Source organism: Streptomyces sp. NBC_01481, from assembly GCF_026339995.1.
Lineage (GTDB): Bacteria > Actinomycetota > Actinomycetes > Streptomycetales > Streptomycetaceae > Streptomyces.
Genome location: NZ_JAPEPT010000009.1, coordinates 57,672 through 115,342, shown reverse-complemented (window position 1 = coordinate 115,342; position 57,671 = coordinate 57,672). Strand labels below are relative to the sequence as shown.

The window sequence follows — 57,671 nt, the reverse complement described above, 5'->3', positions numbered from 1 at the left end:
AACAATGTGTGTGTGTGTGGCCAACGTGTGTAACAACAACGGGGGGTAGGCTGGGCAATAACAACAACAAATTCAAATGCAATCAACAACAATTAACAAATGTACAACAAAAATAACAAAAAAATGTGTGGTAGAATGGCGATGCGTCCCTGTACGGGCTACGACCTGAAGCGCTGGCTGGACAGCGAGATGGGCCGGATGATCCGGCTGCGCACCCAGCAGAGTCAGATCTACCGGACGCTGGGCCGCATGTGCGCCGACGGCTGGATCGACTACACCGTGCAGCACAACGAAGGGCGCCCGGACTCGAAGGTGTACCGCGTCACGGACGCCGGCGAGCGGACGCTGCGGGACCGCCTCGCCGAGCCGTACACCCCCTCGCCCGACTTCGGCGACCCCGAGTTCGTGATCCGCTACACCTTCGCGATCTTCCTGAGCGAGCAGGAACAGGTCCGCCTGGTACGCACCGAGCTGGAGGCCCGGCGCGCCCAGGCGGAGCGGTTCCGTGCTCGGGAGATCCGCGAGGAGCCGTGGCTGCCGGGGGTGGACCGCGCACGGATGGCACGGATTCTCGACCACGTCCATGACTACAAGGGCCGCACCCTGGATGCCCACCTGCGCTGGCTCGAGGAGATCCTGGTCGAGCTCACAGAGTGAGCGTGCTCGCCCGCACCTGCGGGTCATCGGCCAGGCTGCAGACGGCAGCACCCAGGAGACAACCAAGTCACAGGGCGTCGGGATCGTGACCGTGGCGAAGATCGCCGCCTTCATCTCGCCTATGTCGAACTCGGCGGCGCGGACCTCGCCGGCGCCCACCTCGTCGAGGCGGACCTCACCGGTGCCTGCCTCGACCCTGTCTCACCCGCACCATCCTGTTCGGCGCGAGTCTCACCGACGCCTGTCTGGGCGGTGCGGACTTGCGGGACACCGGAGGTCCGACTATCGAGCAGGGGCCGGACCGCCACCCCTCTACGAGACAGTGGCCCCGATTTCGCCGGGGCCGCTGTCACCATCGCGAGCCTGCGCAGCGGGTAACCGCGGCAGGGCTTAGCTGTGTTGGTGATGGTCAGTCGCAGCAGTCGGGCTTGCAGCGTTCGACCATGACGTCGTCGATGACCGGTCCGGTCGCGCTGTGGAGAGTGGTGCTGGCGAACGTCAGGGTCGTGGATGCGCCGGTGGCCACGAAGGTCAGCTGCCGCCTCACGTAGCCCATGTTCGTCTTCGTCTTGCCGGTGACGTTGAAGGAGAAGTCCTGGAAGTTCTGGTCGTCGATGAGGACCTTGCCCGTCTTCAGGGGCGGGACGTGGTCGAGTTCGGGGTTGCCGGCGAGCGAGTACGTCACCGTGTACCTGGTCCCCGGCCTGGTGGTGAAGGTCTGGGACACGGCCCCCGCGTCGTTGCCGTTGAGGTCCAGGGACTGGTCTCCCTCGGCCGCCTGCCAGTACCCGGCGCCTATCAGATCAACGGTTCCACTGGCGACTTTCCAGGGGCCGAAGGACTGCCCTGCCGCGAATCCGTCGAAGGTGTTGGGCTTCACCTTGGGGGTTTCGAAGCTGCCGTCGTCGAAGCGGCTCACGGCGGCGGTGGATGACGCAGCCAGGCGGCTCGCCTGGCCGCTGCTGTCTGCCGGGGCAGCCAGCGCGGTGCCTGCACCGGCAAGAAGGACGGCCGCCGCGGTGAGGGCGGTGAGGGAAGTGCGTAAGACCAGCATGAGATCCTCTCGGGTAATCGTCTTGAAGTGATGTGCGGAGTGATGGGCCTTGACGGCCAGTTGCTTGAGCAGCGGATTCGATTGGTCGACTCTTCGGGTCGATTCCCCCGGACCCGCTTTGGCAATACCATTGTGGTGACGTTCCATTGGCACCGGAAAGGCCAAGTGGGCGGCGGTTCGGGAACTCTCCTGGGCCCGATGGGGCAGCGCCATAGTTGCAACGAAATTCGGTTTACTGAGCGCATCCCTAAAACTTTCACCGCGGAGTTCCCGGATCAGCGGGCAGTAAACGTGTACGTGCCGGAGCCGACCTCGTAGACGGCCGCGCCACCGCTTGTGCGGACGAAACGCGCGCCCGGCGGTGCGATCACCGCGTTGCGGGAGGACGCGGGCACGAAGACGGTCGCCGTGGGTTCCCCAGCATGGTCGCGCGCAGGACGAATGTGCCCTCGCGTGCGCCTTGATGCCGGCGACCATCTTGTTGGCCGCGGCCTTGATGAGTCCGTCGGGCACCAAGTGGAAGCCGAGAGCGCAGCACGTACGACGTCTGGCTGCCGTTGCCGACCTGTCCTTCTGCGCCGACGAACCTCGTGTGGAAGGCATCGCGGATGTCCGCCCACAGCGCCAGGTACCGCATGGCGTCGTAGCTCTTGTCCAGGGCGCGAGCCATCTGGGCCATCATCGCCGTGGATTCGGCGAAGTAGGCGGTGCCGATGAGGTCGAGCGGCGTGCAGTGGTCGATGTCCAACCAATCGCCGTATCCGTCGGCCGGCCGGATCAGACCGCTGCTGTGCGCCTCCAGGCAGTCGATCCACGCGGCCATCTCGACGTAGTGGTCCCGCACGACCTTCACGTCGCCATACGGCTGCCAGAGAGTGAAGGGAACGATCACCTGGCGTCACCCCAGCCAGCCTTGCCGTTGTCCCGCTTCCTGGCGCATGACTCGCGCTGTGACGGTGTCACCGGATCGCGTAGCCGAGCAGAGATTCCCTGGTGTGCCCCTCGCAGTTGGCCGCGCTGGACACGAAGTGGTCTCCGTTGGACGGGACGTAGCAGCGGTACAGGGGTACCGACCCGTGCACCTGACGGGTGTGGATGTAGCCGACGGGTCCCATGGGGAATTGGCCTTCGCACCCGGGATCGGAGGTCAGCAAGGTGTGTCCGCCGGCCTTGCACTCATAGAGCATGATCGTGCCGGCCGAGTGGTGGCGCAGCAGCTTCCAGGTCTGCTCGTGTGTGACTCCGGGCGGCAGCAGCCGAGAGGAGGCTATGTGGCCCCGGTCGGCGCTGTAGCCGCGGCGCAGCAGTGTGTGGGGCAGCTGCTCGAAGCCGCAGGAGAGCTGGGGTGTCGGAAGGTCGTTGCGGTTGGCCAGCGCCCAGGTGGACCACGCGGGCTTTGCCGTGCCGTCCTGCCTGCGAAGGCCGAGTTTGAGGCCGCCCTCGGCAGGGTGGTCTTGCATCCGGTGGTAGATGTAGCTCTCGATGCCCGGCGTGCCGAGCACGTTGCGGAAGGTGTCGCACACGGCCGCGGACTGCTCCGACTCGCTTGAGTTGTCTCCGGAGTTGATCCCGCTCTCGGTGAGCTGGATGGTCCATGCCGAGGGGGTGTCCGGGAACTGCTGGCGCAGCCAGCCCACCACCACGCCGATGTTGCCGTAAGTGGCCTTGGGGAAGTCGTCGGCGGAGAAGGCGGACTTCAACAGGTCGGGAGGGTAGGGGTGGTAGGCGACCCGCCATTGACGCGATCCCGCCCGGGCGGCCAGGCCCTTGAGCACGGTCATGCCGGACAGCATCGCGTCGTTGTCAGTGGGTCGGTCGTAGGCCGTACCGAAGTGGTGCTCCAGCGAGGTGAGCACCTTGGCGGTCGGCTGCTGGGCGGTGATGCGGTCGTAGGCGGCGTTGTAGTTGGACGCGATCTGGTCGAGCCATTCCGTGGTGTCACAGGGCTTGCCCCGGCCGCAGCCGATGTTGAACCAGGTGTTGGTGTTGACCTCGTTGTTGATCACGAAGTCGGCGATCCGGCCGTGCCCGTGGAGTCCGTCGTAGCGCTGGGCCAGCATTCCGGCGAACCGTCCGTAGTCGGAGGGATCGTTGGGCACGCAGAAGATCTCGAAGCCGGGCTGGGCGGGTTCGCAGGTTCGGCCCTGGCGGGCCCAGACTGGCGTGCCGTAGACGATGGCGGTCACCACCAGGCCGCGGTCCGTCCACCCCTTGATGGCCGAGTCCACGTTGGACGGGACGGTGAAGCAGTGCCCGTCGAACTCCTCCTCTCCGGCGGCGCACGGGGAAGCCTTGACGCTCGGCTCCCAGTCCGCCCAGAGCAGGTTCATCGACACGCCGCCGGTGTTGTTGCCGGAGATCTCGTCCTTGTTCGACCAGAAGTCCGGCTGGATGCCCTTGATTCGGTAGTCGGACCGTGTCGGGTACGGCAGCGGAGGCGTTTCCGTCGTGGCAGTGGCCGGGGCGAGCGTAGGAAGGAGAAGGGCGAGTATGAGCAGGACGAGGACGGCGAGATGCCGGGGTGATCTGGCCATGATTCTCCTGATGTGCTTAAGGTCCTGTGGGGGCTGCCTGTCGTGAGAGGTGAGGCTGTGGACCGTGCGGGCTCACTGTGGGGACGGCGCGGGTCGCGTGCCCCAGTTGTGGAGCGGCGTAGGGCCAGGGGAGCCGGCCCGAGTGAGCCGAACGCAGGTCGCTGCGCCAGTGGTTCTCTTCGGGTTGGCACCGGAGCATCAGTAGACGACCATCACCGCGGCGACGACGGTGAGGCCGAATGAGAAGCCGACGCCGAAAATCTGGTGGAGCAGCTAGGCGCCCGCCACGAATCCGCTCGCCACGTCGAGGGTGAAGCACACGACGGCGACGGTCGCCGAGACAATGCGAAGACTCCCACGGCGGCCTCCGAATCGTTCTTCGAGATATGCGGACAGGGTCGGAGAGTTATTGGTCTGTTCGCTGTAGGTCCGCAGACGCGGGGCGACGCATTGCCAGTTGAGATACGTGCCGATGATGAGGCGACGACCATCCACTGGCCCCGATTCCTCCCGCGTACACGGCACCCGGAAGACAGGGGACAGCCAGCCCGACATGTCGCCGGCCTCTGCCGACAGGGCAGCAATCAGGGCGTTGAGTCGTCCGCCGCCGAGAGCGAAGTCAGGGAAGGTATTGATCTCCCAGTAGGCCCAGATCCCCACAATGATCACTACGATGATGAAGATCCCGAATACGATCATTGCCAGTCCGGCGATTGCAGCCCCACCTATTTCTCCCTCGGCGCAAACAAGGTCGACCACGATCGGTTTTCGATTGCGGTGAGCAGACCTCCGGACCGCTCAACTCCGCTGCTTCCTTCTGTCGTTTGTGACGGCGGGCCGTCCCGCCCCGCTCCGATTGGCAGGAGGCCGGAGAGGGACGGGACGGCTGATCAGGCCCGCCGGGGGGAAGGAAGGGCGGGCCATGCCGTCCTCGGGGGGACAAGGACGGCGTCTGGGGCCGGGCGCCCGTGGCCATGTGGCCGTCGAGGCCTCCTGGCATATCAACCGCTCGGATCAGGCGGGGGCGGCGGTCACGCCGTCTCGCCTCAAGGGCCACGGAACGGTGCGACCGCGGCCTCGATGGCCGTTCGTAGCGCCCGGACGTCGGTGATCAGCCGGCCGTCGGTGGGGGAGATCCGCCAGTGCGGCCCCGGCCCTTTGACGCGATGCGCAGGCGGAACAACGAGGTACTGCGTCACGCCGAGCGGACGGGTCTCCGGGACCTCCCAGCCGGTTGTCGAACCCTCGCGGACGAACCAGTAGACAGCGGGCTCGCACGGGTCCTCGATCACGGCACCGCTGTGGTTCCCCAGGATTGCCAGCGCACGTATGCCGATGCTGCGGGGCGCGCGGACCGCGTCCCAGTCGACGCCCGCGGCCTGTAACTCGCAGCCCCCGATGGTTGGCAGAGCAGATGGTCTGTATGTCTCGGTGTGCATGGATAGCGGCTCCTCACCGTCTCCGTCGCGCAGGACCGATGTCCGGACCGGCTCGTCCTTCTCCCACAGCCGATGAGCTGCGACAGCGGCTGGACTGCCGACGTGTTCGCGTCCGATTCCGCGTCGGGCGGGGAGCGGTGACGAGATCTCCCACCAGCTGCCCGGCGCCGCCCGACCGACCGGTCTCCTCCCGCTCACAACAGGCAACCGGCCGGGTCGAGCGGGCCAGGGGCGGGCGCAGCGGCGCCGCGAGGAGAAGCCGTACGGCGACCGCCAACGTCATAGGGCACGGGGGTGTCCCTCGGCTGGCGTCGTCGTCGCACGGTCCGCTTCTCCTGCGCGGCCACCGGCCGCATCGACTGCCCGTCACATGGTCAGCGTCCGGGCCGCCCTTCCGCAGCCGCAATCGGGGCGGTTTTTGGGGTGGCCGAGCCGCACGAAAGGGCGCCCGCTGGCAGGCGGCCACCGGCCGGGCGCGTTGCGTCGGAAAAATCTCGGCGTTTTCCCGTCATAGCGCGGCACCGGACGTCTCTGTGTAGGTGTGGACACGAACTGTGATGCACAGCCAGGGAAGGAGAAGGATGCCGAAGTGCTGAAGCCTGACGCGCCTTTACCCAGGGGCCACCTCGTCGATGATGCGGCCGGCCACTGCGCCACCGACTCAGAGCCGAACGACCTGTCCGGGGCTGACGCCGGACTGCAGCTGCTGCGGGTCGCCCTGCGCCTGATCCAGGATGCCGATGGCGGCGACGAGGGCACAAGAATGCTCAAGCAGGTGGCCGGTCGCCTGGACTCGACCGGCATGGCCTGGTCGAGCCAGGCGGTCCGCAGCGCCTGGCTCATCGCGGCCCAGAGGCTGGACGCCGCCTCATCCACCGCCGAGTGCGGCTGTCGTGATGACCACGCCGGACAAGCGCTCGCCCGCTCCGGGGCTTCCTTGACCGACCTCTCCTGCGACGGCTGCGGGCGACACTTGACCTCGTCGGCCCGATGCCGCCGCGCGATGGACGCCCATCTGGTCCGCTCCTGGGCCTGGGAACTCCTCGCACTGCTCGATGTCGGCGAGGAGCCGCCGGTCCTCGAACTCAGTGCCGTACGGAGCGGGCACCCCGCGAACGCCACCGCGCCGCTCGTGGCTCCCCGCCCCGACAGCGAGCGGCGCCGAAGCCCGCGTTGCGCTCCCTCGCCGGGCTCCACCGGCGCATCACCGGCCGCCGTACCGAACGGCCCGACCGGGCGATGGCATGCGCCGGCGGCATCCGTGCACCCCAACGAGCGGAACTCCCGGGTGGCGATCAGGTGCTTCGGCGGATTCCGAATGACCGTCGGTGACCTGGTGGTCGACTGGACGAGGGTCCGCCCCCGCGCCCGCGCCGCGATGAGGTTACTCACCATGCGTGCGGGCCGGCCCGTACACCGGGAGGCCCTCATCGAGGCGCTCTGGCCGGCTGCGCCCCCTAAGTCGGCCACGGCCAATCTGCAAGTGGCCGTCTCCAGCCTGCGCAGTGTCCTGGAGCCCGATCGGGATCGCGGCAAACCACGACTGGTGGTCCGCGTCGGCGACGCCTACCTGCTCAACCTGCCTTCCGACGCCTACCTCGACACACTCGAGTTCCAGACCGCGCTGACCCGGGGTAAGCAGGCGAAGGCAACCGGGGACACCGCCACGGCCGTGCAGGGCCTTCGGGACGCGCTCGCCCAGTACCACGGCGAGCTGCTCCCCGAGGACGGCCCCGCCGAGTGGCTGCAGCAGGACCGCGAGATCTACCGGCGCCAGGCGGCCGACGCCGCCGCGGAACTCGCCGCCGCCGAACTCCAAGCCGGCAACCTGCAGGAAGCCGTGGCCGCAGCCGAGAAATGTCTCGCCATTGACCGCTTTCACGACACGGGGTGGCACCTGCTGCTCAGGACCTACCACCGCATCGGCGCACCCGCCGCCGCCGAGCAGGCCCGACGGCGGTATGCCGCCACGCTCGCCTCACTCGGCCTCGATACCGACGAACCGGGGCTGGCGTCACCACCGCCTCGTCAACCACCCTCCGGAGGAGAACCCCGATGCCGGGCAGCACGTCGGCCGAACGCACCAGGTGTCTTGAGCACGAGCGCTGTTGAATCTCGTGGGTTCTGATCGCGGCCAAGGCCCCGTGCGGGTGGTGGATGTGTCGAATGCTCACCACTCACGTGGCCTTCCTGTCCCGCCGAAGGGCTCGGCTGGATCAGTGTGCCGCGTTACGGGCAGCGACCTTGACGTTGTCGATGGCCGGCCCGCAAGCGCTGTTCGGGTCGGTGGTACTGGCCAGGCGCAGTGTGGTCCGGTCACCGTTCGCGGTGAAGCGTACGGTCTCCGGCCGCCACCCCATCGCGGAGGCCGAATGCCCGGTGGTGTCGAAGGAGAAGTCCTTCGAGACGTCGGCGACCTGGACGGTCAGGGATTTCACGGCGGGCCCGCAGATGGGATTGCCGGCCAGGTAGTAACTCACTGTGTACTGCTGACCAGGCTCGGTGGCCAAGCTTTGACTGATCGCTCCGTTGGCGGGTCCGGGCGGATCGCCGTTCAGATCGAGTGACTGCGTGCCGTTCGCCGGCTGCCACGCCTTCGAACCGGTCAGGTTCACGGAGTTCTCGACCCGCCATCCTCCAATGAACTGGCCATTGCCGTACGGGATATGGTCGGAATCGCCGACCGATGGCGACTCGAAGGCGCCGTCGCTCAGCCGGGGGTCGGGAACGGGGCCGGGGCCGTTTGACGGGGTGCTGGACGGGGAGTTGGACGGGGAGTTGGACGGGACGTTGGTGCGGTCCGCGGAGGTGCCCGGGGTCGGCTTCGGACCTGGCCCAACCCTGCGGTCGCCCGGCCGGGATTCCGTCGGTAAGGGCGGCATCGGGTGGGACGAGGCGGGCGCCGGTGGTGCGGACGCAGTCGTCAGCGCCGGGGTCGGACTGGGACCGGTGACGGGGGCTCTGCCTACTGTGCGGGGGCGCGAGATTGAGCCCTCGGACAGGAGAAACGATCCGGCCACCGCGAACGCGACAACGACGGCGGCCAGCGAAACGACGGCCACGGCGGGTCCCGTTGAAGCACCACCGCCCGCCACCTCCTCGCCGGGTCCCCTGTCGTCGTCCGGCCCGGCCGGCTCCTCCGCTCCCTCCGCCGGCTCCCCCGTTCCGTCCGCCGTCTCGCCCGGTGATCCGTCGGCCGGCGAGGTGAAGTACCCGGCGAAGACCGGGCCCAGGATCAGCGGGGCCAGGATGCCGCGCAGGCGGCCGGAGATCTCACGAAGCTCTGGCAGTAGCGGGGCGCAGCGGTCGCAATCGGCGAGGTGCTCTTCGACGCGGCGCCGAGCCCGCGCGCTGAGCGGCCCGCGTACATAGGCGGCCAGTTTTGAGGCGCATCTGCGGCACTCCCGCTCCATCTTCTCCGCGGACAGATGCGCCTGCAGATACTCCTTGCGCAGTCCCTCACGGGCGCGGACGGCCAGCGCGGCGACCCCGTTGGCCGATAACCCGAGGTGTTCCGCCACCTGAGCCGGGCTCTCCCCTTCCACCGCGGTGTGCCACAGGACGGCCTGCCAGCGCTCGGGCAGGGCCGCGAAGGCGCGCGCGACCAGCGAGGCTTCCAGATCGGCCAGGACGGGGTCCTCAAAGGGGATCGGCGTTGAGTAGCTCTCCAGCTCCGGCGTGGGCATATCCCGCTTCGCCCCCGCTGCTCTTCTGACCGCGATCCTGCGCACCGTGGTCAGCACGTAGGGCCGAAACGCCTCCCGTGGGCCGCCGCCGGCGCGTACCGCACTAAGCACTTGGGTGAAACCCTCGGACGCGATGTCCTCCGCATCCGCCGGAGTGGACGCGTAGAGCCGGGCCAGCCGATGAGCCGATTCCAAGTGGCGCTTGTAGAGGACACCGAAGGCGGTGTCGTCCCCGGCCCTGGCGCGCACCATGAGTTCCGCGTCGCACTGTTCGCCCCGTGCGCCGGGCCCTGTCTCCGCGAACTCCCCGGGCTCTCGCCCCTGCCTCGGCTTCCCCGCCATCCTCAACCAACCTCTGCACCCAGCCGGACACGCCTCCCGGCTGCTCGGCACGTGGGTCCCAGCAGCCCAGCGTTGTCCGAGAGACCCTAGCCGCGTGGTTCATCGGTGACCCCGTGTTCCGCGAAAACCGCCCAATGGGGAGACGTCCCAGCACCATGGGAAATCGTCCGCGCCGGATGACGCGCGATCGAGGGGAAGCAGAGGCAGCCGTTCGCGTTGCCGGGGGAGGCAGCGGTCGTTCGCGTTGCCCCGGGAACCAGCGGTCGTCCGCCCGTCCTTCAGATCATGCCGTGTCGCATGGCATACGCCACGGCATGGCAGCGGTTGCGGAGTTGAAAGCGATTCTGGAAGTCGTGGAGGACCTGCTTCACCGTCCGTGCGGAGTAGGCGACCGCAGCCGCGATCTCAGCGGTGTCGAGCCCTTCGGCGGCGAGCCGCAGCACCTGGATCTCCCGTTCCGTAAGGTTGTTGAAGTTCAGGCCGCGTGGCGCCAGCACCTGACGCTGCACACGGCCAACCTGGTCGAGCAGCCGGCCTAACAGATCCGGTGGTACGGCTCCCTCGCCCGCCGCGGCTGACTGGAGCACCGTGACCAACCGTTCCGCGGTGGCGTCCCTGCGGCGGACCACCCCCACCACACCCGCCTCCACCACGGGCACCAGGTCGGACTCCTCGATCTCTGGGGCGACCAGCACCAGTCGAGCCTCGCTCATCCGGGCAGCGACCGATCGCAGGACTTGTGGGGTTCCCTCGGTCACCGCGCCGGTGACGACCACGGCGACCCTCGCCTCGTCCATCTCGTCGGCTCCGAGCACCCGCACCTCTGGCCGCGGTCTGAGCTCCGCGGTCACTCCGAGCTGTGAGATCGGATCGTCCGCGCGGATACACACGGGAATGCGGTCCATCAGTGCTCCTCGTCAGGCACAGCGACGCCATCGGCCATGCGGCGTCTCGGAGGACAAGCATCCTCGTCGCGCTGGGCGACCGCTTAACACGGACTTAACGCACGGTTGTCACACCGCCCTCACTCCAAGGCAGCGGCTGATCTCGCTGGTCACGGCCCCAAGAAGCGTGCGTACACCCGTCGATGGCGCAGCCAAGTTCGTCCGGTGGCCCGCCCGCGAACGGCGGTGCCGATGCGCGAGCACCGCTTCACCGACCCTCTCACCCTGCAGTCGCACGGCAAACACCGCCGCAAGGCCGCGACGCCCTATCGAGCACGAGGAGTTCCCGAACTGCCGCCTTCCTGGCCGGTTACAACACTTCTGACGCGCCACAACAATGGAGGACACACCCCGGGCTCACCCACGTTTACGCCCGCGCGAACCGCGCGACGTTCAGGAAGAAGCAGAAAGAAGGCGGACTGATTGATCGCCGACATCACCCGCGGTAAGAACACCCATGACCTGATCAGATACGTCTACGGACCCGGCCTCGCCAACGAACACACCGACCCCCACCTGGTCGCCTCATGGAACGGCTCCGCGCCCGACCCCGCCCGCTCCGAAGACTTTCAAGGCTCCCAGGATCAGCTCGTCGCAGCGCTGAACCTGAGGGTCGAGCAGGCCGGCGACCGCGCTCCCGTACAGCATGTGTGGCACTGCTCCATCCACGCCGCACCCGAGGACCGCAGCCTCACCGACGAGGACTGGGCGGCCTTCGCCCGCCGCATCGTGCACGCCTCCGGCATCGCCGCCGAAGGCGACCCTGACGGCTGCCGGTGGGTCGCCGTCCGCCATGCCGACGACCACATCCATGTCCTCGCCACCACCGTACGAGGAGACCTCCGGCCCGCCGAGCACCAGAACGATCACCTCGCCGCAGACAAAGAACTCGCCGTCATCGAGCGCGAGTACGGCCTGCACCAGGTCGTCTGCGGCGAGCACACCGCTGCCCAACACCCCACCCGCGCCGAGCACGAAAAGGCCCACCGCGCCGACCATCAGCTGACCGCCCGAGAACATCTGGAAGCCAACGATCCGCAGTTCATCAACCCGCACCTGGGCCGGCCTAAACCCAACCCCTGGCACCAGGCCAGCGCCGCCATCGAACGCATACCCACGCTCCTCGACCGAGACGACGACGCAGCCGCCCAGGCCCACCTCGCCGCCTTCGGTACAGCACTCGCCGCCCTCCCGCCCCTCTCACTCCAAGGCGTCGGACCCCAGCTCCAGCTGGCGGCCATCGCCTTCGAACGCGTCACCCGCCCCCGCTCTCGTATCCGCGCCGACCACCACCACGCCCGCGCCCTGCGCAGCGCCGTCCGTGCCATGCGCCGCCAGCCCGTGAAGGGGGATGCAACGGCGCTCGCGATGTTCCTCGGCTCAGCCGTCCTCGTCGTCATCGCCGCCATCCGCTGGCACCAACTCCGCGACCGCGACCATCAAGTCATCGCCGCCCACCGGACCTTGCAGCACCTACAGGCCGCCTACGACCTGGCCGCCGCCAAGCCCCTGGCCGCCCTTGCCCTGCGCATGCCGACGACAGCGACACCCGCGCGCTACGCGCACCTCGTACACGAAGCCGTGCCCGAGCACGCGCAGCAGATCCTGTACGACCCGGCATGGGGCGCGATGTTCGCCGTCCTCGCGGAAGCCGAAGCCGCGGGCCACCAGCCTGCCCGTCTCCTCCAGCAGGCCGCCCGCCACTGCAACCTGGACGACGCCCGGTCACCGGCACACGTCCTCACCTGGCGCATCCACCGCCTCGCCCAACGCCCCGCCCCCAGCACCCGGGCACTGGCCGCCCAGGTCCGCAGCACCATCGGCGCGCCAGGAACAGCACGACCGACTCAGCCGCCAACTGACCCCTCACACCCCGACGGGCCGGCCGCCTCCGTCGTAGGCGGCCGGGCCGCCTACGACCTGGCCGCCGGTCGACGAGGTATGGCATGCCCGAGGCCCGGGTCGGCGGGAAAGGACGACGGTGAGCATCCTCCGATGCTCACCGTCACGCGAGTGTCTGCTGTGCCTACAGCGGCTGGAGTGTCTACAGCGGCTGGGCTGCGCCGATCCCGGTCAGGACCTGCATCTTGTGGATGCCCTTGACGGTCCCCTTGGCGAGGCCGTCGGTGCGCGGCAGTAGCGGGCGGAGCGCCTGACGTCCACCTGGCAGACGCCTCATCTGACCATTGCGTCATCGTCCGCACGTCCCTCCTATTCCCGGTAAAGCACTGGCGCCGCTTCGCCGGCTGCCAGCCGTCCGGGGTCGGTCCTACGGCTCGCGTCTGCTGGCAAACCGACAGTCTCCAGGACCGCGTATTACTCCTCCCGCACGCCGTCATGCTCATTGGCGTCAACCGCAACGACGGCACCCAGCTGCTCCCCGTACTCCATGCTGCCGGCGCGGCTTCGCCTGGCTCCTCGGCTTCAAACGCCTTCGCATCGGCTGGGAACGACGAGCCGATGTCCACGAAGCCTTTCTCCGCCTGCTGCCGCGGTCCAGCAGATTCCGGAGGGCGTCTTCGAGGCGGGCGCCGCCCAATCGTGCGTGCAGAGATCCCAAATGGCCGCCCGCGTAGCCATTTTCAATGGTGTCCGGCGCGCCGACTCTGTATTGAGTACTCGGACGGAGGGTCGGCCTGGACCCCTATGGACAGTACTGGTGTGTCCGCGCGACAGGGCAACAGCTCATCGGCATCAGCTTACGAATCCAGCCGACAGCAGAAGAGAGGCTGCGGATGAGAACTTCAAGTCAGACAGCAGAAATTGCTGCCGCCATGCGGGCTGCGGAGCTCGCGTATCCAGAAGAGCGACGAATGCTTACGGATAGGATCGCAGTCAGGTTATTGCGTGACCGGCGCTTCAAGTTGCTGACCCTTAACGGGCCTTTGGCGCGGGCCGCGCTGAAAGTGTGCGACCGGAAGTATACGGGGATTGTAGCTGAAGTGTTGCTCCGTTGCCGATACGCCGACGAGGTCCTTCGGGACGCTTATGACGTCGGGATCAGGCAACTCGTGGTGTTAGGCGCGGGGTACGACAGCACCGCACATCGGCACCGGCTCGACGACGGCTTCCGGATATACGAGGTTGATCACCCAGTAACGCAGAGTGAGAAGCGAAACCGGATCGCCGCGGAGCACCTATCTCCGCTCACCCCGGTTGCCTACGTGCAGTGCGACTTCAGCAAAGATCGAATTCCCGATGCTCTCGCGAACCATCCCGGTTTCGATCCGCGCAAGCCAACCCTCTATTCATGGCTGGCCGTAACCATGTACCTGGACGGCGGCGACGTCGCCAGGACCATGCGCGACATCCGGCATATCGCGGCACCGGGCAGTCTCCTGCTGATGGATTACATGTACCGCGAAGTGATCGACGGTACCTCACAGCACAAGGGTGCACTGGCAACCGCCCGAAACGTCGCGCGCCGTGGCGAACCGTATGTTTTCGGCTGGCAGCCCATCGAAATCGATAGCGCTCTCTGCGAGTTCGGCTTCAAGGCGCGGGAACATCTGTCTGTCTCCGACCTGGCCAATCGCCTGCCAGACCGTACTCGGTTCGCGCATCCAGTCCGGAACTTCATGGGCGTGGTACTGGCCGAAGTCGATGTGATGTAACTGCCAAGTTTTACGGCGACCTGGGGGCCGGCGAACGGAAAGCTCCATTTCGTTATCGATGAGCTGATCAACAGTCTCTGCGGTGGCGTGATGACTGTTCGCCGGTGCTCGAAGGTCGAGATTGCGAATAAGCCGCACGCGGACATCTCTCGTGCGAAAGTATCCAATGGCTCGGTTGTTAGCCCCCTAATGGATGAGGCTGAGAATGCTTGACGAACCCGTTTCGCTGTCGCCCCGCGACGTGGACATGTCGGATACACCGAACAAGCAACGGCACGCGATGTCGTCGAGAAGAGCCACGACCCTAGGCGCAGTCAACTTCGAGACAGTGGTCGATGCCTTACGTGCAAATTCGGCGCACACCCCGGATCGCAAGCTGTTCACGTTCCTGCCCGACGGCGAGGAGGAGGAACCATCACTCACCTCCTCGATGCTCGACGCCAAGGCACGGGCTGTCGCTGCGATACTCCGCACGCACGTGGAGCCAGGTTCCCGAGCGCTCCTGTTGTTTGCTCCTGGTCAAGATTTCATCATCGCGTTCTTTGGGTGCCTGTACGCAGGTGTTGTCGCAGTGCCGGCTTATCCGCAGCGCGGGCGGGGGATGCTCCGGCTGGCCGGGATTGCCGAGGATGCCCAGCCCGCCGCCGTTCTGACCACATCTTCTATTCGGACGTTTGCCGAAGCAGCGACAGGCTCGATTCCAGAGCTGCAGGAAACGGCCTGGCTGACCGTCGACACTATTCCTGACGGGTATGGAGCCGGATGGTCCCCGCCGGCACTGCTGGAGGCGAGCTCCGTTGCGTTTCTGCAATACACGTCCGGCTCGACTGGCCAGCCGAAGGGCGTGATGGTCACTCACGGCAACCTCATCCACAACATTGAATTGATCTGCAGGTCGCTCGACCTGGACGAATCAACGGTTAATGTCGGGTGGCTGCCCCCCTATCATGACATGGGACTGATCTCGATGATCATCCTGCCGGCAGTGATGAGAATCCATTCGGTATTGATGCCGACCATGGCATTTCTGCAGCGTCCGGTGCGGTGGTTGCACGCGATCTCGAAGTATCGGGGTACGGCTTCGGCTGCCCCCAACTTCGCGTTCGAGTTGTGTGCACGGAAAGTGCCCGAAGAAGACCGTAAGTCGCTTGATCTGTCGTCCTGGGCCGTCGTGGCCAACGGTGCCGAGCCGATTCGAGCGGAGTCACTGCAACGATTCTGCTATGCGTTCGCATCTTCGGGATTCCGCCCGGAGGCCATCGTTCCGGTCTATGGACTCGCCGAGAGCACGCTGATGGTGAGCGGGGCGCCGACGGCACAGCCGCGGATATTCCGTGCTTTCGATGGGGGCGAGCTCGAACGCGGTGTCGCGCGAGGAGTGCCGGAAGGTAGCCCGGACGCGCGCGTTCTTGTCGGATGCGGCATCAGCCAAGGTCTGGAAGTGGCCATTGTCGACCCGCAGGAGCGAGTCCGATGCCGCTTGGGACAGGTGGGAGAGATCTGGGTCGCGGGCGAGAGCGTCGCAGTCGGCTACTGGCAGCGCCCCGACGTCAGCAGGGAGGTCTTCGCGGCGACGCTGAGCGACAGTGACGAGGGTCCGTTCATGCGCACGGGCGACCTCGGCTTTCAGACCGAAGAGGGTCTCTTCGTCACCGGCCGCATCAAGGACGTCATCATCGTGGCCGGGCGAAACCACTACCCACAGGACATTGAGCGGACCACGGAGTGCGCGCACTCGGCGATCCGGCCTGGATGTGTGGCGGTCTTCAGCGTGGAGACGGACGGGGAAGAGGCCGTTGTGGTCGCGGTCGAAGTCCGCCGCGAGACCGGCGGTGGCAAGGATTCGGCGGAGCCCGAGAGCGTGGCGAGAGCGGTACGGCGCGCGGTGATGCAGGAGCATCGGTTGGCCGTGCGAGACGTCGTCCTTCTTCCTGCCGGATCCCTCCCCAAGACGTCTAGCGGGAAATTGCAGCGCGGGGAGTCGCGGAAGGACTACCTCGCCGGCCAGTCTCCGTGGAACGGAAAAGGACTCAGGCCATGACGACTGATACCGAGGGGGCAGCAATGACAGAGGCGGAGCTGGAAACCTGGCTGTGCCAGCGAATAGCCGAGCTTGCCCACATGGATTCGAGCGATGAGATCTCGATCCACGAACCGCTGGCGACGTATGGTCTGTCTTCAGTCGAGGCGGTCGGGCTCGCCGGTGAACTCAGCGCCCACTTGGGCCGGAAGATCTCACCGACCATCGCGTACGACTTTCCCACCCTCAGGGGACTCCTGGACCACCTCCAGGGAAGGTTGGCCGAGAAGAGCTGCGTCACCACGCCGCGCCGAGCCGCTACCGAGCATGTCCACAGCGAACCGATCGCGATCGTCGGCATGGGGTGCAGGTTTCCAGGAGCCGACAACCCGGATGCATTCTGGGAATTGCTCGAACGGGGTGGGGACGCCATTGGACGAGTTCCCGACGAGAGGTTCTCGCGATGGAGCCGCGGAAACAGCGGCTCGGCGCGTGCGGGCCTTGGAGGTTTCCTCAAGGGGATCGGCGGTCTGGATCTCGACTTCTTCGGCATCAGTGAGCACGAGGCTGCCAAGATCGATCCGCAGCAGCGGCTCATCCTGGAGGTCGCTTGGGAGGCCCTTGAGGACGCGGGGATCGATCCGTACAGCCTGGCAGGTTCACCCACGGGGGTCTTCGTCGGCATCTCCAGCTCGGACTACAGAAATGTCCTGGCGGACTCGCCTTCGGCGGACGCCTATTCCTTGCTGGGTGGGGCATCCAGCGTCGCTGCCAACAGGCTGTCCTACTTCCTCGACTTGCGCGGGCCGAGTCTGTCGATCGACACGGCCTGTTCCTCGTCCCTCGTCGCTGTCCATCTGGCATGCGAGGCGATAAGGCGGGGGGAGTGTGGTGTCGCCGTCGTCGGCGGCGTGAACGTGATCCTGACTACATCGATCACCGAGGCGTTCGACAACTCGGGAGTAATGGCGCCCGACGGGCGCTGCAAGACGTTCTCAGCGCAGGCCGACGGCTACGTGCGCAGCGAAGGCGCGGGCGTAGTCGTGTTGAAACCGCTGAGCGAAGCCCTGCGCGACAGTGACCGCATCTCGGCGGTGATCCGGGGTTCGGCAGTGGCCTCGGACGGGCGCACAAACGGACTGCTGGCGCCAAGCCGTCACGCGCAAGAGGAGGTTGTGCGGCTTGCGCTCGCTCACGCGGGCGTCGAGCCGTGGGAGGTCAGCTACGTCGAGGCCCACGGAACGGGGACGGCGATCGGCGACCAGATAGAAACCGCCGCACTCGGGGGTGTCCTCGGCAAGGGTCGCCGCGCCGATCGGCCGTGCGCGATCGGTTCGGTGAAGACGAACGTCGGGCACCTGGAAGCAGCAGCGGGCATCGCCGGCCTGATCAAGGTGGCTCTGTGTTTCGAGCGAAAGGCCCTACCGCCGACGCTGCACTGCGCGGAGCCGAACCCTGACATCGATTTCGACGGACTCGGGCTGCGACCGCAGTCCTCGCTGACGAAGTGGGAATCCGCGGAAGAAGTCGGCGTGGCCGGCGTGAGCTCCTTCGGCTTCGGCGGCACCAACGCACACGCGCTTCTCGGCCCCGCACCGGAGCCGAAGAATTCAGTGGCCAAGGAGCATCCCGTGCAGCTCCTTGCACTCTCTGCCGCCACGGAGGGGGCGCTTCGCACGCAGGCCGCGCGCTACGCGACATGGGCCGACGAGCTGAGCGGCGACGAGCTGCGGAAGGGGTGTGCCGCGGCAACGCTGGTTCGGGGGCGTGGCGGGCCTCGGGGGCGTCACTTCCGTGCCGCATTCACCTTCGAGGACAAGGATGAGCTTCTTTCGCGATTGCGGGGGCCGTTCGCGGCCGGGCGCCCTGTGCCGGATGACGCGGGTGTCATCTTCGTGTTCCCGGGACAAGGCGCTCAGTGGATCGGGATGGGGCGGGCTCTGCTTGACACAGAACCTGCCTTCGACCTCGCCATTTCGCGCTGCGAGCAGGCATTCGCACCCCATGTTTCCTGGTCGCTCCGAGAGGTCTTGACCCAGGAGGACAGCGCCCCTCTGTTGGACCGGATCGATGTCGTCCAGCCGGCGATCTTCGCGATGCAGATCGGCCTGGCCTCGGTCTTCAGGTACTGGGGTGTGAAGCCGGCCGGTGTCATCGGACACAGCATGGGAGAAACGGCGGCGGCCTATGTCTCGGGTGCGCTGCGCCTGGAGGACGCGGCGCGGGTCATCTGCCGCCGCAGTGCACTGATGATGCGGCATCGGGGGCAGGGCGCCATGGCGCTCGTCTCGCTTCCGGTATCGGAGGTGCGAGAGCTCCTGGGGCCGTATGGAGACCGTTTGTCGCTCGCTGCTCACAATGGTCCGAGTACGACAGTCGTGTCGGGAGAAACCGAGGCTGTCGACGACTTCACCGCCGCTATGGACGCCAAGGGGGTCTTCTGCCGACGCGTCAAGGTGGATGTGGCGTCGCACTGTGCTCTGCTGGAGGACCTTGAGCAGGATCTCGTCTCGGAGCTCTCCGGGCTGTCGCCGCGTCGCGCGACCATTCCCTTCTATTCGTCCCTCGCCGGGCAGCGCTTCGACACGAACGCGCTGAATGCGGACTACTGGTGGCGAAATCTGCGTGACCCCGTGCTGTTCGCGGACGCGGTGGGCAGCGCGGGGGCGGCGGGACACCGCGTGTTCTTGGAGTTGAGCCCTCACCCCTTGCTGTCCCTCTCGGTGACGGAGTGTCTTGAGGACGCCGGCCATCCCGTAGCCGCCGTCCCCGCGATGCGCCGCATGGACGAACGGGCCCCCCACGAGTCGGTCGCCGCGCTCTTCGAGGCCGGCTGCGACATCGACTGGCACAAGTTCTACGGCGGCCGGCCCCGGTCCGCCTCGCGGTTGCCGTCGTATCCCTGGCAGCGTCAGGAGTGCTGGGTCGAGCCTCCGAGCCCGCGACCGGAGCGATCGGAAGGGCTGGTGGTCACCGGCTCGCTGCCGGCCATCCGTGATCACCGCGTGCAAGAGCGCGCGATAGCGCCTGCGGCGTGGATGCTCGATGCCGCGCTGCAGGAGCTGAACGCCGGGCAGGAGAGCCGATACGGACTCGGCGACGTACTGGTCACGAACCCTCTGGCGGTCGCCGAGGGCGAGGCTCGCCGCGTGCGGGTCTCCCGGCGAGTTCGCGCGGGAGACGAGCCGTTGCTGTCCATCGAGAGTCGCTCGGCGAACGAGCCTGGCGCCGTGTGGGAGGAGCATGTCTCCGCGGTGTGGTCGGACACTCGGCCGGTCCCGCCCGCGGCCGACCTGTCCGCGATCCGTCGGCGGTGCCCCCAGGACGTCGGGTCCGAGGCCCTGTACGAGCACCTGGCGGCGTCGGGTCTCTCGTACGGAGCCACCATGCGGGTGGTGACCGACCTCCGGCTGGGCGAGAAGGAGCTGCTCGCGCAGCTCGCGCCTCCTTCGGCGGAGACCCTTGGCCGTTGGCTTCCCGCGGATGTCGTGGACGGAGCGATGCAGTCGATCGCCGCGCTCTCCATCGATGCCGGCGCCAGGGGCACCTTCGTGGGGTTCGGCTATCAGCGAGTCGATGTCTTCGCCAAGTGGTCCGGTCCGACGCTTGCCCATGTGCGGCTGCGCGACGACCTGGATGAGAACGCAGATAGCTTCGACTGCGACGTTCGGATCCTCGATGCCGAGGGCCAGGTTCTTGTGCAGTTCGCGTGCGTGTCACTCAAGCGCATACGCAACCGGCACTCCACGCGGTTCTTCGCCGTGGAACTGATGCCACAGCCTCGGCCCTCCGAGGCTGCCGAGCACCTCGAACAGGTCGTGATCCTCTCCGGGGATGCCGAGAGGTGTGCGCCCCTGGTGGAAGAGCTTCGCAAGGGCGGCACCACATGCACCGTCGCTCCGATGCCCGAGGGTGACGACGGTCTGGCGTTTTTGGAGTCGCAGCCGACGGCCGCGCGCCTGCTCTGCGTCGAGCCGGAGCGCGAGGCGTTCCTCTCACTTGTGCGGTGCGCCGCACAGAGCCAGTCCGCCTCGCGTCGTGAACTCGCGATGGTGACCAGCGATGCCACGCTGCCACCGCTGTTGCGCGCGCTCGAAGAGGAGACAGTGAGCTGGTCGGGGCGAGCGATTCAGGTCGATGCCGACGAGCTCCCGACACGCGAACTCGCCCGCGACATCGCCGCAGAGCTCGCGGTGCGGCCCAGCTCGTTCTGTGTTCGGTACCAGCGCGGGGAGCGCATGCTTCCGTCCTTGACCCCGGTGGAACCCGGCTCCACCCCGGCGGACCTCAGGCCCGGCGGGGTCTACTGGATCACGGGTGGGCAGGGAGGCCTGGGCTCGACGCTCGCGGTGGCTCTCGCCCAAGAGGTGGGTGCGCGAGTGGTGATCACCGGGCGCCGCGATCGAGCCGACTCGCAGCTTACGGAGGCGATCGAATCCGCTGGTGGACAGTTGCTCTACATCCAGGCCGATGTGACCGACGAGGCCGCCATGCGGCGAGCCCTGAACGAGACGCTTCGCCACTTCGGTGCTCTGCACGGCGTGATGCACACCGCGGGCATCCTCGACGACGCACTGCTCCAGTCGACGTCGACCGACCGCATGCACGCGATCATGAAGCCGAAAGAGCGCGGTGCTCAGGTCCTCATCGACACGGTGGCCTCGGAGGATCTGGACTTCATCGTGCTGTTCTCCTCACTGGCAAGCCTGTTCGTCACGCCGGGGCAGGGGTGCTACGCGGCGGCCAATGCGGCGCTTGACGCGCTGACGGGCACCGGACGCAGTCGGCGCACGCCTGTGCGTTCGGTCAACTGGGGGCCCTGGGCAGACCTGGGGATGGTTGCGGACCCCAAGTACCAGCGCCAGCTTCTCGAAACAGGCTTGCACCCGATCGTTCCGGAAGAGGGGGCCCGCGCGTTCCTGGACGTCTTGGCGAGCGCCCATCGACAGCTCGCGGTCGTGGACGTCCGCGACGACGTCGCGGACGAGCTGGTCGCTCGATTCAACCGCGGGCACGGAGCGCCCGGGTCACCACGGACGCGGGCCGCACGTCCAGGAGGCGATGGAAGCTCGGCTGCCGACTTCGTCCGATCGGAGCTGGCGCGCGCACTTCGGCGTTCTCCGGACGAGATCGACCCCTCGGTTCGCTTCGACCGCCTGGGAGTTGACTCGCTGCTCGCCGTCTCGGTCACCCGCAGGATCGGGGCGCACTACGGGATCGAACTTCCTGCGACGTTCATGTTCAACCACCAGACTGTGGACGCCGTCGGGCTCTACCTGGACGGCGTGCTCGGAGCTGACGAACTCGAAGAAACGGAAGCACAGCCCGAAGCACTGCCGCAGAGCGCACAGGAAATCTCGATGGACGAGGCGGAGCGCCACAGCAGCGTCTCCGGCTACACCATCGTCGCTGCCCCATCCGGGCTCGAGATGCGCCTGCAGGAAGTACCCGTGCGCAAGCCCGGGCCGGAGGATGTCGTTATCGATGTGCATGCCATCGGGGTCAACTTCATCGACGTGCTGGCGTCCACCGGATTTCATCCGTTCCTCTCAACCCCGCCCTTCGTCCCAGGGCACGAAGTGGCCGGCGTCGTCTACGCGGTGGGCGACGGAGTCGAGCACGTCAAGCCCGGCGACACCGTCATCGCGCTCACTTCGCAAGGAGGCTACGCGTCCCGCGTGACGACAGAGTCCTACACGGTTACTCCTCTGCCTCGTGGTGTCTCCTTCACGGACGCGGCGTCCATGCTGGTGAGCGGCCTCACCGCTATCGCATGCCTTGAGCACAAGGCGCACATGAACCGAGGCGACCAGGTACTCATCCAGGCGGCGGCAGGCGCTACCGGGACCGCATGCGTGCAGTTGGCGCTGCACCACGGCGCCACCGTGTTCGGGACCGCGAGTACGGAAGCCAAGCTGGAGCACCTGGCAGCCTTGGGGGTCCAGCACCCCATCAACTATGCGGAAGTTGACTTCGCTGACGCCGTGCGAGAACTCGTGCCTGGCCGGGGGCTCGATCTCGTCGTCGATTCCCTCTCCGGCGATGCCGTGGGCCGCGGCCTGGCACTGCTCCGCCCCGGGGGTCGCTTCATCGAAATCGGTGCCGCAGGAGTGCTCGATCTGGCCGTCGACGGCCGGGACCTGTTCATGAGCAGCCGCTCGTTCTGCACGGTGAACCTCGGAGCCCTGGCACGCGACCCGTCCAGCCTTCGGCCCATGATGGAACGGCTCGTCGAGCTGATCGACGCGGGCGTGTTCCGTCCGGCCGTGGGTGGGGTCTTCCGCTTCGAGGACGCCCCACAAGCAATCACGCATCTCCGTAACCGAGCCAACATCGGCAAGTTCGTCGTCACCGTTTCTTAGGATGGCCATGGAAGAATCGAACAGCCAATCAGGGTGGAAGTGGCTGTGCCGCCAGTTCGCCGAGGAGGTGATGGCGCCACACGTGCGCCGCTGCGACGAGGAGCGGGCTTTCCCCGTCCTGGTCCACGAACGAGCAGCCGCCGAAGGAATTCTCAATGCCCCGTTTCCGGAGGAGATGGGCGGCGGCGGGATCTCCTGCGCGGAATTCACCGAGGGCGTTGCCGAGCTTTCTGCTGTTTGTCCGGCGATGACCTGGACGATCGTGTTCAATCGCGGCGCGCTACATCCTGTGCTCAACGCAGGGACTCCGGAGCAGAAGGACCTCTTCGTTATGCAGCTGCTCAAGCTCAACGGATACGCCGCGTTGGGCCTCACCGAGCCCGAGAACGGCTCGAATCTCCTGGCAGCCCAAACACGTGCCATAAAGACGGACTCCGGCTGGCTGCTCAACGGAGCCAAGTGCATGTCCGGAAATGGAACGGTCGCTGATGTGTTCCTGATCCTGGCCAACACGGTGGTGAATTCCCGGAAAATCGGCTTGTCGTTCTTCGCTGTCCCACGCGAATCTCCGGGCGTGATCGTGAGTCAGGACATCGAGAAGGCGGCCTTCCGTTGCTTGCCCACGCCCTCGGTCGCCTTCCAGGACGTGGCCCTGGAGCCGATCAACCTCATTGGCCGAGCCGGCGACGGCGAGGCGTTGTTGCACGAGCTTCTCGCGACGATCCGCATCGGCGGGGCCGCGTGCGGAACGGGGCTCGTGACCGCCTTGCTTCGGGACGCCTTGACGTGGGTGGGCGAGCGCCGTGTGTATCCGGACGATCGCATGGACACCTTGAGCCACGTACAGTTGACGCTGGGGCGGCTGTACGTCGAGCTGTGTGGAGCTCGCAAGCTCCTGAGGGATGCAGCAAGCCTGGCCGATCAAGGGCTGCCGTTCGGCAAGGAGAGCTCGATGGCGAAGTACGCCGCGACGGAGCTCGCCGTGCGCGCCTCGAACGAGATTCTGCAACTGTACGGATGGCGAGGGATCGCCGCCGACTACGGAGTCGAGAAGCGCTGGCGGGATGCGCGAGCCCTCACGATCTTCGAGGGTTCGAGCGAGATCCAGTTGTTGAACGTGTTCCGCGAAATGCGGAGGACGGCCGCCAGCGAGGAGGGCCTGTAATCCCATCCACCGAGGTAACCACGGAGACCGTAAGCTCAACAGACGGTGCCACAGCTCAAGTCCGGCTTTATCGAAAGCTCGACGACCCGTCAGCCCCGGTGCTGACATGCATGCCGGCCATGGGTACCAGGGCCGCCTATTACACACCTTTGGCGGATGCCCTATTCCAGGCAGGATTCCAGGTGGCGGTTGGTGAGCTAAGGGGGCAGGGAACAAGCTCCGTGCGCGTACAACGCGGAGTGCGCTACGGCTACCACGAGATCGTGACGTACGACTTCCCTGCCCTGTTCCGCACGGTCGAGGCCGCCTTCCCGTCGGCACCACGCTACCTTCTGGGGCACAGTCTCGGGGGACAACTCGGTGCACTTTACCTGGGTCAGGAGCCGCAGATGGCCGCGGGAGCGATCCTTGTGGCAGCTCCGTCCTGTCACTACCGTGGCTGGCCTTTTCCGAAGAACCTGGGGGTGCTTGCGGGAATTCATCTCGCAGTCACAGCCGCTTCGTTGTTCGGCTTCTTCCCCGGCAGGCGCATCGGGGTGCTGGGGAACAATTCGACGCAGATCATTCACGACATGGCAGCGCAAGTCCGGACGGGCCGGTACCAGGTTCCGTCGTCGGAAGTGGACTTCGAGCTTTTGCTGTCCAGGGTGGCCCTGCCGGTCCTGGCCGTGGCCATCGAGGGGGACAATCTGGCCCCGTCCGGAGGGATTCGGAGGCTCTGCGACAAGCTCAAGAGTGCACAGGTGACCCACTGGGACCTCGCCCTCGATGGCAGTGCGCGCAGAAACCGGCACTACGGCTGGATTCGCGACAACGCCTCACTCGTCGACCGGGTGCGGACATTTGTGAGCTCGCACTGTTGATCGCGGATGTGTCAATCCGGGCGAGACCGTCCAGGCTCAAGTGAAGCGCCGTCGCGCCGTCTGCGGCCGCGGTGCCTGCGCTCCTCGTTCCAGCAGACGTTGGGGGCAGTCCGAGCGTCTCGGCCTGCGATACGACGTTGTCGACGAAGCGCTGCCGCAGCTCGCCATGGGTGTGCTGCTTGCTGCCCCAAGCGATGAAGCGTCGGCCGACCTGGCCGCCGAGGGCTGCCGCACGGGAGCCGTCCCGCCCGCCACGGTGTCGGGCGGGCCGAACATCAGCGCTACCAGCGGTTCACGCCGTCCTGCGCCATCCGCTTCTGTTCTCGGTGCCCCAGCACAGCTGCCACAGTGCGTCGTAGATCCAGCGGATGTGGAATGCCTCTTCCTGGCAGAAGCGTTGCATGGTGCCCGTGTACGGGCCCCTTTGGCGTGCGGCACAGGGCAGCAGGCCGTCCAGCAGCTCGCGCGCGTGGCGCGAGGGTCTCGGCCGCCGAGCAGAGGTAGAGGCCGTGTCTCGCCTCCTCCTGGACCTTCGCCAGCAGGTTGGCTTGCGACGCGGCGAGGGAGCCCGGGTGATCCAGGTGGCCGCCGACTGGTGCGGCCGCCGTGGTGGCGGCGGTCAGCGGAGCGTCCCCGACGTGGCCCCCATGGTCGCGGGAGCGGAGGGCGCCTCGGACTCCCGGAAGCCGCTGAAGAACCGCGTGTGGAAGCGGCGTAGCGGACCGGGGGACCACCAGTTGGAGTTGCCGAAGAGGGCCATCAGCGAAGGCACCAGCAGGGCGCGCACCAACGTCGCGTCGATGATGACGGCAAGGGCCGTGCCGAGACCGAGCTGCTTGATGAAGACCAGTCGGGAGAGGGTCAGGGCGCCCAGGGGGATGCAGAAAAGGAGCGCAGCGAATGTGGTGATGCGGCCCACTTTCTGCAGACCGGTGGCGACGGCCTCACCGTTCGGCACGCCGAGCTCGACGCCCTCCTTGATCCGTGAGAGCAGGAAGACGCTGTAGTCCGTGGAGACACCGAGCGCCAGGGCGAACAGGATGACCAGCATGGTCGGCTGGAGCGCGCCCTGGCTGTGGAAGTCCAGCAGCCCCGCCAGGTACCCGTTCTGGAAGATCAGAACCAGGATGCCGAAGGTGGCGCTGAGGGTGAGCAGGTTGGTGATGGCCGCCTTCAGCGGGAGGATGACCGATCCGGTCATGGCGAAGAGGATGAGCAGGGTGGTCACAACCGTGATCGCGATCGCGACGGGCAGGTGGCTGCCGATGCTGTCCTGCATGGCCCGGAAGAGGGCGGTGTTGCCGGTGGCCACGGTCGGGTACGGCGCCTTGGCGTTCTTGATCTCCTTCAGGGTGTGCTGTGCGTCGAGGGAAAGCGGCGCCTGCTTGAGCGAGACGTCGGTCTCCCAGAGGCCGTCGCTCAGCTTGCGGGGCGGGGCAACCGCCGCCACGCCGTCGATCTTCCCGAGGGACTCGGCATACTCGGCGAGTTCCGGCCCCGCGTCACTGGGCCCCTTGTGAATCAGGTAAGCCGGGGACTGGAGCGAGCCGGGGAAGTTCTTGTCCAGCGTCTGGTAGACCGTGCCGGCCTTTGAGTCTTCGGGCATGGATGCGGAGTCGATACCGGTGAACTTGATGCCGAGGAAGGGCACGCCCAGCAGGATCAGTACGGCGCCCGCGCCGATGGCGACGGAGACCGGCCGCTTCATCACCCCCTGCGAGAAGCGGTACCAGCGGCCTCGCTCCTCCGGGGCCTCGGCGGCGCGCTGCCAGCGCTTGGGGGACCATGTGTTGATGCGCGGCCCGAGAGCGGAGAGCAGGGCGGGGAGCCCGATCAGCGCGAAGAAGAGTGCCCCGAGCGTGGTCGTGATGCCGGCGATACCCATGGAGTAGAGGAACCGCTGCGGGAAGACCAGCAGCGAGGCCAGTGCGGCGGCCACGGTCATGCCGCTGAACAGGACGGTGCGGCCGGCGGTGGCGCGGGTCCGGTCCAGTGCCTCAACGGTGCTCAGCCCCCGGCTCAGCTCCTCGCGGAACCGGGATATCACCAGCAGGCTGAAGTCGATGGACAGGCCGATGCCCAGCGCGAGCACCAGGTTGAGGGCGAAGACCGACACGTGAACTGTCGTCATCACCATGCCCATGAGGCCCAGCGAGACACTGACTGCGCAGATGGCCCCGCCGAGCGGGATCAGGGCGGCGACGACACCACGGAAGATGAAGAGCAGCAGGATCAGCAGTATGGGGAAACCGATCGACTCGGCCTCACCGAGGTCCTTGCTGGACATGTCGCTGCCCTCGACGTTGGCGGCGGTGGGGCCGCCCAGTGTGACGCTGTTCTTCAGCTCGGGGTCATCGTCGATAGCGGCCAGGAGGGCGTTGACCGCCTTCTTCGGCGCGTCACCGGGTTTGAAGCTGCTCACAGTCGCGACGAGATAGGTCTCCTCGCCGTCGCCCGCGAGCATCCGCGAGTCCTTGAGCGAGGCGTAGTCCATGACGGACTTGACCTCGGGCCGCTCCTTGAGCACGTCGATGGCACGCTGGACCACTTCGGGCCGCTGGAGGGAGTGCGGATCGATGGGGTGGTCGGTCTTCACCAAGACGACGTAGCCCTGCTCCAGGTCCGCGCCGGTCGCTTGCTCGACGTCCTTGAGGACCTTGACCGAGGACGAACTCTGGTCGTCGTAGTCGTCGAGCCCCATCGTCATCTTGGACAGGGAACTACCCCCGATGCCGAGGGCAACCAGGACGAGGACGCCGACCACTATGAGCAGGCGCCTCGGCCTCCTCTCGATCAGCCGGCTGAGTCCTTCGAACACCTCGACCACTCCATTTCTTCACCTACGGTTCGGCTCCCGTACTCGGCCCGCTAGTTGGCGATCACTCCGTCGAGGGTGTCGGCAGCTATGCCGAAATGGGTGCGCATGCCGGTGTCCGTGGTGTCCACCAGACATGGAACGGGGCCAGGGCTGTTGAGGTCGTAGAACTCGGGGTGACCGAGCCCGACGGCATGAGCGTGGGGACATCTCTTCGGATGCCGGAGCAGGGGGTGGCGAGTACGGCCGTGGAGGTCGTGGTGCGCCTTGTCCTCGGCGTCGCAGACAGCGCTTGCGCGTCTGCAGTCTGCGGTGGTTCCGAGCAGGCAAATCTTCAGTGTGGTGAGCCGCTGCCGGGTGAGTTCGATGGCAGCCGAGGGGGCGCATCACGGCAAGGCAACCACCTGCGCGGCATGTGTCAGGCCCGCCCCGAAGCCGACGAGCAGCGCGTGCCCGCCGCTGGGCAGTGCTCCCTGCACCATCAGGCTTTCCATGGCAAGCGGGATGGAGGCCGCCGAGGTATTTCCCGTGCCGACGACGTCCCTCGCCACGACCGTATGCGGAGAAAGCCGCAGGCTCCGGGCCGCGGCGTCCACGATACGGGCGTTGGCTTGGTGCGGAATGAAAGCGCTGAGGTCATCGACTGTCATGCCTGCGGCTTCCAGTGCCTGCTGGCCGATCTGCGGCACGATCCGCACCGCCCAGCGGTACACCTCGGGTCCCACCATCCGCAGGGCAGGCCAGGGGCGTTGCGGCTCGCGTGTCTCCAGCCATGAGGACTCATGGGCGATCAGATGGTGGCGTGAGCCGTCCGAGCCCCACACCGCCGGGCCGATCCCGGGCTCCTCGCAGGGGCCGACCACGACCGCGCCCGCTCCGTCGCCGAAGAGGAACGCGGTACCACGGTCCTCAGGGTCGATGATGTCGCTCATCTTCTCCGAGCCGATCACCACCACGTAGCCGTGCGACCCCGCTCGTATCAGGGTGTCGGCCAGCCCCAGCGCATAACAGAAGCCGGCGCAGGCCGCGCTGACGTCGGCGGCGGCTGCGGACGGCGCACCCATCAGGGAGGCGATGCGTGGTGCAGCCGCAGGGGTTTGTTCGAGGTGCGACATGGAGGCAAGGAGCACCATGCCGACTTCCCCGGGATCGACACCCGCCTGAGCCAGGGCTTTGACCGCAGCCTCGACTCCCATGCCGACGACGGTCTCGTCCGGCCCGGCGAAGCGGCGAGTGACGATACCCGAGCGCTGACGGATCCAATCGTCGCTGGAATCGATGCGGGCGCACACGTCCTGGTTGCTCACCACACGGCTCGGCCGGTAGGCACCGACACTGAGGATCCGCGACCCCCGAGATCCCCGAGAGGAACGCAACGTGGCCATCAGTCGCTCCACTCGTACTGGGCCAGGGACGAGGACACCACGCTGGGCAGCTCGCGCTCGAAGCGGGCTTGGGCTTGGGCGCCAGGCCGCAGGTCCACCGACACCGTGGCCCACGGTCTGCTCCTGAGTCCGAGTAGTCGTCCCACGGTCATCTCTCCTTAGCGGTCTCCCCCGGGCCACCTCGACCAGGCGCGCCATCAAATCATCGGCGCTCGGGCAGCCTCTTCGCAGCGGCAATCGGGGCGACTCTCAGGGCAGTTGAGCCGCACGAAAGGGCTTCCTATCCGTTCGGCTGTCCCCGCCGACGGTGAGACTGATGGCGACGAGGGCAGACGGCTGCTGCGGATCATCAGCAGCGGCAGGCTCTACTCCGCCCATGCCCGCACTGTCCTGGCCGCAGCACCCACGCCCGCTGCCGCGGCTCGTCTCACCCTCAGTCGGTAGTTGCGCTCCCTCCACACGCGGGTCGACCGACTCCCGCAGGCCCGCGGCACGGTCGTCTCGCTCGCGCCGAAGAGCTCTCGGTGCGTCGAGGCCGTGCAGGACCTGCAACGGCGGATGCAGCCGTTCGGGAATCACCGGCTCGTCGCTGATTTCAGCGAGCGGGCGCGCGAGCTGGTCGCGGCCTGACGCACATAGGGTGCCCCCGCTCGGGGCTGCCCACGGACATGTCGAGTGCTCAGAATCACGCAAGCTGTCTCGCCAATGGAGTCATGCCCGTACCAACATGCAGGAGAACCTGCCGTTCGATGGCCGGGTGTGCGTGAGCCATGCGTGAGCGGACGGCGCAACCCCAGCCGTCACGAGCGGGATTAAGAACCATGCTGGGTGGCGCTGACCTGCAAGGACAGCACCACCCAGCATGAACGAGCACCCCCCGGCAAGGATTCGATCCCACTCCTAAAGCGGGTGTCGCAGGTTCGAATCCTGCCGGGGGCACAGTGTCTGACCAGCGCGTTTCCCCTCGCCGGGGAGGCGCGCTGTTCGTCGTAGCCGTGGCATTAGCCGTCAGTAGGTTCCACAGCATGGCGAACACCGAGCGCAAGCCCATTCAGCGAGGCCGCATCCGGCGCAACGGATCCGGCTATCAGGCCAGCGTCTACGTAGGGCGCGACCCGCTCACAAAGAAGAAGATCTACGTCTACGAGCAGGCCCCCACCCTTGCTGAGGCCGAGAAGGCCCGCACGAAGCTGCTCCACCAGGTCGACGAGCAGCGGCACCCCAAGACCCAGGTCACCATGGCGTTCCTGCTCGACCGCTGGCTCGGGGTCGCCGAGCTGGACGAGACGTCGTACGAACGGGCCGAGGGCATCATCCGCAACTACCTCAAGCCCACCTTCGGCGACACGAAAGCCGGCAAGCTGACCGCCGAGATGCTGGAGCTGTTCTACGCGCGGCTGCGTCAGTGCCGCGAGCAGTGCGACGGTCTGCGCAAGGGGAAGGTTGACCCGAAGACGAAGAAGAAGCACGTCTGCAGGAAGCTCGAAGCGAACTCGATCCGCAAGATTCACTTCATCCTGCGGCCCGCGCTCGACCGCGGCCTGCGCTGGGGGTACGTCACGACGAACGTCGCCGCCCTCACAGAGCCGCCCTGCCAGCCGAAGCCGAACCCTGACCCCCCAACTCCCGAAGAGGCGGCCCTCGTTCTCAACATGGCCTGGCAGCAGGATCTGGATTGGGGGACGTACCTGTTCATGACGATGGTGACTGGCTCCCGCCGCGGAGAGATGTGCGCGCTGCGCTGGTCGGACATCAACTTCGAGCGGCTCGAACTCTTCGTGAAGCACTCCAACAGCCGTCGCCGCATCAAAGACACCAAGACCCACCAGCGCCGCAAGCAGGCAATGGACGTGATCACGCGCGCCGTCCTGGTCGCCCACCGGACCCGTGCCGAGGAACGCTGCCAGGCACTCGGCGGCGAACTGGCGCGGGACGCCTTCGTGTTCTCCGTCGAAGCCGAGGGATCGGTGCCTCTGCTGCCCGCGAGCGTCAGCCAGCGCTACCGCCGTCTCGCCCTGAAGGTGAAGATCCACACCCACCGTCTGAAGGACCTGCGCGCGTACAACGTGACCGAGCTCCTGGGCGGCGGCGCCGACGTCCGAACCGTCGCCGGCCGGCGGTTCAAGACGGTCGCATCCGTGGGGCCGGCTCTGACGACGCTCGAAGAGCACGGTTTCGTACGCGGAATCCACACGGAGCGCAAAGGCTCCAGGGGACGCCAGCCAGCGGTCACGTACCGGGTCCACCCGGAGGTCACAGCCCTTCGACGCTCCGAAACCGTCAGCAAAGATCGCTGAGCAGGCGAAGCATGCGCTTAGAAGGCGCTTGGATGCTCAGGGAGCCTGGGGCATCTGAACTGCACTTTCGCGCCGAAATTCCCGTGTCACTGCGCTACTTCGACACGCATTGGACAGGGAGACTCCTCCTATCGGCCGTGGATTCCGGCCTTGGCGGATCCACTTCGCAAGGTCTGTCCACCACCGCTGTTCCCCGCCAGTTCCCGCACGATCTGGCGCGAGTGTGCCACGGGCAACCTGCTGCTCCGGTGCTCTAGCCCAGATCGATCAGGACGCTGCTGTAGCTGCGAGATGACTGCCTTGCCAAGATCGATCTGGATATGTTATGGGCATGGCTGACCTCATGTCCCTACTCCAACTACTCGGCGCAGGCAGTGTGGGGGCTGTGATCTCCCAGTATGTGACTGCCGCACCAGAGCGAAGGCAAGCACGCGCCCGCGCCCGAGAGGCGATGGCAGCGGTAGAAAGAGCTCGATGGGCAGGCGGCGAAGAAGGTGAGTGGCAGGAACTACGCACTGCAGTGCATGCGTTCGAGTCGGCGGTCATGGTTGCTGGCGTGCCACGAGCCGTATCGCGGTGGTACGTCAGAGTATCGGTCGCTGCGTACAGAGAGACCAAACGAAACTTAGAGGAGCATGGTGACCCCGAGTTTGGCGGATACCTCCTCTCCGAGCACGCAGACGTCTTATCGGGAGCTGCAGAGGTCGTGTACGACGCACTTTGGCACCCTCGACTGGCACGGCTGACATGGCGAACACGACTATCGCGCTCAAAGCGAGCGATCGTGAAGGCCACGGAAGGTTCGGATAGGCTTCAACGAGACCTTGAGACACGCCAGGGGATTCTGTAGCGAACAAGAAGCCGGCCGCACCTATTCATTGGGCGCTGGGAGTCTCAACGGCCAAGTCAAGTCGCTGGCAGCCTGCGCCGCTCGATGCGAACTACCTGTAATGCGGTTGCTGAGGTCTGCCGGGCTGCTCAGCCGTGCGCTTCGGCCTGGTGGCGGTCGGCTGCGGTCGCGGTGGTTGCTGTACTCCGCTGCTGTACTGCAACGGCTCCGGAGGCACCTTGAGTCCCACGCTTCTCTGCTGCTCAGAGCTGGCGAGGGCGTGGTATCTGTTCCAGTGCCGATTCGAAAGAGCGCTGCACTTTCCTTTCAGTGGGGGATTCGAACCAATCACCGAGCGTTTGCCAGGCCGCAGCGTATCCTCGGCAGATTTTCTCCAGTTCTCTCGGTGGCAGCTCAGACGTCCCTGAGGCGTCGGCATCGCGCAGCCGATCGAGCCACTTCCGGCTCTTCGTAGCTGCTGAGTTGTTTCCGTTGAGGTCCGTACGCAGATTTTTCAGAAGGCCGCGGATATCCTGCGGAGCGTTTATGGATTCCGGGATGTCGTCCAGCTCTTCCGAGGACGGGACGCCCGGAAGTAGATCGCCCCTGGCTACTCCTTCGGTGTTAGATGCATCTTTCACCTTTTCGATCAGGTCAACCCTGGTCGGCCAGTCGCCAGCCTGGGTTTCTGCGATCTCCTGCATAGAAATCCAGACTCTTTCTTCACTGCGGAACCACTCGACCGCGGAGTGAACGTCGACGCTGGGCTGTTTGCCCCGCTGGTGCCAGATTTGCTCCATCGCGTGTGCTTCAGCCGCTAGGAATTTCTCTTCGTAGGTGGCCATCTGGGATCGGACGACATCCAGAGGAAGTGTTCGGCGGCCTTTTTTGTGCGGGTACATCTGGCCGACGAAGTGCTTGAAGGCCCGATGCTGCCGGAGGGCTGTGAGGTCGGGGTCGCGGTCGATCAACCACATGTGCTTCTTGGTTTTGACGGTTGTGTAGGCGCTATCGGAAGTGCGCAGCGCCTTCCTCAGCTCGTCGACAGCGAATTCGGCCAGAAGATCGTTACGCACCCTCTTGTTCGGTTTCCCCCGCATGTGTCGGTTGTCCCGCATCGCCACCGCGTACACGCAGGCAGCGTTGTAGTGATCCTGCCATTGCCTGCTTTCCGTCCGCACTGGCCATTCCATTCGCAGCGGCCAGCGAGGCCAATACAGGTGGACCCTGACCCGCTTATTGAGGTCGGAGACGGACAACGATTGCAAGCTGGCTGCCTGCTGGTACGGCTTTCGGTGCCAATTGAACTGCGGAAGCATGACCGCCGATGAGTCTCGTCCTGACTTCTCGGAGCACTGGCCCCATGCGCGTGACAGGTCCAAGGGGGCTAGCAGATCACGGACGATCCGCAGATCGGTCCATGTGCGGTAAGGCCGAACACCTGGGACGAGATAAGCCAGCGGACGATCTGAGGCGAGCCTGTACATCTCCTGTGCACACGCCCGCTGGAAGAGCAAGCGAACTTCCTCGATGGAGCCACTGCGGAGAATAATCTCGATGCGAGTTCTCGCGCCCTTGTCGACCTCTCCTAGTCTCCACCGCCTCTTGGAATTCATCACCTCAATAGCGAAGGGCCAATACCGGTCCGCGAGTACTGGAATCAGTCGCTGGCGAATCTTCTCGCGCGTCTTCGCGCGAGTGCCGGTTCCATGGCGATTACACCACTGGTTCGGCAGGTCATCGTAGAGGCGAAGGAGGTTGGCGTAGTCATAGCGCACGTCAATCGCGTCCGGACGCCGCCGGAGATGCAGCAGATAACTGGGGCGGCGGAGATGTCCGAACGACTCCCAGAGTCGCTGTTTGTAGCCGTCTTCTCGTTGTCCGTCGGAGATCAGCGATCCTTGGATCACGTCAAGGGCGTCGATGTACAGGCCACATGCCTGCTGGACCACCGACAGTCTGTGCCGTATGTAGGGATTGAGCGGATCAAGTCGCAGCGCCTTGAAGAACCAGTCCATCGCTTCGTCGTATTTCCGGTCGTCCGTCAGCTGACTCGCTTTCTGGAAGGCCGCGAACAAATCAGGGGGCAGATCGCGGCCCACCCAGTCACGCCAGGGCACGCGCTTGCCGGCGCGAGTGACGGGCAGGATCGACGCCACTACCCAGTACACAGCGCTGCGGACAGTCTCTTCCCAGTTCGGTTGCCACACCGTCGTCATGCGGCAGCCGCCGAGCGCGTACGAAGTGACTGTCACGGTCATGCCGCAGCACGGTTCCTGGGTACGGACCTGCAATTCTCCCTTGACCCGATATGCGATCTTCGGCCGCAAGCTCGCCAGGAAACGCATCATGCTCGCCCCGAAATGTTCCGGGGCAGGGTCGATGTCACCCACCAGGTCGAGGACACTTCCCGCAGGTGCTTCGGGGACACCGGGCGGTGGGTACAAGCTGGTCTCCGACAGTTGCTTGCGGAACTGAGCGGTCAGATCAGCGAGCGGGGGAGTTGCGGCCTCCCCGGTCGCATTCTGGAGCGCCTGCACGTCAACCGGGCCAGGCTTGTACGCGCTGCGCGCGAGCATCGCACGCCGCCAGACGACGACGAAGCACACGAGCAACGCAAGTGCCGCCAACCGAGCGCTCGCCGGTACGTTCTCCCCTCCATTGCTCCCAGTCACCAACCCTGCTACACCACCGAAAAATTCATTCAGCCACACCCAGGAGTGCCAGTCAGCCGCACTGCCGTCGTTCCACGTGTGACCTACCCAATAGGCCATGGCGAAGAGTCCCGCCAGCAGTCCCCAAAAGAGCAACCACCTTCGACCTGGATACCGGAGCGGCAGGGAGGACTGAGCCACTTGGGCCCGTTTCGGATGCATCATGATGGACTCCCCACCCATCTCACGGCGCGTATACATCCCAGCCTGCGCCGGAATCCCAAGCTGCGCATTTTGGGCAATGGTTCGCCGACGGCTACGGAGAGGACCGCGTCTTCCGCAGTTGACGGCCAATGGGGCGCTCAGTAGGCCGAATTGGGAAGTCGATGGAGTCTCGATGACTCAAGTCAACCACCGACCCGGGTGATTGCTCGGCTACTTCAACTGGTCAAGGGCCCCGTAGCCGCCATGGTCAGCAGCCGGTGTCTGCCGTACTCGACCGCCCACCCGAGTCGGCCGACAAATCATCAACAGGACAGCATGCGTAGGTCAGATGGAGGGTCAGACCCCTCGGGCGGCGCCACCGACATCCTCACAGTCAGCTGTGGATGTCAGCTCCCCCTCGCCAGCGAGTCAGGCAGCCCGATCGCTGAGGTCTGCAGGACGGTCACTCGGCCCTCAGCCCCCGTCAGGCAAGCATCAGGCACGCGTTCTAAGCTGGAAAGGTCTGCAGATGCGCCCTGTCTTCCAGCCGCGCCGGATGGGAGGAAGGAGACTCTGATGATGATCAACGAGCGGGCACAGAAGGCGGATGATCGCCTGAGTGAGCTGGCCAGGGAGATCAGCGAATACGAGAGCGGTCGCAAGAAGTGCGACAGAACTACCCTCCAACTCTCCTTGCTCAACCTCCGAAAGCAAGAGCTTTCGGCTATGCGTGAACTCCAAGAGGCTGACCCGTCATTCAGGCCAGGCGCTATGGCCGAAGGGATCGTCAACATACAGCGGGAGATTGGGCATCTTGAGCATTCGCTAAACTCGTAGCCGCCCCCATCGACTCTCTGCTTGGCGATAACCAAGTCAAGCCTCCGGCCTATGCCCCTAGATGCGAACCAGTTCCGAAGGGGCGAGAAGCCCAACATCCGACGACAGTCACGGACTGCGCGAGGGCTGCTGGAGGTCACCATGCCATGGGTCGGACATTCGCAATCCTATGACCTGGAATCACATAGGGCGTCATGTTCATGCGGGAACTGGAAAAGGTCGGTTTCTCTCGACGATGTCTCACGCGCCTTTCATAAGCACCTTTATAGAGCGCGCGCTATCTATCGGCACGAAGAAGGTGGGCAGGAGGACATTGGATTTATCGGAAGTACAGCCTGGTGTAACTGTGGCTGGGAGCACGACGAGCAGAGTGGAGTCTCCGCTCTGCAGGCCGCCCAGGGCCACCTCAAAGAGGCACTTGCCGAGGAGAAGGGTCAATAGGCGGCGCCCATATGAGGTCGGCGGAGTCTCAATGGGCGAGTCAACCCATCAGCGATCTTAAAAAACCGTCATGGCAGCGATGTCACCGTGGGTTCAAATCCCACACCCGCCGCAGGTGAACGGCCCCTGGCCAGGCAACTCGGTCAGGGGCCGTTCTCATGAGAGCTGTCCGCCAGCGACCGCTGTTCCCCGCTGTTTCCCGGCCGAACGGGCGCGGAGGGGCACGGCCGGCTTTTTATCCGTGGCTCTACGTGGATCGGTCACCGAAGGTCATAGCGGTCGCAGTAAGCCCTACAGGATGACTGCTGAACGGGATCGGTTGCTGAGGTTGCTGTACTTCGCTGCTGTACCGCAGCCGACGATCAGGGCACCAACAGACATGGCGTCGGCGTACACGCTCATCACCTCTGCCAGTGGCCGCCAGATCACCACCAGGACAGCGATGACCGTGATCGCCCAAGGTTGAGGGGACGGGTTTGACAAGTCCCCTGGTACGCGGGTCAGACTCATGTCGGGCCTCCAACAGGCTCGTTGCCCACCATGCAGCCCTCGTTGGGAAGCTTGTGCTGCGTGGTGGGCTCTCTGATGTTCAAGGCCATGGTGGCCCTTGCGCGAGCGGGGGCCGTCGACAATCAGAAGCGGACTTGTGCGTCCGTGCGGCATCAGGGCACCTCAAAGCCACGCCGGGAATGAGCCACCCTAGAAACGCCGATACCTGCTTTGACGCGGCTGTTCATCAGTTGTTTATTGCAGCTCAGAGAGCTTTCGCAGAGCTTGCAGGGCTTGCACTAATACCAACCGAACTATGGCTGAAAATTATCGATCCGCATGGATGGAACGAGGTCGGCGGAGTCTTAATGACCGAGTCAAGGAGCCCCTGGGGGCGGCTTCTGGCTGTCAGAGGTCTTCGCTGGCAGCGTGGAGGAGGTCCATCGCTTGGTTGTGGAACTCGCGCTCGGCTTGGCGGCAGGGGGCGACGAAGAACGCGCGTTGTGCCTCGGGAAGTTCGCAGTCCAAGAGGCTCATGGTGACCAGCACCGCATCGACGCCGTGGCAGTTGTGGTCCTTCAGCCACTGCTGCAGCGCGTCGGTGTCGTGTGTTGCTTCCCAGACCGGTCGGGCTGATTCGAGCGTGGCTGCGATGCGGGCTGATCGTTCTGGTCCGATGCTCACTGGCGTGCCTCCTGGGTCGACCGGAGGTTACCGGTGCAGCCAGTCGGACGCTGAGGCCCTTGTCAGGCCGGGCAGGCGAGTGGTGGCTGGGCGGAGAAGAGCCGTCCGTCCCGGAGCAGTGCCCAGAGGACGTTGACCCGTCGGCGGGCGAGGGCGATCACGGCCTGGACGTGCTTGCAGCCCTCCCCTCGCTTCTTGAGGTAGTAGTCCCGGTTGGGGCCTTCGCGGATGATGCTGGTCTGGGCGGACAGGTAGAACACCCGGGCGGGAGACCGTCGGATCAGACGCCACCGGCCCGACGCAGGCCCACATCAGCCAGGCAGTCCCGCCCAGCGCGAACGCGAGCGCCACATCCGGCCGGATCTTGCCCGGATCGTGCACCGCCCGCGCCTTGCGCCACGGCGCCAACGCCGCTGATATCGCCTGATCCAGGCCGGTCCTGCGGGGACACAGCACCCGCAGCAGGCCCAGCCGTCGGCCGAGTACGGAGCCCTCGACCAAGCCTTCCAAGAGAGCGTCCTCTCAAATGCACTGCAGTGGTCATGGAGTCAGCACTGTCGCAGCCTGGGGTGGGCATCGCCTGAGGGCTTCACAACTCGAGCAGGGATGCGGGCTCTTGTCGGACGGCACCCGTCCCCGGTCTTCTCGGGGAGGGGTGCCGTCCGTGCGCCTGCCGGGCGGGCGCTCAGCTGACGAGGTACTTGACCGCGTCGACCACGTGTGGGCCGTAGCCGAAGGCCGCGGCCAGATGCTCGAGTCGCTCGTACGCCGCCGGGGTCAGTGGTGTGCCGAAACTGTTGACAGCACAGAGCAGGAACCGGAAGGCCAGTTCGGCGCAGACAACTTCTGCGCACCGCATCAGCGCGTGACGGGTGGCCGCTGACCGGGTGTCCTGGTCTCCGCCCTGGTCGAGCAGCCCGACCATGGCGACCACCTCCGCCGTCCGCCGGCGATGCTCGACCGTCGCCGGCGAGGCCCCGTCGGGCACGCACACGGGATACGTCGTGCAGGCGTCCTCCGAAGCGCCGCGTGCTCTCGCGATCGGCACGATCAGCGACAGCAGGCGGTCCACGGACGCGCGCTCCTTGCCGCCGATCTCAGGCTGGCCATCCATCGGTGTGCCCGTGGCCCGCCAGAGAACGCTCAGCTCCTCGCCGGTGAGGTCCGAATCCCGCAGCCGCAGTACGTCCTCGATGAGGAGCAGGACGCGGCCGGGTTCGAGACCCGGGTTCCGGCCACCTAGGTAGGCCACGGCATGATCCAGTGCCGTGTCGGCGTAGAGGATCCAGTCGCCGTGGAAGGACGTGCCGAGCTCGGTCACGCCGAAGTCGAAGGTCATGTCCTCGTGCTGTGCTGCGGGGTCGTGCATGGTTCTGCTCCCCTTTACAGCGGGTAGGCGGTCAGGACGTAGAAGCCGCCGGGCTTGTGGCCCTTTTTCGCGGCGAGGATCACCTTGAAGCTGTTGCTCGTGGTCGGACTGTAGTTGCCGAGGTGGTCCATGCTGTCGCCGAGCGATCCGGTCCCGTACGTGCCCTGGAGCGTGAGCTGCTGCGGCTTGCCCGGCTTGCCCGCGTCCTGCACGAACTTCGTGATGCGGTCCTTGTTCTGGTCGACCAGCTGGTTGACCGCCTTCTGGGCGAGGTCCGCGCTCTTCCAACGGGAGTTGGACGTGGGCCTGCCCATCCGCCGGGTCTTGGCCTTCGCCAGGGCCTCCATCTTCTGCCGGTCGACGTTGACGTGCTCGTCCAGGGTGTGGGCGATGCCCGGGAACATCCGCTCGGCGCGCGCCAGGTCGGTGCAGTTGTGGACCAGGACGTCCTGGGCGCCGACTCGCACGTAGTAGCTGTCGATGCCGCTGACGTCGAGGTCGTAGGTGGCCTGCCGGCCGGCGGACCGTTCGGTCGCGGTGACGGTGGCCTCGGTGCCCTCGGCGGTGTGCAGGCGGTCGCCCGCGCGCAGCTCGCCCGCGGGGACCCACGCCTGCCGGTCCGGCAGCCAGTAGCGGTGCTGCTCGGTCGACGTGAGGTCGGAGACGTCGCCGTCCGCGCCGGCGACCGACAGTCGGACAACCGTCTTGTCGGTGTACTCGGAGGTATACGGCGTCGACATCACCGGGCGCGGCCGGGTCAGCTCGGCGAACTCGCCGCCCGGGTCGGTCGCGAGGACCTCGTCACCCGGCCGGACGTCCTCGATCGGCTTGTGCGTGCCGTCCGCGAGGAGCACGGGGGTGCCGGCCGGGAAGCTGTTGCACTCGAAGACCACATCGGTCTTGCGTGCCTTCGCGATGTCGTCCGGGATGAGCTTGCCGCCCAGCTTCAGCCAGCGCAGCACGGCGAGGGAACCCAGGGCCCGGTCGAAGCCGTCGACGTGCTCGCCGGTCATCATGTCCTTGCCGGTGATCGCCTCTACGATGCCCTTGCCGTCGCCGATGCCCGGCATCAGGCCGAGGATGATGGACATCCGGCGCTGCTGCTCCTCGCTGTCCAGGCCGGAGGAGCCGTCGCTCCAGGTCTTGCCGACGTTCGAGAAGTCGAACTCGAAGGCCGGAACCTCGCGGAGCTTCTCGGCGGCCTTCTTGATGCCGGGGACGACCTTGTTCATGTCGTCGACGGCCTTGTTGGCCTGGCCGATGCCCTCGTTGAGGGTGTCCATGCCCTTGTTGGCCTTGTTGATGGACTGGTTCAGCCCGCCCAGCGACTTGTTGATGTCGTCGACGGCATCGTTCATGTCGCCAAGGGCGCGGTTCATCTGCGCGAACCCGGCGTTCATCTGGTCGAGCGCCTTGCCGATCCCGTCGAGGTTGTCCTTGACGCTCTTGACCGCGGCCTGGAACTTCGGGTCACCGACCAGCTGCGCGAGTCCGAGCGTCAGCCGGATCAGCAGCAGGGTCATCTCGATTATCACGAGGATCGTCTCGATGGTCTCGAGGACGTCCTTGATCAGCTTGTCGATGTCCTTCTGCGCGCCGGCGGCCGTCGCGCGGATCCGGTCCTCGACCTGCTTGCGGTACTCAGGGTCCGCGATCTTGGTCGGGTCCTCCTTGAAGGCCTCCCTCAGCTTCTGGAGGCCGGCGGCTTCCTTCTTCACCGTGCCGAAGTGTTCGACGGTGTCCTTGTGGAGGTAGTGGACGCCGTACGCGAACATGCCGACGCCGGCACCGACCTTGAGGGCCTTCTGCGCGAAGTCGCGATAGCAGGCCGGTTTCTCCAGCAGCGACAGCTTGTCGCAGCCGGAGATCCTGGCGGTGCCCTTGACGATGGCGGCCAGGCGGTCGGTGTCGAGCTGCGCCTCGGCGTGCGTCAGCCTGACGCTCTGTGCGGCCAGCGCACTGTCCTCGCCCATCCCGAACGTCAGGAAGACGCTGAGAATGGTCAGCAGTGCGGCAGTTTTCAGTTTGAGTTGGCGGTGCATATACGTCCCGTGCCGGAGAGCAAGGCGCGCACGGATGGTCTCTCCGGCGCGGCCGGGCTCTGAATTCCCCCTGGTGGCCGTCCGCTTCAGGCAGCGACCCACCAATTACCGACCAGTAGCTTACGCGTAGCATCGATCCCCGACGATCCGCCCCACCAAGGGCCAGTTGGTTTCATGCGGCCTCGGGGCTGCGGTGACGAGCGCGCGGCTCTATGGGCTGTGGCCTCGTCGTTGGTGGTGACTGCGCGAACGGAAACCTTGAACAACTTCTGAGGCGGAATCATGGCCTCCATCACATTGGCCACTCTTCGGATCATGATCGAATCGGTGCCGACCAAGCGGGCGCTAACCCCCGGGCTGTCGTCCGGGGGCGGGGGAACCAGTGCCCAAACAACTAGATACGGGGTATTCCGCACGTGCCCAGTGCCATCTCCACCACGAGCCGCGTCGAGCGTTCCGCGGGACCAGCGCGATGTTCGTCGCCGCAGTGACCGCCGGCGCCCTCTTCGCCACCGTTTCCGGCGCCAACGCGGCGCCGGCCTCCTCGCACCACACCAGCGCCGGCGCCACAGCGTCGGCGCACGAATCGGGATTTGAGGCGGCGTATCCGAACGACAGCGCAGCACAGGCCGCGTTGTCGCCTCTCTTTGCCAACGAAGAGGTGCGCCACACTCTCCTGGCCGAGATCGCCGGTGGGAAGAAGAGCCACAAGCTGGTCGCCGCCGACTGATGGGACGGGACGAATTCCATCGTCAAGTGCAGCGCGGCTATCGCCGCTGTGCTGATCTCTTTTGCACCGGCCGGTTCCAGCATCAAGGTCGTCCGGGCCGTCGCGCTGTTCAAGCGTTACGGCGCGAAGAAGACGGCGAGCATCATCTGGCGTTTCGTGAACGGCAAGAGGGCTGGCTCGGCGGAGCGCGAGGCAGTGAAGGCCTTCATCGGTATTCGCTAGCTCTGCAGCATGCAGCAGGTAAGGAAGAAGTCATGACGGTTGAGCATGTGGCTGTGATCGCCCTGGTGGCGGAGGTGGCGATCATGGTGCTGGCACGATTCGGCACCGAGCGGCGTCACTGGAACCACCACAAGCGAGGCGGGCCCGTCCCGCTGAGGAAAGACGACATCACGCATGTGCCGGCGCTGTTGTATGCGCTCGCTGCTGTGGCTGTGTCAGTTGGCGCAGCGACGACTCGCGTCGAGCTGACATTGTCGGCCGTCGGCACGTTCGCCTTGTTCGGCATTCTCCTCCCGGCGTTCGCCGCCAACTCCGTGATGGTGCTGGCCACGCGAGGTCGCCCTGACACGGTCGCCCGCCGGCAGCGCGGCATCGCGTGGGCAGTGGCCGTCGGCGGCGGCCTGGCATCCGCCGGCCTCATCAGCTAGCAAAGGCCGCCCGGAGCGCCGAACGATCAGCAATCGATCGTGCGCCTGCCCGGCCTTTGTCCGGCCTGGGCAGGCGCACTCGGCACGATGAAATCAGAATCGAATCAGCCGGGCTCATCCCGCTCCGCGAAAGACCCCCAACCGCTCACGGTTGGGGGTCTTTCAACGGACCGGCTCCTTCGAAGCGCCAGACGACTGTTCTCAGTGAGTCACGTGGATGGCGATTTGGGAGTCCGTGGCATTCAGGAAGGTCCCACTGATGTGGCCGCGGGCCTTTCGGTACTTCCCGGTGCCGCCGGTGATCGCGATGTCGAACTCGGCCTGCCCGGTGGCGGGCAGCCGGATCAGCCCCTGGGCCGCGATCTGCCCCCCGGGCAGCGAGAACGTGGCCGCGCACTGCGACTCGCTCGAACCGTCCGGTTCGACGATGAGAACCGTGCAAACGCCACCGTCGTAGCCGACCTTGACGCTGCCACGGAAGAGGTCGTCGGTGAACACCTCCTCGTCGCCCTGATCGAAGCCCGGCGCCCCCAGATCGAGGTCGGTGCGCGACGTCAGGCGCGCGAGCAGGTGGATGACCTGGCCGTCACCTCCCGTGCCGAAGCTGCTGGAGTTGGCCGCGGCGGCATCCGCGATCGGAAGGCCGGTGAGGACCGTGGTCAGGCCGGCGACCGCGCCCAGCCTCAGAGCCATGAAACGGCGCACAGTGCGCCCCCTTTGGAACGAATGGGCGATTTAGTGATGAATCATCATCTAACGGCTACATAAACAACTCACAACCGGGCCACCCCGCCGACGCGCCCGACAGCCAGCAATGCCGCCCGATCGGTCGCGTCCACCCGGGCGGTCCGCACCGGCACCTGCGCGAAGAGCACGCCCTCCGACCCGCCCCACTGGCCCGCTCCGGATGCGAAGGCCCGGGATCGCGACGACGATCGGCTGGTGGGCACAGGTGTGCCGACGCGCCAACGAAAGGTGGGAAGAGCATGAGGGTGTTGCTGACCGTCGAGATGGACACCGAGAAGGCGAACAAGGCGATCACGGGCAAAACGTTGCCGCACACCATGAAGTCGGTGCTGGACCGGGTCAAACCGGAGGCTGCGTACTTCGGGGCGCAGGAGGGGATGCGTACCGGGTTCATCGTCTTCGACCTGAAGGAGGCGTCCGACCTTCCCTCCGTCGCCGAACCGTTCTTCCAGGAGCTCGGTGCCAAGGTGAGCATCACGCCGGTGATGACCTTCGACGATGTCCAGGCCGGTCTGCAGAAGTACGGATCGAACTGAAGGCACACACGGAAACGGTCCGGGACAGGGATTCAGAGGCCCTCCCGCCCAGCAGGGCGGGAGGGCTTCCGGCTTGCAAGCGGGGGCTCGTCGCCCCACCGTGCGCCGGGGGCTCAGGACGTGCCGAGCCCCAGGTCGCCGATCACTCCGATCCGGATGCCCAGCCACGGATAGGTGTGGTTGTAGAACACGTTGTCCTGCGGTTGCAGTCCGACCGCCGAGGGCCACATCTGGAAGGCCGGCGCGTTGGAGACTCCGCCGTGCAGCCGCCGCCAGACCCGCGCGGAGTTCCGTCCGGTGGGGGGCGCCGTGATCGTGTCGGTCCACTCGACCGCGTTGCCGCCCTGGTCGAGCGTGCCCCACGGCGAGGTGGTCTCCGCCTGGCCGACCGTGCTGAGGCTGCCCTGGTAGAGATCGGCATATGTGATGGGGTCCAGCCCGATCGGGTTGACGGTGGAGCAGTCGGCGGGCTGCAGCTGCGCCGGGCACCAGCTCGGTGCCGGCTGGCCGGAGGCGTGGTACGAGGCCAGTGGCTGGTTCGCCGCGTTGGTGACATCGCCGGTGGTGGGGTTGAGGACGGTGGGGTTGGGTGCGGTCGCGTCGCCGTCGCCGAAGACTCCCGGGTTGGTCGGGTACTTCCAGTACGAGTAGGTGCCGCCGCCGTTCGGGTCGAAGTACGCCGCCTTGATCCACTCGTCCTGGCTCGGCACGACGAAGCCGGAGTCATCGGCTCGGGTCGCATTGCGCCGGGCCAGGTCGTACATGCCGCGCTCGGTCCGGGACGACAGTCTGACCCGGTAGGTGACGTAGTTGAAGTCGCCGTTGCTGCTGGACTGCTTGGAGATCAGTCGACCGTTGTAGAGCGAGTTGACGAAGCGCGCCGCCCTCAGGAAGTTGGCGAAGCCGTACGGCTTCTTCGCCCATTCCGGAAAGGCCACCGTGTAGTGACGGCCGTTGCCGGCACCGGCGGAGAGATTGATCTGGCCGTACTTCGGCCACGCCGACGAGCTCTCGGTCTCGTCATAGAGGTCAAGGCGATTGCGCCCCTCGGGATCGACCGTGTTCAGGAACGCCACCCACTGTTCGACGGTGACTTCGAGCTGCCCGATCTCGTAGGGATACCTGACGCCGCCGACCGTCACACAGCCCCTCGACGTCTGGGGGGCGTCGGCGCACGACTGGTAGATGGCGTCCGTGAACGGGACAACGCCCACCGAAGGATTACCGGGCGCACCGACCTCGGCGGTCGTCACCGTGATGACCGCGCCCCCACGGGAGGGGTCACCCCCGGGGCCGTCCGGCCCGGCGGCAGCGGCACCGGAGCCGGCCGTCGCGGACGCGGCGAGCAGCAGCGCCGATACCCCGCACGTCGCTACGACGGCCCTAATGAGGCGGGTGCGGCTGGAAACGAGGTGCATGGGCATACCCTTTTCGGCCATGGCAGCCCGCTCCGCGGCAAGGACAACGCGGAACGGACCGACGATCACACAACGGTTGACGCCACGCTAACGCGACCCGCTACTCTCCGCTTCCGATGCATTACGCACAGGCAGCGAGTGATGCCCCCCAGGGCAGATCACGCAGAGCCGTTCGGAGTACTGGAAATGGGAGTTGGGCTCGTGCGGTGGACCGTCCATGGCGAACGGCAGATCTACAGCAACCCTTGGGTCAACCTCTGGCTCACGGACGTCCAGCAGCCGGACGGTCACCGATTCGAGCATCACGTCGTACGGATGCGGCATCTGGCGGTGGCCGCCGTGGTCGACGAGCGCAAGCGCGTACTGATGATGTGGCGGCACCGGTTCATCACCGACACGTGGGGGTGGGAGCTGCCCATGGGCCTCATCGAGGCGGACGAGACACCCCAGCAGACCGCAGCGCGGGAGGTCGAGGAGGAGACCGGCTGGCGGGTGGCAGCCATGAAGCCCCTGGTGTACGCGCAGCCCGCGAACGGCATCACCGACTCCGAGCACCATGTCTTCCGCGCCGACGGAGCCACGTACGCGGGCCCGCCCACCGAGATGAACGAGTCGGACCGGATCGAGTGGATCCCGCTGCGGGAGATCCGCGGCCTCATCGACCGCCGGGAGATCGTCAGCGGCGGCAGCCTGGTCGGGCTGTTGTACCTGCTCCTGGACGAGGCCGGTTGATCGCAACAGAAAGGGCGTGCATTCCCCTCTCCCCGACGGCCGTTCGGGCCTAGGGTCTGCCCATGAGTCAGTACGCCACCGCGATACAGGACGCAGCGCAGGAGCAGGACCACTTCGGTCCCAGCGGGCACGACATACGCCAGCCCGTCCGTGTGCACGCCGTTCACTGGCCGGGGCCGGGTGATGAGCACTGGGACGAGGCGCGGACGATGTGCGGGCGTTCGGCGGCCGGGATGGAGAAGGCCGTGCACACGGCTGCCGATCCAACCTTGTGGCATGCGCCCCGGTGGGAACGGCTGACGTGCGACGCCTGCGACGAGGCCGTGAAGGCGGCCACTGTCGCTGCCACTGCCGCTGCCCCGCACGATTGACCGCCTCAGGCGCGGCAGATCGCCCGCATCTGGGCCGCGGCGTGGTGCGCGCCGTCGCGTTCGTCGCTGCCGAAGTCCTTGCCGCGGTCCACCAGCTGCACCGCCAGCTGCTGATTGGTGACCGGGATCTTCTCGACGATCAGGCCGCGGCCCCGCAGTGACGTCTGGTCGATCTCGAAGGACTTGATCGCGCTGTCCTCGTCGTCCGGGTCGGCGAGTACCCGGTACGTCGTCGGATCGCCCGCCACGTCCTGGTCGCGGTTGGCCTCCGGGATGACGACGGCCACCGAGCACGTCGTGTATCCGCTGCCCACGTACCACGACCAGGTCGCCCTGCCCCGGCTGTCCTTGGTGTCGCTGCCCGACATCGGCACCGCGCTGAAGCGGCCGTCGCAGCCGTCGCCCTTGTGGCCGCCGATGTTCACCGTGTACCAGCCGTCGAAGCCGTCGCTGAAGCGGCCGGTCTCGCGGTAGAGGCCGCCGCCGGTGCACCCCGGGCCTGCCCAGGCGGAGTACGAGGGCCGGTCCGGGGCTTTCGGCGGGCCCGGCTTCTTCGTGGCGGAGCCGCCGGGGCTCGGGGCGGGCTTGGGTGTCGACGACGCGCTCGGGGAGGTGCCGGGCAGTGCCGTGGGGACGATGCGCTGCGGGGCGCCGCCGAAGTCGCCCGGGTCGAAGTCCGCGTCGCCGGACCCGTTCGCCTCGGACGCGGCCGAGTCACCTCCGTACAGCGTGACCGCCGAGACGGCCACGGCGACCGCGGTCAGGGCAACTCCCCCCGCCAGCAGGATCTTTCCCGTACGGGAGAGGAGGGAGACTCGTCCCGCCATTGTCTCGCGGGCCACCCATACCCCACCCATCACCCGTGTTCCGCACTTCGGGCATCTCATTTCGGGCAGCGAACCTCTGCTGTCGCCCCCGCATCGTTCGCACGCCATGTCGCACCTGAACCAGTAGACCAACTGCTCGGTAGGTCAAGGCTGTCCACTATGCATCAGCACGACAGACCCAGGTAGGTGTTATCGCCGGTAAGGGGGGTCAGCGGAGCTCATCGGGGCACGGAGTGCCACGCGGCAGCTGGTACGGGGCCGCCAGGCGGTACACCCCCGGCGCGGGCGCGAGCAGTTCGGTCCACTCGTCGCCCTCCGAGTCCTCCTGCGCCTTGAACAGACAGCCGTGGCGATTGACGAAGGTCTTCGCCTCGTCCTCGTCGTCCCGCTTCTTCGACGCCTCCGTCTCCTGCGGGCCCTTCACCTTCTTGCCGTGCTCGTCGACGATGCTCAGCCACGGCGAGTACGGGATCCGGATCAGCACCCGGCCCGCCGTCTTCACCTGGATCGTGAGCTCGCCGGCGCCCGCCCGGTCCACGGTCGCCGGCGGGTCGGCCAGCGGCATCGGGTCCTTCACCCGGAACAGCTGCCAGTTCTCGTCGCTCCAGATCCGCGTCAGATACGGCTGGCCCTCACGCACCAGCTCCGCCTCCTGCTTCGCGCCGCTGGAGTCGGGCGAGCCCTTGGGCAGTACCACATAGTGGACCGCCCACCGGTCGAGCCAGGCACGGTAGCCGGATGCCGTCAGCGTCCTGTCGTCGTCGTAGAAGAGCGGATTGCGCTTCATGTCGGCCTGGCGGTTCCAGCCGCGGGCCAGATTGACGTACGGCGCGAGCGCGGACGCCTCCCGGTGGCTGCTGGCGGGGACCACCTCGACCCGGCCGCGCTCGGCGCGTACCTGCTGGAGCCGGTTGACCAGCGGCGCGAGTTCCCGGCTCCAGGACGCGGCCGGGGCCGTACGCACCATGTCGTCCACGGCCTTGAAGCCGATCCAGAAGTTCAGGCCCGCGAAGGCGAGGACGAGCGCGTACCACTTACGGGACTTCGGCACCGTGAACGGCAGCGCCGCCAGCAGCACCACACCCGCGAAGAGCATCGGGAGCCGCGAGACGTTCGAGCCGATCTGCGAATCGATCAGCCAGGTCAGCAGCGTGCCCAGGGTGTAGACGGCCGCCGCCACACGGACCGTCAGCCACTCCTTGGGTACGAGGAGGAAGACGAGAACCCCGAACACGAAGGGGAGCGACGTCGACCAGAACGACATCGGCTGCGTACCGGAGAAGGGGAACAGCCACGAGGACACCGCCACGACGGCAACAGGGGCCAGACCGAGGGCGTACGCGCCGGGACGGCGTCGGTTCAGGAACAGCGCCGCCGCGACCACGCCGAGGAACAGGCCCGCGACCGGACTCGACGCCGTGGCGATACCCGCGAGCGGGGCGGCCACCGCCGCCTTCGCCCAGCGTTTCATCCGCCACTTGTGCGGCCAGCAGAAGACCGCGGCGACCGCGCCGAGCGCGAACATCATCCCGAGGCCGAAGGTCACCCGGCCGGACAGCGCGTTGCAGAGGAAGGCGAAGACCCCGGCCAGCGCGCAGGCCACGGGATTGCGGACGGCACGGACACGGACCAGGATCAGCGCGGTCAGCGCGGCCGAGACCGTACCGGCGACCATCATCGTCGAGCGGACGCCGATCAGCGACATCAGATACGGCGAGACGACGCTGTACGAGACCGGGTGCATCCCGCCGTACCAGGCGAGGTTGTACGCCGAGTCGGGATGGCGTCCGACGAACTCGGCCCAGGCGTCCTGGGCCGCGATGTCTCCGCCGCTGTTGGCGAAGAAGAAGAACCAGATCAGATGGGTGAGCGCGGCGAGAGCCGTCGCGAGAAGCACGGGGTGACGAGACAGTCGGTCCCGCAGGTCGGCGAGAGGACCGGGCTCGGTGCGGCCGGGCGCGGGCAGACGTATTCGCAGCCCGGTGTCGGGGCTGCTGCCGTCCGCCTGTGTCGGCTCAGCGGTGGTCACTGCGGCTCTCTCCGTCTTCCCCGGCTGTGCCGTGGTCCCCCGGCCGGCCTGCCTCCGACGTGCTTTTTGCTGCTGTTCATGTTCAAGGACGCCATCTGGGCACCTTGAAGTTGCCCCGGGACGCTAGCACGCGGGCGCCCCGTCATCTCGGGACGCCCGCGTGACGTGACGCGTCTGGGTCTGACCCAGGTCCTGTCCGGCCGATCTTGCCGGGCTCGCGTGCCCTGGCACGCACTCCCCCGTAGCCCTTCGGGCACGGGAGGTGCCCCATGCCGCGTTGCGTCAGTCGCCGACGCTCCGCGTGGGCTCCTTCCTCCGACTTGCGATCGCACGCACCAGACCCCGCTCACTGATCCGGCCTGATCGACCGGACAGGACCTAGCCGAGCCGGGTCAGCTTGTCGCCGAATCCAGGTTCCGCCAGGTCCTGCTGGAGCGCGACCGGGGCGGTCACCTTGCCCGTGCCCGAACCGACCGAGACCTGGCCGACGACCGTGCCCGCCTTCGCGCTGTGCGGGATCTTGTTGCCGGCGTCGTCGATCGCGATCTGGACCTGGAGACCGGCCCAGCCGACCGCCTTGAGGTCCTTCGTGGCGACAACGGCCACCCGGCCGCCGAGGCCGTTCTCGATATGACCGACGACCTCACCCTTCTTGATGACGGTCGCGGATGTGACGCCCTCCTGGGCGGCCTTGATCAGCTGCAGGCTGTAGGTCTTGACCGCCAGCGTCAGCTTCTCGTGCAGCAGTGCCGCGTTCTGGGCGCCCATCACCGCGCCGACGATCCGGCGGTTCTTGCCGTCGACGATCGTGTTGGCGGTCCACAGGAGATTGCCTCCGGCCGGGGTGGACGAGCCGGTCTTGATGCCGCTCACGCCCGGCTCGAGGAGGATCGTGTTGTTGTTCTCGATCCGCCCTTCGATGCCCGGGATGGTGATGTTGGGCGTGTTGACGATGTCGCGGAAGATGTCGTTCTGCAGCACCGCCCTGGCCAGCTTGAGCTGGTCCTGCGGGGTGGACACGGTGGTGGCCTTCAGGCCGCTCGGGTCCGTGTAGGTGCTGTTGGTCATGCCGAGCTTCTTGGCGGCGTCATTCATCTTCTTGACGAACTCGGCCTCGGACTTCGAGTCCCAGCGGGCGAGGAGACGCGCGGCGTTGTTCCCGGACGGGATCATCAGCAGCTGAAGCATCTGCTTCTCGGTGAACTGCTGCCCCTTGGACACCTGCGCGGTCGACTCGTCCTCGATCTTGGACTCGTCCTCCGCCTGCTGATCGACGGTGATCTTCTCCCCGACCTGCTTCCCGGAGATCGGGTGCTCCTGGAGGATCACGTACGCCGTCATCGTCTTCGCGACGCTCGCGATCGGGGCGGGCTTCTGCGCGCCGTACGTGCCGATGCTGCCGACACCCTCGACCTCGACAGCGCCCTGGCCCTCGCCGGGCCACGGCATGTTCAGCTTTCCGCCCTTGAAGGTGAAGGCGGGCTCGGCGGAGAGCGAGAGCTTGGGGTCGGGGAGCGGACGGAAAGCCTGTACGACCGCAAAGATGATCAGGAGCAGGACGACGAGCGGCGTCCAGATCTTGATCCGCCGCATGACGGTGCGGACGGGGGTCTGGGGCGGCGGCGGGGTGTTCGTGAGCTCGGCGAGAAGATCGAGCGGCGGCAGCGGGGGCATGGGCTGCTGCTTGGTCCGCTCGGCCTCGGTGAGCGAGGCGGGCGCGGACTCCGATGCGCCTGCGTCAGGCTTGCTCGGGGCGCGCGGCGTCCGTACGTCCTCGGTCCGCAGCGGCACGAAGGTGCTGCTCCGCTCGGCGGGGGCCTCGGGGCGGGGTGCCGGGGACACCTTGAGCGCGGTGGTGGGCTGGTCGACGGCGGGCCGCCGGGGGGTCTTGAAGACGGCGGTGGCTTGATCGACAGGCGGCTTGGCCAGAGCGTTTGCTTCCGCGGATTCGGTGGGGGGTGGGGTGGCTTCGCCCTTGCCCTCACCCTCGTCCTTGCCCTCGTCGGAAGGCTTGGTGTCGGGCTTCACGGCGTCGGCCTCGGGCTCAGGCTCGGCCTCTGGCTCAGGGTCCGCGTCGGCCTCGGGCTGCACGTCCGGGGACGCGTCGGCCTCGTCGGCCGCCTCCTGCTCGGGCTCGGGCTCGGGCTCAGCGGGCGTGGACTTTGCGTCTGCGGACGCGTCCTCGTCGCCCTCAGGCGCCTCCTCGCGCTCCTCGGCATCCGGAACATCGACGTCCGCGTCTTCGGCGACCAGAGGGGCCTCCTCGTCCGCGTCCGCGGCAACCGGAGCCTTGTCCTCCTCCGCGTCATCCCGGGCGGGAGCCTCGTCCGCGTCCGACACCTCGGCGTCCGCGTCCTCCGCCACCGGGGTCTCGTCAGCGTCCGCATCGTCGGCGTCGGCAGCCGGAGCGGCCTGCGCGTCCGCGTCCGGCGCGTCGTCCGCGTCCTCCGCCACCGGGGTCTCGTCAGCGTCCGCATCGTCGGCGTCGGCAGCCGGAGCGGCCTGCGCGTCCGCGTCCGGCGCGTCGTCCCCGTCGCCGGCCACCCACGCCGCCACCGCGGCCCGCAGCCTCGCGTCGTTCTCCACGGAACCCGACTCCGTGCCCGGCTCGGCCTCCGGCTCGGACGCCGTCCGTTCCGCCGGCAGCTTGAAGACCGCCGTCGCCTGGTCCACCTGGGGAGCCGTCGCCCCCGGAGATGCCTGCCGGAACACGGCGAGGCGCGGGTCGCGCTCACCCGGAGTCGTCTCCCCCGACGACTTCCGCTGCTCCGACTTGTCGGGGGACTCGCCCGCCACCGTGCCTCCTCCATGAGTCTTGCGTCATGCGTTCTTGGGCCATACGTACGTACTCACAGGCATCCTCACGCGACAGCCCGTGTTGTCCGAACCATCTACCAGTGTCCTGTGTGAGAGCCCCGCTCCCGGGCCTAGACGAGAACGACATACCTGCCGGTTCCCTCAGAAAGCACCCAGGCGCTCTCGACAGACCAATGTGAGAGGGGTCACCCTGTCGTACATCCACGCGGGGAGGCATGGATGGGCAGGAGCCGCAGAACACTTCCGGAGGAGCTTCTGTTGCTCGCTCTGGACCCGGCCACGGGTACCACAGCGCAGCCGCAGTCGCTCGACCTCGGCCTGGCCGGAGCCCAGCTAGTAGAGCTGGCTCTGGCAGGACGGATAGCCCCAGACGGGGATCGTATCGCCGTGGTGATGCCACGGCCGACAGGAGATCCGACTTTGGACTCCGCACTGGAACTGCTGCGCAGACGCGGCAGTCCGGTACGGGCAGTTCACTGGATCGGCGGGCCCCGACTGGGGCTGCGCCAGATTTACCTCTCGCATCTGGAGCGGTGCGGCATGGTGCATGCCGTGGCGGGCCAGATGTGCGGAGTGCTGCCGACGACTCGCTACCAGGCGACGGACACGGCGATCAGCCGGGACATCAGGGCCCGGCTGGACAGTGCGATCCGCACCGGCGTACCGCCGGACCCGCGGACCGCGGCGCTCGCCGCACTGGCCCACGCGGTCGGACTCGGCAAGCACCTGTACCCCGGCAACGAGGGGCGTTCCTCGAGGTCCCGTCTGCGGGACCTCATCAGGCACGACCCGATGGGCGGCCTCGTGGCGCACGCCGTGATGGACGTCCAGAACGGTGTGGCCGCTCAGCCGCGCCGTAATCCCACCGCGGTGAACGGCACCAGGCAGCCGGCAGCCGTGGCAGCGATGCAACCGCGCCGCGGAACCATGGCCCGCGTCGCCTTGCACTGACACAGAAGCAGCAGCAAAGCACCACCCGTAAGACCGCCGCACCAAACCGCCGCACCGACGTCCCCACTGACCCGGTCCGGGAGCCGCACAGAACGCGCGGGGCAGCCTCATCGCTGCCCCGCGCGTTCGCGCATGACGCCTGTGTAGCCATTTCGCAGCGCAGCCACGACCATTGGTGGCAGTCTGCTGAGCGGTAGATACGCTCAGCTACGCAGCCGGAGGTGCAGTTTCCGTGGCGTCCAATGTCAACCCCACCGTCAGGCGACGCCGTTTGGGACAGGAGCTGCGCCGGCTCCGAGAGCTGAAGGGCATGACGGCCGAGGAGGTGGCGGAGCGTCTGCTCGTCTCCCAGTCGAAGATCAGCCGCCTGGAGAACGGCCGCCGATCCATCAGTCAGCGCGATGTCCGCGACCTGTGCGGAGTGTACGAGGTCGAGGACCACCGGATCGTCGACTCGCTGATGCAAATGGCCAAGGACTCCCGCCAGCAGGGCTGGTGGCACGCCTTCGGTGACATCCCGTACAGCGTCTACATCGGCCTGGAGACCGACGCGGCGAGTCTCCGGGTGTACGAATCACTGATCGTTCCCGGTCTGCTGCAGACGCGTGAGTACGCGCAGGCGGTGATCGAGGGGATGTGGCCCGAAGCCACGCCCAGCGAGATCGACAAACGCATCCAGATCCGCCTCAAGCGCCAGGATCGCCTGACGGACCCGGTCAACCCTCTCCGCTTCTGGGCGGTGATCGACGAGGCACTGCTGAGACGCGTCGTCGGCAATCGGCAGATCATGACTGACCAGCTCCTGCATCTCGCGCAGTTGAGTGAACAGCCGCACGTCACGCTGCAGGTACTGCCGTACGACGTCGGGGCGCATCCTGGCATGTACGGCAAGTTCGCCATCCTTGAGTTTCAGGAGGCGATGGACGCGAGCGTCGTCTACCTGGAGGGGGTCACCAGCGATCTCTACTTGGAGAAGGCCAACGACGTCCAGAGCTACGCCGTCATGTACGAGCACCTGCGAGCCAAGGCGCTGAGCGCCGAGCAATCCCGGGAGTTCATTCACAAAGTGGCGGAAAGCTGCAGCCCGTGATCAAGCAACAAGCTTAGGGGCGCGCACGATACACCCGCGCATCCTCAACTGAACAGATCTCGATGGAATATGCCATCCAGATGGGTGAACGCCGCATGTCTCCAATGATGTTGCGGCGTAGCGTCGCCCGCAGAGCCGCTGCCCTCAGCGGCTGGGCGCACAAGGCCCAACAACTGGCACAACCATCGGAGTCACCATGCTGATTCGGCACGATGCGCTGACGGAATGGACCAAGTCCTCGTACTCCGCCGTCAACGGAGACTGTGTGGAGGTCAAGGCAGAGAGCGCCGCCACAGTCGCGGTCCGCGATTCGAAGGAGCCCCGCAGGGGAGTCCTCGACTTCACCGCCGAGACGTGGTCGGCGTTCGTCCTTGACGTCAGCCGAACCACGCCGCGCGGTGCGTGACTTGAGCCGTACACGCACCTCTTAGCCACAGCCCGAGTCAAGCCCTCTCGACTGGTCCGCCGTCCTGGCCGAGGGGGCTGGTTGCTGTCCGGCCGCCCCGCGGGACACGCCCGCCCCGCCTCAGCGCAGTTGATCGACGTAGCGGTCGGTGCCGGGGACCGTGGGGATGAAGGGAGCCACGAGCTCCACCCGCCCGAGCCCCGATTCGACGACCGCCACGTCGAGGCCTGCGAATGCAGAGTCCCAGCGCTCCCTCGGGTCCTCCTCGAGGAACCACAGCAGCGTCAGCCGGGTGTCCACACCCTCGACCTGCTTCACATAGGTCATCCGGTCGCCGGGCAGTGGTGTCGGCCGGAAGACGGTCACCATCGCCGCGCACGATCCGGCAAGCCGCTTGGGCAGATGCTTCGTACGCAGCCACTCAAGGAGCTCCGCCCGCTGCTCGGGCCCCTCCGCGTCGATCACCTCGACGACCAGGCCCGCGTACGGATGGTCCAGCGCGTGATAGTCGCGCGGGCCGGCCGCCCCGTCCCGGTAGACCGTCGCCTCGTGGTCCTGGAAGGCCGTGAAGACGTGCGTACGGTCCTGGTAGACGCGGCCGTCCCGGTTGAGCCGCTTGTTGATCCCGACGGTCCACTTCATGTGGTCGGCGTAGCGTCCGTCGGTGATCCAGTACGTGGAGATGTAGCAGCCCGCGGTGACGGGCTGGGCGACGGCCGACTTCTCCGGGTAGCGCAGCAGTTGGAGGTCGCGCGTGGCGACCCAGCGCCGTCCCGCGTACATCCAGGGCATGGCCATCGCGCCCGCGTAGTAGTGGTCGTCCTCGTACCAGCGGTTGTACGCGTACTCATGGCCCGGTTGCGGTTCGACCATGGTGATCAGGGCGTGGCCGGGGCGCACCCCGTAGGGACCGACGCCCGCCAGCTCCGCGTACACCTCTGACCGAGTGTCCTCGCTCACGACGCTCCCCTTCCTTCCTCCGGTGGAGGCACCTACTCTGACGCCCCGTCAGAAGAACTGCCAGTGCCGGGAGGCGCCCAGATGCTGCTCCAGGGGAAGACCGTGATCGTCTCCGGCGTCGGGGCCGGGCTCGGCCATCAGATCGCCGCGACCGTCGTACGGGACGGGGGCAACGCGGTCCTCGGCGCCCGCACCGAGGCCCATCTCGCCAAGTCGGCGCGCGAGATGGACCCCGAGGGCTCACACACCGCCCACCGTGCCACGGACATCACCGACGAGGCGCAGTGCGAGGCGCTGGCCGCGCTCGCGCTGGAGCGTTTCGGGCGGATCGACGCGGTCGTCCATGTCGCCGCCTGGGACAGCTATTTCGGCGGGCTCGCGGACGCCGACTTCGAGACCTGGCGGGGGGTCATCGACGTGAATCTGCTGGGCACGCTGCGGATGACCCGGGCCTGCCTGCCGGGACTCAAGGAGCGCGGCGGCTCGGTCGTCATCATCGGGACGCAGTCGGCGGTGGCGGCGCCCTCACAGGTGTGGCAGGCGGCGTACGCGGCATCCAAGGGGGCGCTGACCTCGGCGATGTACTCGCTGGCGCGCGAGCTGGGCCCGGACCGGATCCGGGTCAACACGGTGCTGCCCGGCTGGATGTGGGGGCCGCCCGTGCAGGCGTACGTCCAGTTCACCGCGCACACCGAGGGGGTGCCGGAGGACGAGGTGCTCGCACGGCTCACCGAGCGGATGGCACTGCCGGAGCTGGCCACGGACGGCGATGTCGCACAGGCCGCGGCCTTTCTCGTATCCGACCGGGCCCGGGCGATCACGGGTCAGTCGCTGCTCGTCAACGCGGGTGAACTGATGCGGTAGCCGCCCTTTTTGACCCCTCCCTCAGTCACAGATGTGAATGGAGGTCATTAACTCGAACAATTTTACTTGCACTTGACCCCTCAGGTCGTTGTCGTGGCCGCGCGCATGGACACACCATGAACGGCGTTCACAAGGCGGACCCCAGGAGGGGGCACATGAACAGTCTCGACTGGACCGTGCTCACCGGATACTTCGGTGTGATGGTCGCGATCGGACTCTGGTCGCACAAGCGCGTCGACAACGTCAGCGACTTCTTCACCGCAGGCGGCAAGATGCCGTGGTGGCTGTCGGGCATCTCGCACCACATGTCCGGCTACAGCGCGGTGATGTTCACCGGTTACGCGGGCATCGCCTACAAGTACGGTGTCACGTCCTTCGTGACCTGGTCCCTCCCGATCGCCATCGGCATCTTCATCGGCGCCAAGCTCTTCGCGCCGCGGCTGAACCGCCTGCGCTCCAAGCTGCATGTCGCCTCGCCGCTGGAGTATCTGAAGAACCGCTACAACCTCAAGACCCAGCAGGCGCTGGCCTGGTCGGGCCTCCTGCTGAAGATCGTGGACGTGGGCGCCAAGTGGGCCGCGATCGCCACCCTGCTCTCCGTCTTCACCGGTCTCTCGCTCAACCAGGGCATCCTGATCACCGGCATCATCACCGGCATCTACTGCACGGTCGGCGGTCTGTGGGCCGACGCCCTGACCGAGCTGGGGCAGTTCATCATCCAGCTCTTCGCCGGACTCGCGATGCTCATCGCGGTCATGGGCAAACTGGACGGCTTCAGCACCCTGTGGACCATCTGGGACGAGCCGGAGCTCCAGGGGCACACGGACGCGACCGCCGGACCGTACACCGTGACGTTCCTGCTGGCGTTCCTCTTCATCAAGACCTTCGAGTACAACGGCGGCATGTGGAACCAGGCGCAGCGCTACATGGCGACCGCCAACGCCCGTGAGGCCACCCGCTCGGCGCGGCTCTCGGCGGTCCTGTGGGCCGTCTGGCCGCTGGTGCTGTTCTTCCCGATGTGGTGCGCACCGCTGCTCGTCGAGGCGAAGAAGCCGGACGCGTCCGACTCCTACGCGCTGATGACCGAGCAGTTGCTGCCCCACGGTCTGCTGGGCCTGGTCATCGTGGGCTTCTTCTCGCACACCATGGCGATGTGCTCCTCCGACGCCAACGCGATCGCCGCGGTCTTCACCCGGGACATCGCGCCGGTCATCTCCAAGAAGGCACGGAGCTGGACCGAGCGGGCCGGGCTGATCGCCGCGCGTCTGTCGACGATCTCCTTCCTGGCGCTGTCGATGGCGATCGCCACCCAGGTCAACTCGCCCACGTTCAAGGACATCATCACCGTCGTGATCAAGTGGGTGGCCGGACTGATGGGCCCGATCGCGATCCCGTTCATGCTCGGCCTGCTGCGTCCGTTCCGTAAGTCCGGACCGACGGCGGCGCTCACCAGCTGGGCAGCGGGCCTGATCGCCTTCTTCTTCCTCAACTACGAGATCGACGGCACCGCCAGGACCGATGTGGCCCTGCAGTACCAGGTCTCCGTACCGCTGGCGATCTCGCTCGTGCTCTACATCGTGATCGGCCTGGTCAAGCCGGAGGACACCCCCGAGCGTGACGCGGTCATCGCCCGGATCAACACGGACGACGACGGGCCGGAGGGTTCCGGGCTCGCCACGGCGAGCGTGCCGGCGCCGGCCGAGCCGGCCGAGGCGAAGGTGCTGGGCCGCGAGGGCGCGGACGGCTGACACGCCCGCCTGCGTCCCGCGTACCAGGGCCCGGCTCCCCAGGGGTGGAGCCGGGCCCTCGCGCGTCAG

At 66.6% G+C, this 57,671-nt stretch carries 43 protein-coding genes, 1 tRNA gene and 4 pseudogenes (1 of these 48 only partly in view); 24 read left to right on the top strand and 24 right to left on the bottom strand.

Translation table 11 applies throughout. The features are described from left to right. Nucleotides 1-135 precede the first annotated feature (135 nt). The gene (locus OOK40_RS34935; RefSeq protein WP_266489739.1) at nucleotides 136-657 is read left to right on the top strand and encodes a PadR family transcriptional regulator; all 522 of its coding nucleotides are present in this window, start codon (nucleotides 136-138) and stop codon (nucleotides 655-657) included. A 126-nt stretch (nucleotides 658-783) separates the two neighbouring features. Continuing rightward, nucleotides 784-1,035: pseudogene (locus OOK40_RS35510) on the top strand (pentapeptide repeat-containing protein); the annotation flags it as partial. 31 nt (nucleotides 1,036-1,066) lie between these two features. Here OOK40_RS35510 and OOK40_RS34930 read toward each other — a convergent pair. The 5 genes from OOK40_RS34930 to OOK40_RS34910 all read right to left on the bottom strand — a co-directional run bounded on the left by OOK40_RS34930 (nucleotide 1,067) and on the right by OOK40_RS34910 (nucleotide 5,684). Then, nucleotides 1,067-1,711, bottom strand: a complete 645-nt coding sequence (locus OOK40_RS34930) for a choice-of-anchor C family protein (protein WP_266489737.1) — start codon at nucleotides 1,709-1,711, stop codon at nucleotides 1,067-1,069. Nucleotides 1,712-2,078: 367 nt separating this feature from the next. Then, nucleotides 2,079-2,603, bottom strand: coding sequence for a hypothetical protein (locus tag OOK40_RS34925; RefSeq protein WP_266489735.1), 525 nt, complete (start codon nucleotides 2,601-2,603; stop codon nucleotides 2,079-2,081). Nucleotides 2,604-2,670: 67 nt separating this feature from the next. Beyond that, nucleotides 2,671-4,245 carry a DUF5722 domain-containing protein gene (locus OOK40_RS34920; RefSeq protein ID WP_266489733.1) on the bottom strand — a complete coding sequence of 525 codons (1,575 nt, stop codon included), beginning with the start codon at nucleotides 4,243-4,245 and terminating at the stop codon, nucleotides 2,671-2,673. 273 nt (nucleotides 4,246-4,518) lie between these two features. Then, nucleotides 4,519-5,004 carry a hypothetical protein gene (locus OOK40_RS34915; protein ID WP_266489731.1) on the bottom strand — a complete coding sequence of 162 codons (486 nt, stop codon included), beginning with the start codon at nucleotides 5,002-5,004 and terminating at the stop codon, nucleotides 4,519-4,521. Between the two features lie 287 nt (nucleotides 5,005-5,291). Next, nucleotides 5,292-5,684 (bottom strand): hypothetical protein, encoded by a 393-nt coding sequence (locus tag OOK40_RS34910; protein WP_266489729.1) that lies wholly within the window; start codon nucleotides 5,682-5,684, stop codon nucleotides 5,292-5,294. A 589-nt stretch (nucleotides 5,685-6,273) separates the two neighbouring features. On the opposite strand from OOK40_RS34910, the gene OOK40_RS34905 reads away from it, so the two are divergent. Beyond that, the gene (locus OOK40_RS34905) at nucleotides 6,274-7,812 is read left to right on the top strand and encodes a BTAD domain-containing putative transcriptional regulator (RefSeq protein ID WP_266489727.1); all 1,539 of its coding nucleotides are present in this window, start codon (nucleotides 6,274-6,276) and stop codon (nucleotides 7,810-7,812) included. A gap of 88 nt (nucleotides 7,813-7,900) precedes the next feature. On the opposite strand, the gene OOK40_RS34900 is transcribed toward OOK40_RS34905, so the two are convergent. Together OOK40_RS34900 and OOK40_RS34895 are read right to left on the bottom strand one after the other, a co-directional pair. Beyond that, entirely contained in the window at nucleotides 7,901-9,712 is a 1,812-nt protein-coding gene (locus OOK40_RS34900; RefSeq protein ID WP_266489725.1) for a choice-of-anchor C family protein, read from the bottom strand. A gap of 278 nt (nucleotides 9,713-9,990) precedes the next feature. After that, on the bottom strand, nucleotides 9,991-10,617 hold the full coding sequence (locus OOK40_RS34895; RefSeq protein WP_266489724.1) for a LuxR C-terminal-related transcriptional regulator: 627 nt from the start codon (nucleotides 10,615-10,617) through the stop codon (nucleotides 9,991-9,993). A gap of 462 nt (nucleotides 10,618-11,079) precedes the next feature. Between OOK40_RS34895 and OOK40_RS34890 the strand changes: the two genes are divergently transcribed. The 6 genes from OOK40_RS34890 to OOK40_RS34865 all read left to right on the top strand — a co-directional run bounded on the left by OOK40_RS34890 (nucleotide 11,080) and on the right by OOK40_RS34865 (nucleotide 24,680). Continuing rightward, complete coding sequence (locus OOK40_RS34890) at nucleotides 11,080-12,759, top strand: mobilization protein (protein ID WP_266489717.1); 1,680 nt, start codon at nucleotides 11,080-11,082, stop codon at nucleotides 12,757-12,759. Nucleotides 12,760-13,391: 632 nt separating this feature from the next. Next, nucleotides 13,392-14,270 carry an SAM-dependent methyltransferase gene (locus OOK40_RS34885; RefSeq protein WP_266489715.1) on the top strand — a complete coding sequence of 293 codons (879 nt, stop codon included), beginning with the start codon at nucleotides 13,392-13,394 and terminating at the stop codon, nucleotides 14,268-14,270. 205 nt (nucleotides 14,271-14,475) lie between these two features. Continuing rightward, nucleotides 14,476-16,311 carry a fatty acyl-AMP ligase gene (locus OOK40_RS34880; RefSeq protein ID WP_266489713.1) on the top strand — a complete coding sequence of 612 codons (1,836 nt, stop codon included), beginning with the start codon at nucleotides 14,476-14,478 and terminating at the stop codon, nucleotides 16,309-16,311. Then, entirely contained in the window at nucleotides 16,308-22,652 is a 6,345-nt protein-coding gene (locus tag OOK40_RS34875; protein WP_266489711.1) for a type I polyketide synthase, read from the top strand. Before OOK40_RS34880 ends, OOK40_RS34875 begins: the two co-directional genes overlap by 4 nt. 1 nt (nucleotide 22,653) lies before the next feature. Next, nucleotides 22,654-23,817, top strand: a complete 1,164-nt coding sequence (locus OOK40_RS34870) for an acyl-CoA dehydrogenase family protein (protein WP_266489709.1) — start codon at nucleotides 22,654-22,656, stop codon at nucleotides 23,815-23,817. A gap of 110 nt (nucleotides 23,818-23,927) precedes the next feature. After that, complete coding sequence (locus OOK40_RS34865) at nucleotides 23,928-24,680, top strand: alpha/beta fold hydrolase (RefSeq protein WP_266489706.1); 753 nt, start codon at nucleotides 23,928-23,930, stop codon at nucleotides 24,678-24,680. Between the two features lie 619 nt (nucleotides 24,681-25,299). Here the strand turns inward: OOK40_RS34865 and OOK40_RS34860 are convergent. The 3 genes from OOK40_RS34860 to OOK40_RS34850 form a co-directional block, all read right to left on the bottom strand. Beyond that, nucleotides 25,300-27,498, bottom strand: coding sequence for an MMPL family transporter (locus tag OOK40_RS34860; RefSeq protein WP_266489703.1), 2,199 nt, complete (start codon nucleotides 27,496-27,498; stop codon nucleotides 25,300-25,302). 383 nt (nucleotides 27,499-27,881) lie between these two features. Beyond that, a complete protein-coding gene (locus OOK40_RS34855) occupies nucleotides 27,882-28,880 on the bottom strand; it encodes a beta-ketoacyl-ACP synthase III (protein ID WP_266489752.1) in 999 nt (332 codons plus the stop codon). Then, nucleotides 28,880-29,026, bottom strand: coding sequence for a hypothetical protein (locus OOK40_RS34850; protein ID WP_266489701.1), 147 nt, complete (start codon nucleotides 29,024-29,026; stop codon nucleotides 28,880-28,882). The genes OOK40_RS34855 and OOK40_RS34850 overlap by 1 nt, the downstream gene beginning before the upstream one ends. 367 nt (nucleotides 29,027-29,393) lie before the next feature. Here OOK40_RS34850 and OOK40_RS34845 point away from each other — a divergent pair. Further along, a pseudogene (locus OOK40_RS34845) lies at nucleotides 29,394-29,510 on the top strand (transcriptional regulator); the annotation flags it as partial. Between the two features lie 395 nt (nucleotides 29,511-29,905). Then, nucleotides 29,906-31,177 (top strand): tyrosine-type recombinase/integrase, encoded by a 1,272-nt coding sequence (locus OOK40_RS34840; protein ID WP_266489700.1) that lies wholly within the window; start codon nucleotides 29,906-29,908, stop codon nucleotides 31,175-31,177. A 1,092-nt stretch (nucleotides 31,178-32,269) separates the two neighbouring features. On the opposite strand, the gene OOK40_RS34835 is transcribed toward OOK40_RS34840, so the two are convergent. Beyond that, nucleotides 32,270-34,780 (bottom strand): hypothetical protein, encoded by a 2,511-nt coding sequence (locus OOK40_RS34835; RefSeq protein WP_266489699.1) that lies wholly within the window; start codon nucleotides 34,778-34,780, stop codon nucleotides 32,270-32,272. Between the two features lie 660 nt (nucleotides 34,781-35,440). On the opposite strand from OOK40_RS34835, the gene OOK40_RS34830 reads away from it, so the two are divergent. Next, a complete protein-coding gene (locus OOK40_RS34830) occupies nucleotides 35,441-35,701 on the top strand; it encodes a hypothetical protein (RefSeq protein ID WP_266489698.1) in 261 nt (86 codons plus the stop codon). A gap of 460 nt (nucleotides 35,702-36,161) precedes the next feature. Further along, a tRNA-OTHER gene (locus OOK40_RS34825) sits at nucleotides 36,162-36,254 on the top strand. Nucleotides 36,255-36,433: 179 nt separating this feature from the next. Here OOK40_RS34825 and OOK40_RS34820 read toward each other — a convergent pair. The 6 genes and pseudogenes from OOK40_RS34820 to OOK40_RS34795 form a co-directional block, all read right to left on the bottom strand. Then, entirely contained in the window at nucleotides 36,434-36,652 is a 219-nt protein-coding gene (locus OOK40_RS34820; protein WP_266489696.1) for a hypothetical protein, read from the bottom strand. Nucleotides 36,653-37,039: 387 nt separating this feature from the next. Then, nucleotides 37,040-37,315, bottom strand: coding sequence for a hypothetical protein (locus OOK40_RS34815; protein ID WP_266489695.1), 276 nt, complete (start codon nucleotides 37,313-37,315; stop codon nucleotides 37,040-37,042). Between the two features lie 62 nt (nucleotides 37,316-37,377). Next, nucleotides 37,378-37,578: pseudogene (locus OOK40_RS34810) on the bottom strand (IS110 family transposase); the annotation flags it as partial. 1 nt (nucleotide 37,579) lies between these two features. Next, a pseudogene (locus tag OOK40_RS34805) lies at nucleotides 37,580-37,816 on the bottom strand (IS1380 family transposase); the annotation flags it as partial. A 184-nt stretch (nucleotides 37,817-38,000) separates the two neighbouring features. Further along, complete coding sequence (locus OOK40_RS34800) at nucleotides 38,001-38,684, bottom strand: hypothetical protein (RefSeq protein WP_266489693.1); 684 nt, start codon at nucleotides 38,682-38,684, stop codon at nucleotides 38,001-38,003. 14 nt (nucleotides 38,685-38,698) lie between these two features. Further along, nucleotides 38,699-40,726, bottom strand: coding sequence for an RNase A-like domain-containing protein (locus OOK40_RS34795; protein WP_266489691.1), 2,028 nt, complete (start codon nucleotides 40,724-40,726; stop codon nucleotides 38,699-38,701). Between the two features lie 472 nt (nucleotides 40,727-41,198). On the opposite strand from OOK40_RS34795, the gene OOK40_RS34790 reads away from it, so the two are divergent. Genes OOK40_RS34790 through OOK40_RS34780 form a run of 3 tightly spaced genes read left to right on the top strand, consistent with a single transcriptional unit; the run spans nucleotide 41,199 to nucleotide 42,106 of the window. Next, on the top strand, nucleotides 41,199-41,456 hold the full coding sequence (locus OOK40_RS34790) for a hypothetical protein (protein WP_266489689.1): 258 nt from the start codon (nucleotides 41,199-41,201) through the stop codon (nucleotides 41,454-41,456). 48 nt (nucleotides 41,457-41,504) lie between these two features. Beyond that, on the top strand, nucleotides 41,505-41,678 hold the full coding sequence (locus tag OOK40_RS34785) for a hypothetical protein (RefSeq protein ID WP_266489688.1): 174 nt from the start codon (nucleotides 41,505-41,507) through the stop codon (nucleotides 41,676-41,678). Between the two features lie 32 nt (nucleotides 41,679-41,710). After that, the gene (locus OOK40_RS34780; RefSeq protein WP_266489687.1) at nucleotides 41,711-42,106 is read left to right on the top strand and encodes a hypothetical protein; all 396 of its coding nucleotides are present in this window, start codon (nucleotides 41,711-41,713) and stop codon (nucleotides 42,104-42,106) included. 201 nt (nucleotides 42,107-42,307) lie between these two features. On the opposite strand, the gene OOK40_RS34775 is transcribed toward OOK40_RS34780, so the two are convergent. Further along, nucleotides 42,308-42,799, bottom strand: a complete 492-nt coding sequence (locus OOK40_RS34775; protein WP_266489685.1) for a hypothetical protein — start codon at nucleotides 42,797-42,799, stop codon at nucleotides 42,308-42,310. Nucleotides 42,800-43,092: 293 nt separating this feature from the next. On the opposite strand from OOK40_RS34775, the gene OOK40_RS34770 reads away from it, so the two are divergent. After that, entirely contained in the window at nucleotides 43,093-43,389 is a 297-nt protein-coding gene (locus tag OOK40_RS34770) for a DUF3303 family protein (protein ID WP_266489683.1), read from the top strand. A 113-nt stretch (nucleotides 43,390-43,502) separates the two neighbouring features. Here the strand turns inward: OOK40_RS34770 and OOK40_RS34765 are convergent, their stop codons facing one another. Then, the gene (locus OOK40_RS34765) at nucleotides 43,503-44,807 is read right to left on the bottom strand and encodes a hypothetical protein (RefSeq protein WP_266489680.1); all 1,305 of its coding nucleotides are present in this window, start codon (nucleotides 44,805-44,807) and stop codon (nucleotides 43,503-43,505) included. A gap of 201 nt (nucleotides 44,808-45,008) precedes the next feature. Between OOK40_RS34765 and OOK40_RS34760 the strand changes: the two genes are divergently transcribed. After that, on the top strand, nucleotides 45,009-45,539 hold the full coding sequence (locus OOK40_RS34760; RefSeq protein WP_266489749.1) for an NUDIX hydrolase: 531 nt from the start codon (nucleotides 45,009-45,011) through the stop codon (nucleotides 45,537-45,539). Between the two features lie 62 nt (nucleotides 45,540-45,601). Beyond that, nucleotides 45,602-45,910 (top strand): hypothetical protein, encoded by a 309-nt coding sequence (locus OOK40_RS34755; protein ID WP_266489678.1) that lies wholly within the window; start codon nucleotides 45,602-45,604, stop codon nucleotides 45,908-45,910. Between the two features lie 5 nt (nucleotides 45,911-45,915). On the opposite strand, the gene OOK40_RS34750 is transcribed toward OOK40_RS34755, so the two are convergent. The 3 genes from OOK40_RS34750 to OOK40_RS34740 form a co-directional block, all read right to left on the bottom strand. Beyond that, a complete protein-coding gene (locus OOK40_RS34750) occupies nucleotides 45,916-46,752 on the bottom strand; it encodes an adhesin (protein ID WP_266489676.1) in 837 nt (278 codons plus the stop codon). A 193-nt stretch (nucleotides 46,753-46,945) separates the two neighbouring features. Then, nucleotides 46,946-48,766, bottom strand: a complete 1,821-nt coding sequence (locus tag OOK40_RS34745; protein ID WP_266489673.1) for an MFS transporter — start codon at nucleotides 48,764-48,766, stop codon at nucleotides 46,946-46,948. Between the two features lie 378 nt (nucleotides 48,767-49,144). Beyond that, nucleotides 49,145-51,562, bottom strand: a complete 2,418-nt coding sequence (locus OOK40_RS34740) for a D-alanyl-D-alanine carboxypeptidase family protein (RefSeq protein ID WP_266489672.1) — start codon at nucleotides 51,560-51,562, stop codon at nucleotides 49,145-49,147. A 240-nt stretch (nucleotides 51,563-51,802) separates the two neighbouring features. Here OOK40_RS34740 and OOK40_RS34735 point away from each other — a divergent pair, with 240 nt between their 5' ends. The 3 genes from OOK40_RS34735 to OOK40_RS34725 all read left to right on the top strand — a co-directional run bounded on the left by OOK40_RS34735 (nucleotide 51,803) and on the right by OOK40_RS34725 (nucleotide 54,030). Beyond that, on the top strand, nucleotides 51,803-52,534 hold the full coding sequence (locus OOK40_RS34735) for a GPP34 family phosphoprotein (protein ID WP_266489671.1): 732 nt from the start codon (nucleotides 51,803-51,805) through the stop codon (nucleotides 52,532-52,534). Nucleotides 52,535-52,766: 232 nt separating this feature from the next. Beyond that, nucleotides 52,767-53,624: a helix-turn-helix transcriptional regulator gene (locus tag OOK40_RS34730; protein ID WP_266489669.1), complete on the top strand. Its 858-nt coding sequence runs from the start codon at nucleotides 52,767-52,769 to the stop codon at nucleotides 53,622-53,624. Between the two features lie 196 nt (nucleotides 53,625-53,820). Then, nucleotides 53,821-54,030 (top strand): DUF397 domain-containing protein, encoded by a 210-nt coding sequence (locus OOK40_RS34725; RefSeq protein WP_266489668.1) that lies wholly within the window; start codon nucleotides 53,821-53,823, stop codon nucleotides 54,028-54,030. A gap of 120 nt (nucleotides 54,031-54,150) precedes the next feature. On the opposite strand, the gene OOK40_RS34720 is transcribed toward OOK40_RS34725, so the two are convergent. Next, complete coding sequence (locus OOK40_RS34720) at nucleotides 54,151-54,990, bottom strand: hypothetical protein (RefSeq protein WP_266489667.1); 840 nt, start codon at nucleotides 54,988-54,990, stop codon at nucleotides 54,151-54,153. A gap of 81 nt (nucleotides 54,991-55,071) precedes the next feature. Between OOK40_RS34720 and OOK40_RS34715 the strand changes: the two genes are divergently transcribed. Together OOK40_RS34715 and OOK40_RS34710 are read left to right on the top strand one after the other, a co-directional pair. Continuing rightward, nucleotides 55,072-55,854 carry an SDR family oxidoreductase gene (locus OOK40_RS34715; protein WP_266489666.1) on the top strand — a complete coding sequence of 261 codons (783 nt, stop codon included), beginning with the start codon at nucleotides 55,072-55,074 and terminating at the stop codon, nucleotides 55,852-55,854. Between the two features lie 155 nt (nucleotides 55,855-56,009). Beyond that, nucleotides 56,010-57,602, top strand: a complete 1,593-nt coding sequence (locus OOK40_RS34710) for a sodium:solute symporter family protein (protein ID WP_266489664.1) — start codon at nucleotides 56,010-56,012, stop codon at nucleotides 57,600-57,602. Nucleotides 57,603-57,667: 65 nt separating this feature from the next. Here the strand turns inward: OOK40_RS34710 and OOK40_RS34705 are convergent, their stop codons facing one another. Continuing rightward, nucleotides 57,668-57,671 carry the 3' portion of an ADP-ribosylglycohydrolase family protein gene (locus OOK40_RS34705; RefSeq protein ID WP_266489662.1) on the bottom strand. It continues 1,112 nt past the right edge of the window, so 4 of the gene's 1,116 nt are visible here — the last part of the coding sequence; the start codon falls outside the window, past its right edge; the stop codon is at nucleotides 57,668-57,670.

Bases quoted from the DNA above. Each gene is read 5' to 3' on its own strand.
- OOK40_RS34855 (WP_266489752.1), bottom strand. From the start codon at position 28,880: ATGGCCACGTTGCGTTCCTCTCGGGGATCTCGGGGGTCGCGGATCCTC.
- OOK40_RS34830 (WP_266489698.1), top strand. From the start codon at position 35,441: ATGATGATCAACGAGCGGGCACAGAAGGCGGATGATCGCCTGAGTGAG.
- OOK40_RS34870 (WP_266489709.1), top strand. From the start codon at position 22,654: ATGGCCATGGAAGAATCGAACAGCCAATCAGGGTGGAAGTGGCTGTGC.
- OOK40_RS34725 (WP_266489668.1), top strand. From the start codon at position 53,821: ATGCTGATTCGGCACGATGCGCTGACGGAATGGACCAAGTCCTCGTAC.
- OOK40_RS34895 (WP_266489724.1), bottom strand. From the start codon at position 10,617: ATGGACCGCATTCCCGTGTGTATCCGCGCGGACGATCCGATCTCACAG.
- OOK40_RS34780 (WP_266489687.1), top strand. From the start codon at position 41,711: ATGACGGTTGAGCATGTGGCTGTGATCGCCCTGGTGGCGGAGGTGGCG.
- OOK40_RS34835 (WP_266489699.1), bottom strand. From the start codon at position 34,780: ATGGCCTATTGGGTAGGTCACACGTGGAACGACGGCAGTGCGGCTGAC.
- OOK40_RS34770 (WP_266489683.1), top strand. From the start codon at position 43,093: ATGAGGGTGTTGCTGACCGTCGAGATGGACACCGAGAAGGCGAACAAG.
- OOK40_RS34840 (WP_266489700.1), top strand. From the start codon at position 29,906: ATGGCGAACACCGAGCGCAAGCCCATTCAGCGAGGCCGCATCCGGCGC.
- OOK40_RS34865 (WP_266489706.1), top strand. From the start codon at position 23,928: ATGCCGGCCATGGGTACCAGGGCCGCCTATTACACACCTTTGGCGGAT.
- OOK40_RS34775 (WP_266489685.1), bottom strand. From the start codon at position 42,799: ATGGCTCTGAGGCTGGGCGCGGTCGCCGGCCTGACCACGGTCCTCACC.
- OOK40_RS34920 (WP_266489733.1), bottom strand. From the start codon at position 4,245: ATGGCCAGATCACCCCGGCATCTCGCCGTCCTCGTCCTGCTCATACTC.
- OOK40_RS34935 (WP_266489739.1), top strand. From the start codon at position 136: ATGGCGATGCGTCCCTGTACGGGCTACGACCTGAAGCGCTGGCTGGAC.
- OOK40_RS34790 (WP_266489689.1), top strand. From the start codon at position 41,199: ATGTTCGTCGCCGCAGTGACCGCCGGCGCCCTCTTCGCCACCGTTTCC.
- OOK40_RS34900 (WP_266489725.1), bottom strand. From the start codon at position 9,712: ATGGCGGGGAAGCCGAGGCAGGGGCGAGAGCCCGGGGAGTTCGCGGAG.
- OOK40_RS34735 (WP_266489671.1), top strand. From the start codon at position 51,803: ATGGGCAGGAGCCGCAGAACACTTCCGGAGGAGCTTCTGTTGCTCGCT.
- OOK40_RS34715 (WP_266489666.1), top strand. From the start codon at position 55,072: ATGCTGCTCCAGGGGAAGACCGTGATCGTCTCCGGCGTCGGGGCCGGG.
- OOK40_RS34795 (WP_266489691.1), bottom strand. From the start codon at position 40,726: ATGCACCGCCAACTCAAACTGAAAACTGCCGCACTGCTGACCATTCTC.
- OOK40_RS34800 (WP_266489693.1), bottom strand. From the start codon at position 38,684: ATGCACGACCCCGCAGCACAGCACGAGGACATGACCTTCGACTTCGGC.
- OOK40_RS34710 (WP_266489664.1), top strand. From the start codon at position 56,010: ATGAACAGTCTCGACTGGACCGTGCTCACCGGATACTTCGGTGTGATG.
- OOK40_RS34820 (WP_266489696.1), bottom strand. From the start codon at position 36,652: ATGAGTCTGACCCGCGTACCAGGGGACTTGTCAAACCCGTCCCCTCAA.
- OOK40_RS34765 (WP_266489680.1), bottom strand. From the start codon at position 44,807: ATGCACCTCGTTTCCAGCCGCACCCGCCTCATTAGGGCCGTCGTAGCG.
- OOK40_RS34755 (WP_266489678.1), top strand. From the start codon at position 45,602: ATGAGTCAGTACGCCACCGCGATACAGGACGCAGCGCAGGAGCAGGAC.
- OOK40_RS34910 (WP_266489729.1), bottom strand. From the start codon at position 5,684: ATGCACACCGAGACATACAGACCATCTGCTCTGCCAACCATCGGGGGC.
- OOK40_RS34875 (WP_266489711.1), top strand. From the start codon at position 16,308: ATGACGACTGATACCGAGGGGGCAGCAATGACAGAGGCGGAGCTGGAA.
- OOK40_RS34885 (WP_266489715.1), top strand. From the start codon at position 13,392: ATGAGAACTTCAAGTCAGACAGCAGAAATTGCTGCCGCCATGCGGGCT.
- OOK40_RS34880 (WP_266489713.1), top strand. From the start codon at position 14,476: ATGCTTGACGAACCCGTTTCGCTGTCGCCCCGCGACGTGGACATGTCG.
- OOK40_RS34930 (WP_266489737.1), bottom strand. From the start codon at position 1,711: ATGCTGGTCTTACGCACTTCCCTCACCGCCCTCACCGCGGCGGCCGTC.